The organism is Haemophilus parahaemolyticus (assembly GCF_002015035.1).
GTDB lineage: Bacteria > Pseudomonadota > Gammaproteobacteria > Enterobacterales > Pasteurellaceae > Haemophilus_A > Haemophilus_A parahaemolyticus.
In genome coordinates this window covers 54,991-100,981 of the sequence record NZ_MUXY01000007.1, presented here as the reverse complement: position 1 = coordinate 100,981, position 45,991 = coordinate 54,991, and the positions used below count along the sequence as shown (strand labels likewise).

Annotated in this window: 48 protein-coding genes and 4 tRNA genes (1 of these 52 cut by a window edge); 28 read left to right on the top strand and 24 right to left on the bottom strand. The window is 37.7% G+C overall.

Translation table 11 applies throughout. The features are described from left to right. Window positions 1-195 precede the first annotated feature (195 nt). Window positions 196-1,461: a tRNA lysidine(34) synthetase TilS gene (tilS, locus tag B0185_RS06055; RefSeq protein WP_005706009.1), complete on the top strand. Its 1,266-nt coding sequence runs from the start codon at window positions 196-198 to the stop codon at window positions 1,459-1,461. Here the strand turns inward: tilS and xerD are convergent. The 6 genes from xerD to B0185_RS06025 form a co-directional block, all read right to left on the bottom strand. Next, window positions 1,446-2,339 (bottom strand): site-specific tyrosine recombinase XerD, encoded by an 894-nt coding sequence (gene xerD / locus B0185_RS06050; RefSeq protein ID WP_005706008.1) that lies wholly within the window; start codon window positions 2,337-2,339, stop codon window positions 1,446-1,448. The two genes, tilS and xerD, sit on opposite strands and share 16 nt — an antisense overlap. A 78-nt stretch (window positions 2,340-2,417) precedes the next feature. Next, window positions 2,418-3,602, bottom strand: coding sequence for an elongation factor Tu (gene tuf / locus B0185_RS06045; protein ID WP_078208097.1), 1,185 nt, complete (start codon window positions 3,600-3,602; stop codon window positions 2,418-2,420). Window positions 3,603-3,716: 114 nt separating this feature from the next. Beyond that, window positions 3,717-3,792 (bottom strand) — tRNA-Thr (locus tag B0185_RS06040). 3 nt (window positions 3,793-3,795) lie between these two features. Next, window positions 3,796-3,870, bottom strand: a tRNA-Gly gene (locus B0185_RS06035). A 44-nt stretch (window positions 3,871-3,914) separates the two neighbouring features. Further along, window positions 3,915-3,999: transfer RNA gene (locus B0185_RS06030), tRNA-Tyr, on the bottom strand. 35 nt (window positions 4,000-4,034) lie between these two features. Then, window positions 4,035-4,110: transfer RNA gene (locus B0185_RS06025), tRNA-Thr, on the bottom strand. Window positions 4,111-4,354: 244 nt separating this feature from the next. Between B0185_RS06025 and coaA the strand changes: the two genes are divergently transcribed. The 10 genes from coaA (at window position 4,355) to B0185_RS05975 (ending at window position 14,285) form a co-directional block, all read left to right on the top strand. After that, the gene (gene coaA / locus B0185_RS06020; protein WP_005706118.1) at window positions 4,355-5,305 is read left to right on the top strand and encodes a type I pantothenate kinase; all 951 of its coding nucleotides are present in this window, start codon (window positions 4,355-4,357) and stop codon (window positions 5,303-5,305) included. A 66-nt stretch (window positions 5,306-5,371) separates the two neighbouring features. Then, the gene (locus B0185_RS06015) at window positions 5,372-5,911 is read left to right on the top strand and encodes a DsbE family thiol:disulfide interchange protein (protein ID WP_005706153.1); all 540 of its coding nucleotides are present in this window, start codon (window positions 5,372-5,374) and stop codon (window positions 5,909-5,911) included. Between the two features lie 13 nt (window positions 5,912-5,924). Further along, window positions 5,925-7,163, top strand: coding sequence for a hypothetical protein (locus B0185_RS06010; RefSeq protein WP_005706114.1), 1,239 nt, complete (start codon window positions 5,925-5,927; stop codon window positions 7,161-7,163). Next, window positions 7,160-7,624, top strand: coding sequence for a cytochrome c-type biogenesis protein (locus B0185_RS06005; RefSeq protein WP_005706140.1), 465 nt, complete (start codon window positions 7,160-7,162; stop codon window positions 7,622-7,624). The genes B0185_RS06010 and B0185_RS06005 overlap by 4 nt, the downstream gene beginning before the upstream one ends. Window positions 7,625-7,627: 3 nt before the next feature. Then, window positions 7,628-8,542: a c-type cytochrome biogenesis protein CcmI gene (gene ccmI, locus B0185_RS06000; protein WP_005706099.1), complete on the top strand. Its 915-nt coding sequence runs from the start codon at window positions 7,628-7,630 to the stop codon at window positions 8,540-8,542. Between the two features lie 237 nt (window positions 8,543-8,779). Further along, complete coding sequence (gene mog / locus B0185_RS05995) at window positions 8,780-9,364, top strand: molybdopterin adenylyltransferase (RefSeq protein ID WP_005706130.1); 585 nt, start codon at window positions 8,780-8,782, stop codon at window positions 9,362-9,364. A 24-nt stretch (window positions 9,365-9,388) separates the two neighbouring features. Continuing rightward, window positions 9,389-10,099, top strand: a complete 711-nt coding sequence (locus B0185_RS05990; RefSeq protein ID WP_039863135.1) for a thioredoxin domain-containing protein — start codon at window positions 9,389-9,391, stop codon at window positions 10,097-10,099. Then, window positions 10,089-10,787, top strand: coding sequence for a 5'-methylthioadenosine/S-adenosylhomocysteine nucleosidase (mtnN, locus tag B0185_RS05985; protein ID WP_005706100.1), 699 nt, complete (start codon window positions 10,089-10,091; stop codon window positions 10,785-10,787). The genes B0185_RS05990 and mtnN overlap by 11 nt, the downstream gene beginning before the upstream one ends. A 126-nt stretch (window positions 10,788-10,913) precedes the next feature. Then, complete coding sequence (gene rimO, locus B0185_RS05980; protein WP_039863145.1) at window positions 10,914-12,245, top strand: 30S ribosomal protein S12 methylthiotransferase RimO; 1,332 nt, start codon at window positions 10,914-10,916, stop codon at window positions 12,243-12,245. An 18-nt stretch (window positions 12,246-12,263) separates the two neighbouring features. Beyond that, window positions 12,264-14,285, top strand: coding sequence for a UDP-glucose:protein N-beta-glucosyltransferase (locus tag B0185_RS05975; protein ID WP_005706106.1), 2,022 nt, complete (start codon window positions 12,264-12,266; stop codon window positions 14,283-14,285). Window positions 14,286-14,466: 181 nt separating this feature from the next. Here the strand turns inward: B0185_RS05975 and rplS are convergent, their stop codons facing one another. From rplS to B0185_RS05950, 5 genes are all read right to left on the bottom strand, one after another. Continuing rightward, the gene (rplS, locus tag B0185_RS05970) at window positions 14,467-14,817 is read right to left on the bottom strand and encodes a 50S ribosomal protein L19 (protein ID WP_005706147.1); all 351 of its coding nucleotides are present in this window, start codon (window positions 14,815-14,817) and stop codon (window positions 14,467-14,469) included. Between the two features lie 25 nt (window positions 14,818-14,842). Beyond that, window positions 14,843-15,598, bottom strand: a complete 756-nt coding sequence (gene trmD, locus B0185_RS05965) for a tRNA (guanosine(37)-N1)-methyltransferase TrmD (protein ID WP_005706097.1) — start codon at window positions 15,596-15,598, stop codon at window positions 14,843-14,845. Window positions 15,599-15,656: 58 nt separating this feature from the next. Then, window positions 15,657-16,184, bottom strand: a complete 528-nt coding sequence (rimM, locus tag B0185_RS05960; protein WP_005706150.1) for a ribosome maturation factor RimM — start codon at window positions 16,182-16,184, stop codon at window positions 15,657-15,659. Window positions 16,185-16,228: 44 nt separating this feature from the next. After that, window positions 16,229-16,477, bottom strand: coding sequence for a 30S ribosomal protein S16 (gene rpsP / locus B0185_RS05955; protein ID WP_005706116.1), 249 nt, complete (start codon window positions 16,475-16,477; stop codon window positions 16,229-16,231). 260 nt (window positions 16,478-16,737) lie between these two features. Beyond that, entirely contained in the window at window positions 16,738-17,589 is an 852-nt protein-coding gene (locus B0185_RS05950) for an SDR family oxidoreductase (RefSeq protein ID WP_005706113.1), read from the bottom strand. Between the two features lie 166 nt (window positions 17,590-17,755). On the opposite strand from B0185_RS05950, the gene B0185_RS05945 reads away from it, so the two are divergent. Beyond that, window positions 17,756-18,118, top strand: coding sequence for a winged helix-turn-helix transcriptional regulator (locus B0185_RS05945; protein ID WP_005706119.1), 363 nt, complete (start codon window positions 17,756-17,758; stop codon window positions 18,116-18,118). Between the two features lie 68 nt (window positions 18,119-18,186). On the opposite strand, the gene hemL is transcribed toward B0185_RS05945, so the two are convergent. Beyond that, entirely contained in the window at window positions 18,187-19,467 is a 1,281-nt protein-coding gene (gene hemL / locus B0185_RS05940; RefSeq protein WP_005706126.1) for a glutamate-1-semialdehyde 2,1-aminomutase, read from the bottom strand. 239 nt (window positions 19,468-19,706) lie between these two features. Between hemL and wecA the strand changes: the two genes are divergently transcribed. Further along, complete coding sequence (gene wecA / locus B0185_RS05935; RefSeq protein ID WP_039863143.1) at window positions 19,707-20,774, top strand: UDP-N-acetylglucosamine--undecaprenyl-phosphate N-acetylglucosaminephosphotransferase; 1,068 nt, start codon at window positions 19,707-19,709, stop codon at window positions 20,772-20,774. A gap of 62 nt (window positions 20,775-20,836) precedes the next feature. After that, complete coding sequence (locus B0185_RS05930) at window positions 20,837-21,613, top strand: hypothetical protein (RefSeq protein WP_005706138.1); 777 nt, start codon at window positions 20,837-20,839, stop codon at window positions 21,611-21,613. Between the two features lie 173 nt (window positions 21,614-21,786). On the opposite strand, the gene B0185_RS05925 is transcribed toward B0185_RS05930, so the two are convergent. Then, window positions 21,787-22,020 carry a hypothetical protein gene (locus B0185_RS05925; protein ID WP_005706133.1) on the bottom strand — a complete coding sequence of 78 codons (234 nt, stop codon included), beginning with the start codon at window positions 22,018-22,020 and terminating at the stop codon, window positions 21,787-21,789. A 142-nt stretch (window positions 22,021-22,162) separates the two neighbouring features. Between B0185_RS05925 and srmB the strand changes: the two genes are divergently transcribed. From srmB to B0185_RS05860, 13 genes are all read left to right on the top strand, one after another. Then, entirely contained in the window at window positions 22,163-23,500 is a 1,338-nt protein-coding gene (srmB, locus tag B0185_RS05920; RefSeq protein WP_005706142.1) for an ATP-dependent RNA helicase SrmB, read from the top strand. A 106-nt stretch (window positions 23,501-23,606) separates the two neighbouring features. Further along, entirely contained in the window at window positions 23,607-23,954 is a 348-nt protein-coding gene (locus B0185_RS05915; RefSeq protein WP_005706111.1) for a type II toxin-antitoxin system RelE/ParE family toxin, read from the top strand. Beyond that, window positions 23,951-24,259 (top strand): helix-turn-helix domain-containing protein, encoded by a 309-nt coding sequence (locus tag B0185_RS05910; protein WP_005706149.1) that lies wholly within the window; start codon window positions 23,951-23,953, stop codon window positions 24,257-24,259. The genes B0185_RS05915 and B0185_RS05910 overlap by 4 nt, the downstream gene beginning before the upstream one ends. Window positions 24,260-24,301: 42 nt before the next feature. After that, window positions 24,302-24,859 carry a DUF805 domain-containing protein gene (locus tag B0185_RS05905; RefSeq protein WP_005706141.1) on the top strand — a complete coding sequence of 186 codons (558 nt, stop codon included), beginning with the start codon at window positions 24,302-24,304 and terminating at the stop codon, window positions 24,857-24,859. A 122-nt stretch (window positions 24,860-24,981) separates the two neighbouring features. Continuing rightward, window positions 24,982-25,566 carry an aminoacyl-tRNA hydrolase gene (gene pth / locus B0185_RS05900; RefSeq protein ID WP_005706115.1) on the top strand — a complete coding sequence of 195 codons (585 nt, stop codon included), beginning with the start codon at window positions 24,982-24,984 and terminating at the stop codon, window positions 25,564-25,566. A 177-nt stretch (window positions 25,567-25,743) separates the two neighbouring features. After that, window positions 25,744-26,835 (top strand): redox-regulated ATPase YchF, encoded by a 1,092-nt coding sequence (ychF, locus tag B0185_RS05895; RefSeq protein ID WP_005706109.1) that lies wholly within the window; start codon window positions 25,744-25,746, stop codon window positions 26,833-26,835. Window positions 26,836-27,005: 170 nt separating this feature from the next. After that, window positions 27,006-28,019, top strand: coding sequence for a tRNA pseudouridine(13) synthase TruD (gene truD, locus B0185_RS05890; RefSeq protein ID WP_005706121.1), 1,014 nt, complete (start codon window positions 27,006-27,008; stop codon window positions 28,017-28,019). Between the two features lie 7 nt (window positions 28,020-28,026). After that, entirely contained in the window at window positions 28,027-28,803 is a 777-nt protein-coding gene (surE, locus tag B0185_RS05885) for a 5'/3'-nucleotidase SurE (RefSeq protein ID WP_005706145.1), read from the top strand. Window positions 28,804-28,819: 16 nt separating this feature from the next. Then, window positions 28,820-29,404 carry a YqaA family protein gene (locus tag B0185_RS05880; protein WP_005706135.1) on the top strand — a complete coding sequence of 195 codons (585 nt, stop codon included), beginning with the start codon at window positions 28,820-28,822 and terminating at the stop codon, window positions 29,402-29,404. Between the two features lie 95 nt (window positions 29,405-29,499). Next, window positions 29,500-30,003, top strand: a complete 504-nt coding sequence (locus B0185_RS05875) for a LysM peptidoglycan-binding domain-containing protein (RefSeq protein ID WP_005706152.1) — start codon at window positions 29,500-29,502, stop codon at window positions 30,001-30,003. Window positions 30,004-30,015: 12 nt separating this feature from the next. Then, window positions 30,016-30,213, top strand: coding sequence for a hypothetical protein (locus B0185_RS05870; protein WP_005706098.1), 198 nt, complete (start codon window positions 30,016-30,018; stop codon window positions 30,211-30,213). Window positions 30,214-30,245: 32 nt separating this feature from the next. After that, window positions 30,246-31,475, top strand: a complete 1,230-nt coding sequence (nlpD, locus tag B0185_RS05865) for a murein hydrolase activator NlpD (RefSeq protein WP_005706151.1) — start codon at window positions 30,246-30,248, stop codon at window positions 31,473-31,475. A gap of 60 nt (window positions 31,476-31,535) precedes the next feature. Continuing rightward, window positions 31,536-32,105 (top strand): DNA-3-methyladenine glycosylase I, encoded by a 570-nt coding sequence (locus tag B0185_RS05860; protein WP_005706122.1) that lies wholly within the window; start codon window positions 31,536-31,538, stop codon window positions 32,103-32,105. 211 nt (window positions 32,106-32,316) lie between these two features. On the opposite strand, the gene B0185_RS05855 is transcribed toward B0185_RS05860, so the two are convergent. The 10 genes from B0185_RS05855 to B0185_RS05810 are packed head-to-tail and all read right to left on the bottom strand — an operon-like array spanning window position 32,317 to window position 44,765. After that, the gene (locus B0185_RS05855) at window positions 32,317-33,555 is read right to left on the bottom strand and encodes an O-antigen ligase family protein (protein ID WP_005706107.1); all 1,239 of its coding nucleotides are present in this window, start codon (window positions 33,553-33,555) and stop codon (window positions 32,317-32,319) included. 3 nt (window positions 33,556-33,558) lie between these two features. Beyond that, window positions 33,559-35,451 (bottom strand): nucleoside-diphosphate sugar epimerase/dehydratase, encoded by a 1,893-nt coding sequence (locus B0185_RS05850; protein ID WP_005706143.1) that lies wholly within the window; start codon window positions 35,449-35,451, stop codon window positions 33,559-33,561. Window positions 35,452-35,455: 4 nt separating this feature from the next. Continuing rightward, on the bottom strand, window positions 35,456-36,004 hold the full coding sequence (locus tag B0185_RS05845) for a sugar transferase (RefSeq protein ID WP_005706110.1): 549 nt from the start codon (window positions 36,002-36,004) through the stop codon (window positions 35,456-35,458). Beyond that, window positions 36,004-36,909 (bottom strand): NAD-dependent epimerase/dehydratase family protein, encoded by a 906-nt coding sequence (locus B0185_RS05840; RefSeq protein WP_005706125.1) that lies wholly within the window; start codon window positions 36,907-36,909, stop codon window positions 36,004-36,006. The genes B0185_RS05845 and B0185_RS05840 overlap by 1 nt, the downstream gene beginning before the upstream one ends. After that, window positions 36,909-39,137, bottom strand: coding sequence for a glycosyltransferase (locus B0185_RS05835; protein WP_078208096.1), 2,229 nt, complete (start codon window positions 39,135-39,137; stop codon window positions 36,909-36,911). The genes B0185_RS05840 and B0185_RS05835 overlap by 1 nt, the downstream gene beginning before the upstream one ends. Then, window positions 39,134-40,483, bottom strand: a complete 1,350-nt coding sequence (gene wzy, locus B0185_RS05830) for an O-antigen polysaccharide polymerase Wzy (protein ID WP_005706132.1) — start codon at window positions 40,481-40,483, stop codon at window positions 39,134-39,136. Before wzy ends, B0185_RS05835 begins: the two co-directional genes overlap by 4 nt. After that, window positions 40,484-41,560, bottom strand: coding sequence for a glycosyltransferase family 4 protein (locus B0185_RS05825; protein WP_005706124.1), 1,077 nt, complete (start codon window positions 41,558-41,560; stop codon window positions 40,484-40,486). Continuing rightward, the gene (locus B0185_RS05820) at window positions 41,557-42,447 is read right to left on the bottom strand and encodes a glycosyltransferase family 2 protein (protein ID WP_005706120.1); all 891 of its coding nucleotides are present in this window, start codon (window positions 42,445-42,447) and stop codon (window positions 41,557-41,559) included. The genes B0185_RS05825 and B0185_RS05820 overlap by 4 nt, the downstream gene beginning before the upstream one ends. A gap of 1 nt (window position 42,448) precedes the next feature. Then, window positions 42,449-43,684, bottom strand: coding sequence for an oligosaccharide flippase family protein (locus tag B0185_RS05815; protein WP_005706139.1), 1,236 nt, complete (start codon window positions 43,682-43,684; stop codon window positions 42,449-42,451). Window position 43,685: 1 nt separating this feature from the next. Continuing rightward, window positions 43,686-44,765: an LPS O-antigen chain length determinant protein WzzB gene (locus B0185_RS05810; protein ID WP_005706102.1), complete on the bottom strand. Its 1,080-nt coding sequence runs from the start codon at window positions 44,763-44,765 to the stop codon at window positions 43,686-43,688. Between the two features lie 189 nt (window positions 44,766-44,954). On the opposite strand from B0185_RS05810, the gene erpA reads away from it, so the two are divergent. Continuing rightward, window positions 44,955-45,296, top strand: a complete 342-nt coding sequence (erpA, locus tag B0185_RS05805) for an iron-sulfur cluster insertion protein ErpA (RefSeq protein ID WP_005706127.1) — start codon at window positions 44,955-44,957, stop codon at window positions 45,294-45,296. A 115-nt stretch (window positions 45,297-45,411) separates the two neighbouring features. Here the strand turns inward: erpA and corA are convergent, their stop codons facing one another. Then, window positions 45,412-45,991 carry the 3' portion of a magnesium/cobalt transporter CorA gene (corA, locus tag B0185_RS05800; RefSeq protein ID WP_005706134.1) on the bottom strand. 374 nt of this gene lie beyond the right edge of the window, so only the last 580 of its 954 coding nucleotides appear in the window; its start codon lies beyond the right edge, outside the window; it ends in the stop codon at window positions 45,412-45,414.

Here is a 45,991-nt window from a genome sequence, read left to right as displayed (position 1 = left end):
TACTTTGTTCAGATTACAAGATGAAAATCAAAGGTAAGTTCATCTACATTACAGTGTCTAAGCACTAAGGGGCAAATCAATATCTTACCTTGATTTTGCTATTTTAACTTATCGGTTGAGATACAAGGGGCAAATTACATTTGCCCCAAATTGTTGGTATATTAGGGCAAATGTAATTTGCTCCTACATTTTCATATGCGTGCTTATTTACAAACCCAACTCACCCACCACTTCCCCACTCAACAAAACTTCCTCATCGCCTTCAGCGGTGGGGTGGATTCTGTGGTTTTGCTACATCTTTTTTCCACACTGAACTTAAACCTTCGAGCGGTTCACATTCATCACGGCTTAAGTCCCAATGCCGATCAATGGGCAACCTTCTGCGAACAGCTTTGCAAGCGGTGGAATATTCCCTTTATTTTGCAAAAAGTAATGGTAAGCGGGAAAAAAGGCGTTGAGGCTTCCGCTCGTGAAGCTCGCTATCAAGCTATTCGAGAAGTGTTGCAACCAAATGAAGTGGTCGTTACCGCACATCATTTGGACGATCAAGCCGAAACCTTTTTCCTTGCACTCAAGCGCGGTGCAGGTTTGAAAGGACTCACTGCAATGCACGCGGTCAGTTTTTCGCAAAACTTTGCGATTTTCCGACCGCTATTAAACATCAGCAAAGCAGAGATTTTGGCGTATGCCAAGGCACATCAATTGGCGTGGGTGGAGGATGAGAGCAATCAATCGAATGCCTACGACCGTAATTTCCTACGAAACACTTTATTGCCTCAAATGGAAAAGCAATGGGCAGGATTTTCTCGCAATGTGGCGAGAGCTTGCTTGCATTTAGCCAGCGAACAAACCTTGCTAAATGAATTATTAGCCGAGAGTCTAACGTGCTATATTGATACTAAAGCGAAAACACTCACCATTCACGACTTTCCCCAATTTTCACACGAAAAACAAGCCGCCCTTCTTCGCCTTTGGTTGGAAAAATCAGGCTTGTTAATGCCAACATCAGCCCAATTACAACAGCTCATGGAGCGTGTAGTTTTGGCACAAGAAGATAAAAATCCGCAATTAAAATTGGGAAAATGGATTATTCGTCGTTATCAACAAAAGATTTTTATTACTGAAGAATTGAGCAAGATCGCTCCCTTTTTACAACAAATCAAACAAAATGAATACATTACACTGCCTTATCAATTAGGCGAAATTCAACATCTTGGTAATGAATTGATTTACCAAAAAACAGGAAAAATTGACCGCTTGCCGATTCCATTCGATCATCAAAATTCACCTCTAACCATTCAAATAGGATTTTCAGGCAAAGTGCGGGAATATGGCAAAAACCATCACGAAGAGATAAAAAAAATCTGGCAAAAGCACCAAATTCCTGTATGGTTGAGGGATAGAACGCCATTAGTGTTTGGAGAAAATATACTATTAGGATTACTCTATCCCCGCGGATGATATTTTTCGTGCAATGATTTCAAACGAGCTTTTGCCACGTGAGTATAAATTTGGGTAGTGGATAAATCACTGTGTCCGAGCAACATTTGCACCACGCGAAGATCGGCTCCGTGGTTAACCAAATGAGTGGCGAAGGCATGGCGAAGCACGTGAGGGGAAAGTTTTTCACTTTCAATTCCTGCCAACCGAGCATAATGCTTAATGCGATGCCAGAAAGTTTGGCGTGTCATTTGTGTTCCACGTTTACTTGGGAACACCACATTTGATTGCTGTTGATTCAATAAAATCGGGCGAGCTTGTTGGGAATACTCTTGAATCCAATAAATGGCTTCTTCTCCCATCGGCACTAATCGCTCTTTATCACCTTTACCGATAATCCGTACCACGCCTTGTCGTAAGCTCATATTTTCCGTAGTCAGTGAAACCAATTCTGTAACGCGAAGCCCCGTTGCGTAAAGCAGCTCCAACATCGCCTTGTCTCGCAGTTCAATCGGGTCAAATACATTCGGCACATTAAGTAAATCCATTACTTGTTCTTCATTTAATGATTTTGGCAGCCGAATTGGCTTACGAAATGATTCTAATGTAGCTGTTGGATCATCCTTGCGGTAATTCTCAAGATATAAAAAGCGGAAAAATTTACGCAAGCAACTCAGCATTCGCAGAGAACTGCTCGCTTTATAGCCTTGGTCAATACGAAAACCGAGAAAATCTTGGAGTTTACTATGATCTACCGTTAAAAATTCGCGAGGCGAATCAAGCCAATCGGTAAATTGAGCAAGATCCAAGCGGTAAGACTCTATTGTATTTTGCGATAACCCGTATTCTTGCCAGAGTTGATCGAGGAATTGTTCAATAATGCTGTCGAGGGGTTTCATAGGATCATTTTGTCAATATAACAAAAAGGCGTACCTTTCGATACGCCTTTTCTTGTGAAGCTTTGACTAAGCCATCAATTATTTGATGATTTTAGCAACAACGCCCGCACCTACTGTACGACCACCTTCACGAATCGCAAAACGTAAACCTTCGTCCATCGCGATTGGGTGGATTAATGATACTGTCATTTTGATATTATCGCCTGGCATTACCATTTCTACGCCTTCTGGTAATTCGATTGTACCAGTTACGTCAGTTGTACGGAAGTAGAATTGTGGACGGTAACCTTTGAAGAATGGAGTGTGACGACCACCTTCTTCTTTTGATAATACGTACACTTCTGATTCGAAGTCTGTGTGTGGTGTAATTGTACCTGGTTTCGCTAATACTTGACCACGTTCGATTTCTTCACGTTTTGTACCACGTAATAATGCACCAACGTTTTCACCCGCACGACCTTCGTCTAATAATTTACGGAACATTTCCACGCCAGTTACTGTTGTTTTCGCAGTTTCTTTGATACCTACGATTTCAACTTCTTCACCTGCTTTGATGATACCACGCTCAACACGACCTGTTACTACTGTACCACGACCTGAGATTGAGAATACGTCTTCGATTGGTAATAAGAATGGTTTATCAATCGCACGCTCTGGCTCTGGGATGTATGTATCTAAGTGGTTTGCTAATTCAAGAATTTTTTCTTCCCACTCTGCTACGCCGTTTAACGCTTGTAACGCTGAACCACGTACTACTGGCGTGTCATCACCTGGGAAGTCATATTGTGAAAGAAGTTCACGCACTTCCATTTCAACTAATTCTAATAATTCTTCATCGTCAACCATATCGCATTTGTTTAAGAATACGATGATGTATGGAACACCTACTTGGCGACCTAATAAGATGTGCTCACGAGTTTGTGGCATTGGACCGTCTGTTGCTGCTACTACTAAGATAGCACCGTCCATTTGTGCCGCACCAGTGATCATGTTTTTAACGTAGTCCGCGTGTCCTGGACAGTCAACGTGTGCGTAGTGACGAGTTGCTGTATCGTACTCAACGTGTGAAGTGTTGATGGTAATACCACGTGCTTTTTCTTCTGGCGCGTTATCGATTTGGTCGAATGCACGAGCTGCACCACCGAAGTGTTTCGCTAATACAGTTGTGATTGCAGCTGTTAAAGTTGTTTTACCATGGTCAACGTGGCCGATTGTACCCACGTTAACGTGCGGTTTTGTACGTTCAAATTTTTCTTTAGACATTTTTAAAGCCTCTTAAACAAACACGGTTACAATGGCATATAACCACATTAACCACATGTAGAAATTATTACAAAATTAAGAACACGTTGAAAAGATGAAGTTTAGAAGAGATAGTGGTGCTGATAGGCGGATTTGAACCGCCGACCTCACCCTTACCAAGGGTGCGCTCTACCAACTGAGCTATATCAGCGCTTGGAGCGGGCAGCGGGAATCGAACCCGCATCATTAGCTTGGAAGGCTAAGGTAATAGCCATTATACGATGCCCGCTGTTCTAAATTCGTCTGTCCCAATGTGCGATTCAACTTAAGAAATGGTGGAGGGAGAAGGATTCGAACCTTCGAAGGCTGAGCCAACAGATTTACAGTCTGCCCCCTTTGGCCGCTCGGGAATCCCTCCACGATAATTGAATACTTGATTAAACATTGCAGGGATGGTGCCGACTACCGGAATCGAACTGGTGACCTACTGATTACAAGTCAGTTGCTCTACCTACTGAGCTAAGTCGGCGTTGCGTTGTCGTAAGCAAGTGAGGTGCATTATAGAGATTTTTTGAAACTGTGCAAGCGTTTTTTTCTAAAAAATTAAAAAAAACGTTACTTTGCTCACTTTGTATTCTAAATGTTGATTTTTTGTAACTTTTTGTTGTTTTTATAAGAATAAATCCCCAAAAAATCCTGTTTATATTGTATAGTTCGCATCATTCTTTTTGCTTAAAAAGCAAAATTTAGGTTAAGAAATAGAGATTTTGGCAATGAGCCTTGAAAAAACCAACAAAATTACCCCTTTTTTAACATTTGATCGTAGTCAATGGGCGGAATTACGCAAATCAGTACCGTTAAAATTAACCGAACAAGACCTCAAACCCTTGCTCGGCTTTAACGAAGATCTCTCTTTAGAAGAAGTACGCACTATTTATCTACCACTTGCCCGTTTAATTAACTATTACATCGAAGAAAATCTCAAACGCCAAGCCGTTTTACACCGCTTTTTAGATGTTGAGCCGCCAAAAGTACCTTACATTATTAGTATCGCAGGAAGTGTTTCAGTAGGCAAAAGCACCTCAGCACGTATTTTACAAGCTCTACTTTCAAATTATCCTGAACCACGAAAAGTAGATTTAATTACTACTGATGGCTTTCTTTATCCATTAAAAACCTTAGAAGAGAAAAACTTGCTCAAGCGCAAAGGGTTTCCTGAGTCGTATGATATTTATCGCTTAATTGAATTTGTTTCCGATCTCAAATCGGGTAAACCAAGCGTAAAAGCCCCAATTTACTCACATTTAACCTACGACATCATCCCCGACCAGTTTAACGTCGTAGAGCAACCCGACATCGTAATTTTAGAAGGCTTAAATGTACTGCAAAGCGGAATGAACTACCCATCCAGCCCTCACAATGCTTTTGTCTCCGATTTCGTAGATTTTTCTATTTATGTCGATGCTGATGAAACCTTATTAAAACAGTGGTATATTTACCGCTTCCTGAAATTCCGCCGCAGTGCATTTTCAGACCCAAATTCCTACTTCCATCACTACTCAGCTTTATCGGAAGAAGAGGCAATCCAAACCGCCTCCACCATTTGGGAAGAAATCAACGGCTTAAACTTGAAGAAAAACATTCTGCCAAGCCGTGAGCGGGCGAATTTAATTCTCACCAAAGGCGAAAACCACGAAATCCAAACAGTGAAATTAAGAAAATAACTCCAGCCTCAAAGAGGCTAATTTATGCGTAACCTAAGGCAAAACCTAGGCAATAGAGAAATAATTATGAACAAAAAACTCTTTCTTCCTTTAGTTATATTTATCACGCTTTGCATCGCTTTAATGGTTCAACTCTTTCGCAATGGCAACGGCGATGACCCGAAAAAACTCGAATCGGCACTTATCGGCAAGCCTGTGCCCACATTCAAACTAGAATCAGTGCAAGACGAAACCAAAATGCTAGATGAAAAAATCATTAAAACAGGTACGCCTCGCCTTCTTACTGTTTGGGCAACGTGGTGTCCAACCTGCTACGCAGAACACGCTTACCTCACTGAACTTGCGAAACAAGGCGTGGAAATTGTCGGCATCGACTACAAAGACGAACGTGCCAAAGCGATGAAATTCCTGATGAGCTACGGCAACCCATTTAAAGCGATAGTGTATGATCCTAAAGGCTCTCTAGGCTTAGACTTAGGCGTGTATGGTGCACCTGAAACCTTTATCATTGATGGCAACGGCATTATTCTCTACCGCCACGCAGGGGATGTGAATGAAAACGTGTGGAACCAAATTCTGAAACCGATTTATGAGAAACTAAAATAAAAAGGTTGTTGATATGTGTTTTTTTAAAAAGCATTATGAAAAAAAAGATATATTATATAGAATTAATAGTACGTTAGAAAAGATTAATGATTCAATAGCTAACCATAAAACATCAGTTAATGCAGAAGAAAATAACTATACCAAGGAACACAATCTTACTTATATAGCGTTTACCTATTCTTTATTCTTTGGTTCATTCTTAGGAATGATTGTATTATACGTTTATTTAAAAAATATTAATAGTATTGCATTACTAAGTCAAAGTATTGCTAGCATAAATACAATTTGGTTCATTGTAATATTTCTATTTATGAATTCCTTTGTCTTTTTAGTTAGTTATGCCCCAACATATCTAATCATAAAAAACAATATAAAAAAAAGGTTATGGATTTATTCTATCCCAGCTTTTACACCATTCTTATATATTATAGGATTTGAGATTTCAATTTTTTTAAAAGCAGAAGATTCCTTTATAAGAAATCAATCCATTATACTATCTGCAATTTTACTACTGTTACTCTTAATTACCTTTTTTTCTATTAGATACAAATCGCACTGTAAAAACGGTCATATATCAGATTACTTTGAAATTGTTATATATTTTATACTATCATCCTTTTACTCTTTTTTATTTGTTTTAGGCTATAACTTAGGAGAACATGATTTTTTCTATATCATATATTCCATATTGCTTCCTGCATTAGTTATATCCCATAGCTATTTAACATCAAAAATAAATGCAAAAGATATAAAAACACTATTCCAATCTGGATTATTATTGTTTATTGCATCTACAATATTATTACCTTTCTTCATATTCTTATTAACACAAATAATAAATCAACTTGGATTAATGAAACTAGAAACGATATATTCTGATAGAATTATGCAAGCATTTGGACTTCAGGATAGAAGAGAGAAAATCTATTACATAGAAGAAAATTTTATTAAAACTAATATAGAATCAAAAGAACTAATTATCAATGTTAGAAAACAAAAATTTAATCTTCAAACAGAAGATAATAAATATAGAGCATTTTGCGGAAAAATATATTGGAATACAGGCAATGTCATTGTATTTAAAAATTATGATTCGGATAATTTCATCCAAATCCCAGCTTACAAAATCTTTGAATATCAAGGAGATAACTTTAATTGCAACTTAGTAAAAGCAAAAGATACCCAAGCAAGAATATCAAAAATTATTATAGATTACCCATTATCATTCTTACAAGGTAAAATAATTAAATGAAAAAATTACTCTCTCTGTTCATTTTCACGGCAACTGTTGCCACCGCTGCCCCCATCGAATTCAACCAATTCGATAGCCCGCAGCAGGAAGCGGATTATCAATCCTTGATTCAAACCCTGCGTTGTCCGCAATGTCAGAACAACAATATTGCTGATTCTAATGCAACTATCGCCACCGATATGCGGGCGAAAACATTAGAATTGCTCAAACAGGGCAAAAACAAGGACGAAGTGGTGGAATATATGGTTGAACGCTATGGCAATTTTGTCACCTACAATCCACCTCTTACCCCTGCTACTATTTTCTTGTGGATATTGCCTGTGCTACTCATTTTATCGGGTTTAGGCTTGATTTTGATGCGAAAGAAAAAGGGCTCACAAGCGGTTGAAAAATTGCAAGATCTTGCAAAATCGGCACAAGATAAAGCACGTTTGGCAAAAATTCTTAATGATAAGGAATAACCTATGACCTTTTGGCTCATTACTTTGGCAATCACACTGGTGATTTGCTTCATCGGTTTTTACCCGCTTTTAAAAAGCAAACAGCAATTGAACGGTACGCAACGTTCCACGCTCAACAAGCATTTTTACTTCCAACGTTTAAAAGAAGTAGAGCAAGAGGCGAACGAGGGTGTGATCGAAGATGCAGAGCAGACCAAACAAGAGTTACAACAGAGCTTGTTAGACGATATTCCCGAAGAAGCCGAGCAACAAGCCAGCATACAAGCGGTCAAAAAAGGCTGGTTTGTTGCGATTCTTGTTGCGGTTGGAGCGATTAGCACAGCAGCTTATATCTCAGTCGGCTCGTGGCAAGCGGCAGATATGGTCAATATGACACATAAAAAGCTGGAATATTTTTACGATCGTATTAAAAACGAAGACACAAACCCGTTGTCTGAAGCTGAGCTAAACCAATTCGCAGTAGCATTGCGTGCCGATTTACAAGAGCACCCAAATAATGCAAAAGGTTGGTTTATGCTTGGACAAGTGGGGATGGCAAAAGATGATAGTCAGCTTGCCTATGAAAGCTACGGCAAAGCAACACAACTTGAGCCGAAAAATATGCAATATAAATCAAGCTATGCACAATTGTTGATGCTCTCTCAAGATAAAGCAGATAAAGAGAAAGGCAAAGCCTTACTGTCTGAACTGTTGCGGGAAGATCACACCAACCTTGATGCGTTAAGTATGCTAGCATTTAGTGCTTTCGAAGAGGAAGATTACAAAATGGCAGCGATGACGTGGGGAATGATGTTAAAGCTGATTCCTGAAGATAATCCGCGTCGTAAAACGGTAGAAAAAAGTATTGATATGGCAATGCAAATGCAAAAAATGCAAGAGCAAAAAGCGGCTGAAGCGGTGAAAGAAAATCAAAAGTAAGATAACCAAATAAACTAATTTCTTCGGAAACAAGACTGCCAAATCTCCCCTCCCCCTCTTTGCTAAAGAGGGGATTATTCATTAGTAAATTATGCTCAACAGTTTTAAATACTAATGTTGAAATAGAACACCAAAAGCCAATTTTAGTATGATTTAACCCCCTCTTTAGCAAAGAGGGGGAGGGGAGATTTGGCAGTAGTCATTTACGGAGAAATTAGTACAAAAAGAGAATATAAAATGCTAAACAAACAAAAACTCAAAGTCGGGCTAGTGTCTGTGTCCGACCGTGCCTCGCAAGGCGTTTATGCAGACCAAGGTATTCCTGCTTTACAAAGTTGGTTGGAAAAAGCCCTTATAGATGAATTTGATGTAGAAGTCCGTTTAATTCCTGATGAGCAGCCGCTTATTGAGCAAACTTTAGTGGATTTGGTTGATAACCAACACTGCCATTTAGTTCTGACCACAGGGGGCACAGGTCCTGCGAAACGAGATGTAACGCCTGATGCCACCCTTGCGATTGCCGACCGTGAAATGCCTGGCTTTGGCGAGCAAATGCGTCAAGTCAGCCTGCAATTTGTACCAACAGCAATTCTTTCTCGCCAAGTGGGTGTGATTCGTGGAGAAAGTTTAATTCTTAACTTACCAGGGCAGCCGAAAGCCATTCAAGAAACCTTGGAAGGCGTAAAAGACGAAAACGGCAAAACAATAGTAAAAGGCGTTTTCTCCGCTGTGCCTTATTGCTTGCAATTACTCAGCGAGATTTACATCGACACCCACTCAAGCGTGTGCGAAAGTTTCCGCCCAAAATCAGCAAGAAGATAAATCCGCCAAATGAGCAAAACCACGATGAAATTACGACATTATTTAACCGCTTTGCTGGGTTTGATGATTGTGCTTCCAAACGTTGCAAGCGAACCAGAAAAGAAAGCCAGCAGTGAGTTTTCGCAAAAAACCGAAGAAAAACAACCGCTTTTCAAAGATGGTAAGGATTTCTTTTCCTACATTAAACCGATTAAAGTCGATGTACCAAAGGGCAAAATTTTAATCCAATACTTTTATCAATATGGCTGCAAAAACTGCTTAACAGGGTTAGATTCTCTCAATCTTTATGCTAAAAATCATACAGATAAGATCCTGTTGCAAACCTCTCCAAGCTTCGCCAAGGATGAAAATTTCACCAGTGCGATGAATGCAACCTTTAAAGAGTATGGCAAAGCGGATTTAAGCCCTCTTTACCTATTTGACAGCCTCGATCGGAAAGAAGAGAAAAGCCTGCTTAAAAGCAATGAGGAAATCCGAGCGTGGCTTAAGCGTAACGGAATTGATGATAAGAGATTCCATCAGCTTTTCCACTCTGAATTAGTGAAAAAACAGATTGAAGCTGATGTGAATTTGTTCAAACAATATGGTTCACCAAAGTATGTGCCGATGGCAGTGCTAAACGGCAAATATATTTTGTTGCAAAACACGCTTTACAACGATGATTACACCTTCGGGGTGCTAGATTTTTTAGTTGAGAAACTACAACAAGAACAAGGAGATAACGATGGCAAATAAAATTGCAATTATTGGTGCGATGCCACAAGAAGTAGAAATTTTATGCGGTTTAATGCTTGAACCGAAAACAACAGAAATAGCCAACTGCAAAATTTTTGAAGGTAAAATTAACAACCGCCCTGTTGCAGTATTGCAATCTGGCATTGGAAAAGTAGCCGCTGCGATGAGCACAACACTACTCATTCAGCAATTCAAACCCGATATGATTATTAACACGGGATCTGCTGGCGGGTTAGATCCAAACTTAAACGTAGGCGATGTGATTATTTCAACCGAAGTGCGTCATCACGATGTGGATGTTACCGCTTTCGGCTATGAGAAAGGACAACTTCCCGCCAATCCAGCGGCATTTCTACCAAATGAACAACTGGTCGAAATGGCAAAAAAACAGGCGGAAAAATTAGGCTTAAATGCCGTTTCTGGCTTAATTTGTAGCGGAGATGCATTCATTAACGGGGCAGAAAAAATCGCTCAAATTCGTGCGAACTTCCCACAAGTTGCCGCAGTTGAAATGGAAGCGGCAGCAATTGCTCAAGTTTGCCACGCAATGCAAATTCCCTTTGTGGTGGTGCGTGCTATCTCTGATGTTGCCGACAAAGAATCGCATCTCTCTTTTGATGAGTTTTTACCGCTTGCCGCAGAAAAATCATCAGAAATGGTGTTAGCGATGTTGAATAATTTGAGTTAATTTTTCTCTTGCAAAATTTTAGTTAAAATCGACCGCTTATTCGCAAAAATTTTGTATAATGATGCGTCTTTCTTGCCACTGCTTTTGCAGTGGTCTTTTTTTAATTGATTACCCTATTAATTTATGATGAACTCAAGTCCCAATATTGGTTTTATTAGTCTTGGTTGTCCAAAAAACTTAGTGGACTCCGAGCGTATTTTGACTGAACTCCGTTCAGATGGTTATAACATTATTCCTAGCTATGAAGGTGCTGACTTAGTAATCGTCAACACCTGTGGTTTTATTGATAGTGCTGTGCAAGAATCACTAGAAAGTATTGGTGAAGCATTAGAAGCCAATGGTAAGGTAATTGTAACAGGCTGCCTTGGTGCGAAAGAAAATCAGATCCGTGAAGTGCATCCAAAAGTGCTAGAAATCACCGGCCCGCACAGCTATGAAGCAGTAATGAAACACGTACACAAATATGTGCCGAAACCAGAATATAACCCATACGTGAGTTTAGTGCCAAAACAAGGGGTGAAACTCACACCAAAACATTACGCTTATTTGAAAATCTCCGAAGGTTGCGACCATCGTTGTACCTTCTGCATTATCCCTTCAATGCGTGGAGATTTAGACAGCCGTTCTATCGTGCAAGTTTTAGACGAGGCAAAACGCCTTGTAGATGCGGGTGTGAAAGAGATTTTAGTCGTTTCGCAAGATACTTCGGCTTATGCCTTAGACAAGAAAAAAGAAGAGGGCACAAAAACGGTTTTCTGGAACGGGATGCCGATTAAAAATGATTTAATGAGCCTGTGTGAGCAACTTGGTTCATTAGGCGTTTGGGTGCGTTTGCACTACGTTTACCCTTATCCGCACGTGGATAATTTAATTCCGTTAATGGCACAGGGCAAAATTCTGCCATATTTGGATATTCCACTCCAACACGCCAGCCCGAAAATCTTAAAAGCGATGAAACGCCCTGGCTCAATTGAACGCACGCTTGAACGCATCAAAAAATGGCGTGAAATCTGCCCAGAATTAACGCTTCGTTCAACCTTTATCGTCGGCTTCCCAGGTGAAACGGAAGAAGATTTCCAGATGTTATTGGATTTCTTAAAAGAAGCACAGCTCGACCGTGTTGGTTGCTTTAAATTCAGCCCTGTAGAAGGTGCACCTGCAACCGATATGGCAGACCAAGTGCCAGAAGAGGTGAAAGAAGAGCGTTTCCACCGCTTTATGCAGTTACAGCAAGAAATCTCAAGCGGTCGATTACAACAAAAAATTGGCAAAACCCTTGCGGTGATTGTCGATGAAATTGACGAAGAAGGCATTATCGGCCGCTCAATGGCAGATGCTCCTGAAATTGATGGTGTCGTTTATGTTGATAATCTTTCAAACCAAGAAGTTAAAATAGGACAGATTATCTCTGTTACCATTACTCACGCAGATGAATACGATCTGTGGGGAACTTATTAATCATAAAAGGAAAAGAACATGTCCGAACAAAAACAACCAAGTGTTATTCGTTTTGAACAAGAAGTTGCTGCTAAGAACTATGAAGCAGCTTGTGTAGAACTCCTTGATATTTTAGGTAAAATTGATAGTAATTTTGGCGGTATCGAAGGAATTGAAATTAACGAACCTCAACAACTCAGTACACTTGAACAAGATAAAACTATTCACTTTTGTACTCGAATGGCTGTTGCGATTACCGAATTATTTACAGATCCTAAACTAGACATTTCTGAAGCAGGTGCATTACGTTTCTTCACATTACAACGTTGGATTTCATTGATTTTTGCATCATCTCCTTATGTAAATGCAGATCATATTCTCACAACTTATAATCGTAATCCTGCAGCTAAAGATCCTCTAGATATACATTTAGAAACGAATAAATCAGCACTCATTAAATTCTGTATTCTTTATTTGCCAGAATCTAACGTGTCATTGAATTTGGATGCACTTTGGAATTTGTCTCCTGAAATTTGTGCATCGCTATGTTTTGCATTACAGTCTCCTCGCTTTATCGGTACACAGGCTTCATTCTCAAAACGTGGAGCCATTTTGCAATGGTTCCCAGAAAAATTAGCTACTCTTGATAACCTAAATAACGTACCAAGTGGCATCTCTCACGATGTGTATATGCATTGTAGTTACGATATTGCATCGAATAAACACCTTGTGAAAAAAGCCTTAAACCAAGTAATGCGTCGCCATTTACTTGCTCACGGTTGGGCAGATCGCGATGTAACAAAATTAGGTGAACGTAATGGTAAACCTGTTATGGTTGTATTACTAGAACATTTCCATTCAGCACACTCCATTTATCGTACTCACTCAACATCGATGATTGCTGCACGTGAACGTTTCCACTTAATTGGTGTAGGTGGCCCAGCAGTAGATGAAGCTGGTCGTGCAGTATTTGATGAATTCGTACTACTCGAAGGCAATTCAATTTTCGATAAATTGAATATGTTAAAAGGTATTTGTGAAGATAATGGTGCATCTGTTTTCTATATGCCAAGTATTGGTATGGATTTAACGACCATCTTTGCAAGCAACACACGTTTAGCTCCAATTCAAGTGGTAGCATTGGGGCACCCTGGTACTACACATTCTGATTTCATTGAATATGTGATCGTAGAAGATGACTATGTAGGTTCTGAAGAGTGCTTTAGCGAAACACTATTACGCTTACCAAAAGACGCATTACCTTACGTACCATCTTCTTCCGCTCCAATAAGTGTAAATTACCGCTTGCGTGAGAACCCTGAAGTAGTAAATATTGGTATTGCTTCAACTACCATGAAGTTAAACCCATATTTCTTAGAGGCATTAAAAGCAATTCGTGATCGTGCAAAAGTAAAAGTACATTTCCACTTTGCGTTAGGTCAATCAAGTGGTATTACGCACCCATATGTAGAACGTTTTATTAAAACCTACTTAGGTGATAGTGCAACGGCTCACCCACATAGTCCATACCACGAATATCTCAATATTCTGTATAACTGCGATATGATGCTAAATCCATTCCCATTCGGGAATACTAACGGTATTATTGATATGGTAACGTTAGGTTTAGTTGGTATCTGCAAAACAGGTCCAGAAGTACATGAGCATATTGATGAAGGATTATTTAAACGTTTAGGTTTACCAGAATGGTTAATTGCCAATACCGTAGATGAATATGTAGAACGAGCGATTCGCTTAGCAGAAAATCACCAAGAACGTTTAGAATTACGTCGTCATATTATCGAAAACAACGGATTACAAACGTTATTTACTGGCGATCCTAGCCCAATGGGTAAAGTATTGCTGGCGAAACTTGATGCTTGGAAAGCAGAGCATCTTTCTCAAGCAGAAGAAAAACCAAAAAATACAGCTAAAAAAGTAGCCGCGAAGACTGGAAAATCTTCTGAGAAAAAAGCCAAAGTAGCCCCAAAAAAAGCAGCTAACACAACTCCATTGAAAGATGCTGCAAAAAAATTAAAAAAGAAACCAGCTAAAAAATAACAAATTTCTAAGCAAATAAAATTAAGCGGTGATATTTAGCATGAGTATTGCAAAATTCAAACTAAATATCACCGCTTTTCTATGCAAATATCGCATAAATAGCATCAAACATACCTTTCGGATAAGCACAAAAAAACCTTGGGTTTCCCCAAGGTTTTTAAATTTCGCATTAAGCGGTGGATTATGCACCCAAACGCTCTTTGATACGTGCAGATTTACCTGAACGCTCACGTAAGTAGTAAAGTTTAGCTTTACGTACCGCACCTTTACGTTTAACAGCAATGCTATCAATTGCAGGTGAGTGAGTTTGGAATACACGTTCAACGCCTACGCCGTTTGAAATTTTACGTAGAGTGAATGCAGAGTGCAAGCCACGGTTACGAATTGCAATAACCACGCCTTCGAACGCTTGCAAACGTTTTTTACTACCTTCTACTACCCATACCTTAACTTCTAAAGTGTCACCTGGACGGAAGCTAGGTACGTTTTGTTTTAACTGTTCTGTTTCAAGTTGTTTGATGATGTTACTCATTTTATAAACCTTCTAAATCCTAGAATTAACTGATTTTGTGTTGTTGCTTAATTTTTCGCAACAACTTCTGTTGTTCGTCAGTCAGAGCTAGGCTATCCAATAGCTCAGGGCGTCTTAGCCACGTTCGTTCTAACGATTGTTCTAACCGCCATTTTCGAATATTATCGTGGTGTCCCGACATCAGCACTTCAGGCACAGGTATGCCATCTAACACTTCAGGGCGAGTATAATGTGGGCAATCTAATAAACCCTCAGCAAACGAATCTTCCAAAGCGGAAGCTTGTTTACCTAATACACCCGGTACGAATCTTGCAACAGCATCAATTAATGTCATTGCAGGCAATTCGCCCCCTGTTAAAACATAATCGCCAATTGACCATTCTTCATCAACTTCCGATTGAATCAATCGCTCATCAACACCTTCATATCTACCACAGATTAAAATCAGTTTTTGATTTGAAGCGAGCGTTTGCACGCCTTGTTGATCGAGTTTACGACCTTGTGGCGAAAGGTAAATCACTTTAACCTCTGCGCCCTCTTCTGCTTGTGCTGCCTTTTTTGCTGCATGAATTGCATCACGAAGTGGCTGCACCATCATCAACATTCCCGGACCTCCACCATAAGGGCGATCATCCACGGTTCTATGTTTATCTGTTGTAAAATCGCGCGGATTCCAACATTGAATCTGCAGAAGATTTTGTTTAACTGCTCTACCTGTTACCCCAAAATCAGTGATTGCTTTAAACATTTCGGGAAACAGTGAAATAATACCAATCCACATTATTTATCCCCCAACGTTCTTGCTCTTAAAAGCGAAAGCTCACACCGCATACCTGAGGTTAGAAACCAGCGTCCCAGTCCACCGTAATTGTTTTAGTGGCGAGATCTACTCTTTTAACTACTTGTTCGTATAAGAACGGAATTAATCGTTCTTGTTTGCCGAAAGCATCTTTGCTATTTGCTTTAACCACTAGCACATCATTTGAACCTGTTTCCATTAACTCAGTTACCACGCCCATAGTGTAGCCTTCAAGGTTTACTACTGAACAGCCGATTAAATCGTGCCAGTAATAATCGCCTTCTTCCAGTTCTGGAAACACACTTAAATCTACGCCAATTTCAGCGTTAGTTAATAATTGCGCGGCTTCACGGTCATCTGTGCCTTTTAATTTCACAATCAAATCATTGCTGTGATAACGCCAGCTTTCTAGATCGATAGGTTGCCATTGCCCCTTAATTTTTAAGAACCACGGCTGATAATCGAAAATGCTTTCTGCCTCTTCAGTAGATGAATACAAACGTAACCAGCCACGGATACCATAGGTTGAACCTAATTTTCCCACAACTTCAATTTTTTGTTCGCTCATACTCCACCTACTTTTGCAAAATTTTAAAAAAATTCAGCCGCTTATTAAGCTGCTTTGCGAGCTTCTTTAACTAAAGTCGCAACACGGTCTGAAAGTGAAGCACCTTTAGCAACCCAAGCATCAACTTTAGCCACGTCTAAACGTAAACGTTCAGCTTGACCTGCTGCTAATGGGTTGAAGAAACCGATACGCTCGATGAAACGACCGTCACGAGGTGAACGGCTGTCCGCTACCACGATTTGATAGAATGGGCGTTTTTTAGCTCCGCCACGAGTTAAACGAATGGTTACCATAACCTTCCTCTAAATTGTTGATAGTAAAAAATAAACCCTCGTTCGAGGTGAGGGTACGAAACTTATCTCTATTTATATAGAAAATAAGCGGTAGAATTCTACCGCTTTTTTGCAAAAATGCAAGGAAAAAGGACGATGCCGTGTAGATGCACTAGATGCTTTTCCTGAAATAGCTTTTGTGAAATCACTAAATTAATCTCTTAACAAACGCCATTTAAAAAGGTGCGATAATAACCGCACCTTGTTTTTGTCAAATGTTATTAGTGGGATAAAGCTTGTTTCACTGCTACATCCAATCCTGCCGTTGGGCGACCAAGCAATTTCTCAAGAGTTTTATCTTCTGAGAATAATGCACCGTTTGAAGCATCCACATCGCATTCGGCTATGAAACCTGCAAAGCCTGCGTCTAATCCTGCTTGTACAAGTGCTGCGGCATAATCTGCTGCAGGAATATCCACATAAGGGATCTCTTTACCTGTTTGTTTGCTGATTTCTGCTGCAAGATCAGCTAATGTCCAGCTGGTTGATCCGGCAAGCTCGTAAGTTTGGTTTTCATGCCCTTCACTTAATGAAACGTTTACTGCTGCTTCAGCGAGTTCCGCACGAAGTGCGGACGAAATTTTGCCATTTTTTGCTGAACCGTAGAAAGCATTGTTTGCTAATGCTGCTGGAATTGAAGCTGTGTAGTTTTCCGTGTACCAACCATTGCGTAAAATGGTGTAAGTAATGCCGGAAGCTTTTAATGCGGCTTCGGTTGCAACGTGTTCACCAGCAAGGGATTTCACCGTATTGTCGTTGGTGGCGCCGAGTAAGCTGGTGTAGATAATATGTTTCACGCCTGCTTTTTTCGCTGATTCAATTACGTTGCTGTGTTGTAGTGTACGCTGGCCTACTTCACTACTTGAAACAAGAATTAAAGTATCTACGCCTTGTAATGCTTCTACTTGTCCTTCTGTTTTTGAATAATCAAATTTGCGGGCTGCTACACCTGAAATTTTTTCTGGAGAGCGTACAAGCACAATGACGTTTGCTTGTTTTGCTTTTAATAAGTCTAATGCGATTGCGCCAAATTGACCTGTTGCACCAGTAATTGCGATAGTTTTAGTTGTCATGATGTTTTCCTTCTTGTTAAGTTGAAATGATATTTGAACATTTGATTGTTCACTTGATGTGGCGTATTATATTTCAATTCTTACTTTTAAGAAGTACTTACATAAACGTAAGTTTTGAAATTTTTTAAAAATAATTTTTAACCTATTGATTTTTAAGGAATTAAAAATGGAAAAAAATTTAAATCGTGGGAATGTTCTGGCTTCAGCTTGCCCTTCTCGCCAAATTTTGCAACATTTAACCAGTCGTTGGGGTGCCTTGGTATTAGTAAGTTTACATTCAGGCACCAAGCGTTTTAGTGAACTTCGCCGTGCGATTGATGGCGTAAGTGAACGTATGTTGACTAAAACCCTGCAGGAATTGGAAGCCGATGGGATGTTAATCCGTAAATCCTATAATACCGTACCACCGCAAGTGGATTACACATTAACAGAATTTGGAGCAGAGGCTTCTAATAAGATGTTTGAGTTGGTGGATTGGTTAGAAACGAATTTAGGGAAAATTTTACGAAGTAAGACTGTCACAAAATAGTATACAAAAGAAATTAGAAAGGCTAAGTCATATCTCACACAAAACTTAGCCCTTACAAAAATTATCTTTTATAACTGTGCAAATGCCTTATCTGCTGCTTGCAATGTTGCTTCAATATCTGTATCAGAATGTGCAAGCGACATAAAGCCTGCTTCGAATGCAGATGGTGCGAGGTAAATGCCTTGTTCAAGCATTAAGTGGAAGAAGCGGTTAAATTTCGCTGCGTCACATTTCATCACTTCTTGGAAGCTAGTTACTTCAGTTTGCTCGGTAAAGAATAAACCGAACATTCCACCCACATATTGCACCACAAATGGCACATTGTGTTTGGCTGCCAATGCTTTTAAGCCTTCTGCCAACGTTTTAGTTTTCTCGGCTAATTTTTCTTCATTGCCTGCTTTGGAAAGCTCAGTTAAGCAAGCTAAGCCCGCCGCCATTGCGATTGGGTTGCCTGAAAGTGTACCCGCTTGATAAACAGGGCCTGTTGGGGCAATTGCTTCCATAATTTCACGTTTACCGCCAAAAGCACCTACTGGCATCCCGCCACCGATGATTTTACCGAGCGTGGTTAAATCTGGTTTCACATCGTAGTAAGCCTGTGCACCGCCAAGTGAAACGCGAAAGCCTGTCATCACTTCGTCGATAATAAATACCGTGCCATATTGGTCGCACAATTCACGCAAGCCTTGTAAGAAACCTTCTTTTGGCGGCACGCAGTTCATATTGCCTGCGACAGGTTCAACGATCAAACAAGCGATTTCAGTTGGGTATTGCTCGAATGCTTGTTTTACCGAATCTAAATCGTTGTAAATGCAAGTAATGGTATGTTTTGCAAAATCCGCTGGCACACCGGGCCCGCTTGGCTGACCAAGGGTTAATGCACCTGAACCAGCTTTCACTAATAAGCTGTCTGAATGCCCGTGGTAGCAGCCTTCGAATTTAATGATTTTATCGCGACCTGTGTAACCACGAGCTAAGCGAATTGCCGACATTGTTGCTTCTGTGCCTGAGCTCACCATTCGTACTAATTCGATTGAAGGTACAAGTTTGCAGACTAATTCGGCAAGCGTGATTTCGCTTTCGGTCGGTGCACCAAAGCTCAAGCCGTTAGGCACGGCTTTTAATACTGCATCAATAATCGCAGGGTGATTGTGTCCTAATACCATCGGACCCCAAGAGCCTACGTAATCAATATAACGTTTGCCGTCGCTGTCGGTAATATACGCCCCTTCCGCTTTTTCAATAAAAACAGGCGTGCCGCCCACACCTTTGAACGCACGAACGGGCGAGTTCACCCCACCTGGAATGACTTTCTGTGCTTTTTCAAAGAGTTGTTCTGATTTTGACATAATAAATTCCTCGTAATAAATTCAGGGCTATTTTACTGAAAAATCAAAGTTGAGTGAATACGTAGGGACGGGGTTTATCCCCGTCCATAAAACACATTAGATTTAGGACAGGGATAAACTCCGTCCCTAAAATAAAAGCATTATATTACTTTCTTAAATTGCAAAAAATTTTCAAGATCTTCGCCTTTGTGCTATTCTTCGCGTAATTTTTTTATCACTCTATTTTAGGGAAAAATATGATGTGGCTAACCTTTGTAGCCGTAGTGATCGTTTCTTTTGCGTCACTCATTTTTATGCGTCCTGTGGCGGAAAAAATCGGCTTGGTGGATAAACCGAATTTCCGTAAACGCCATCAAGGATTGATTCCATTAATCGGCGGCATTGCACTTTTTTTAGGAAACTTAACCTATTACGCATTTCAATATGAGACGATGCCATTGCCATGGTTGTACCTGCTTTCAGTGACGATTTTATTGATCATCGGTGTATTAGATGACCGCTTTGATATCAGCCCTGCATTGCGTGCGGGCATTCAAGCCGTGCTTGCGGGTGCAATGATTTACAGTGGCTTAGAGCTCGAAAGTTTAGGGCAAATTATCGCTCCATTTAGTATCAAGCTCGGGTTTTTTAGCTTGCTTTTTACCGTGTTTATCACCATTGGCGTAATCAATGCGTTCAATATGGTGGACGGCATCGATGGCTTACTCGCGGGGCTTTCCAGCGTAAGTTTTGCGGGCATTGGGGCGTTGATGTGGATTAACGGTGAACACGCTATTGCAGCTTGGTGCTTGGCAATTATCCTCACGCTTATCCCCTATGCAATGTTCAATTTAAGCGTATTCGGGGCAAAATGGAAAGTCTTTATGGGAGATTCAGGCAGCACGCTGATTGGCTTTACCATCATCTGGATGTTGCTATTAAGCACCCAAGGACAAGGGCACGCCATCAGTCCAATCACAGGTTTATGGCTAATTGCCGTGCCGTTAATTGATATGGTTGCTGTCATTTTCCGCCGCTTGAAAAAAGGTAAAAGTCCATTCAGACCCGACCGCTTGCACTTGCACCACTTGTTGATGCGTGCAGGTTTAACCTCCCGCCAAGCCCTTGCCGTGATTACCTTTTGGGCTGCCGTTTGTGCGACCATTGGCGTACTTGGCGAAGTGAATTATTGGGATCAATCTTCAATGGTCATTGGCTTTATTGCCCTGTTCTTCCTTTACGCTTACAGTATCGTGCGTGCGTGGAAAATCACCCGTTTTGTACGTAGATTGAAGCGGAGGGTGAGAAAGGGTGCGGTGAAAAAATAGCCTAAAATACATCCTATCCCATAAAGGGCAAGGGAAAAGACACTTAACTTTCAAATAAAAATATGTTCAAAAAACTTTTAAACACAATTTTACTCACCGCCATTGGTGCAGGTTTAGGTGCAACAACTGCTTATTACCAACCTACGCAATGGCAAGTTCAAGCTCAATTTACCGCACCGAAAATGACAGAATTAGGCAACTATTTCTCACTATTCTCAACCTATGGATTAATCAGCGGTGATGCAGAAGCTGTAGATATGAACAAAATGGAAAGCAAAGCCACTCAAGCGGCATTTGCACTTTTTTCGCAAAATTTAACCGCTAGCGAGCCTCGTATTGCCTTTTTAAGTCAGCAGCCAAGCGTGCAACAACGTGCCGAATTGGAAGGATTATCTGCAAAAACCTATGCAGAAAAATTAGCTCAAGGTTTTCAAAGCAGCGTGAATGGCGATGCGATAAATTTCAGTTTTTCCTCATATAACCTTACTGATGTGGATAACTTATTTGTGGAATACTTAAAAAGCGTAAATACAACAACCCGCACTGCGTTGAATAACGAACTTATCAACAAATGGAAAGTATTATTTCAACAAGTCAAAACTGCAGCTGAGGCAAAATTAGATGCTTCTTGGGAAAATAAACTCAAAATGATGCTATCAGTTCAACCGCTAGATAATAACCTTGTTGCCTTCCACTTTGCGAAAAATGCGAGCTTAAATGCGATGCCGAAACCTTATCTGATTTTTTCAGGATTAGGAGCTATAGCGGGTTTTATGATGAGTTTGATTGTACTCGCCTTGTTAGCCACACACCAAAAACCGCAAGCAAAGCCAGAATAATCAAAAAGGCGTGCAGATCAATCAACACACGCCTTTAAGAATGATGGTATCACTACATAAAATTAACCTTTCGGTTTATAGAACTTCTCCATGCAATGTTTTCCCCCCTTTTCACCCATTTTTTCCATCTCTTGATAAAATTGGTTAATGGAAATGTCGCCACGATTTAAGCGTTATTCCATATTTGCCTTATCAAACTCTGCAACCGCTTGCTCTGAAACACAGCTACATAACTTGGTGCGTTCGGTTTTAATCAACTTTGCAAGCATCTCAAACTCATCATTTTCAGAAATACATTCGGTATACATTGAGCCAAATAATTCACTGCGTACTTCCGTCCCTAGATCATTACCTGCATAGACAGCTGAACAACTCATCATCAATAAAGCCAGCAATACTTTTTTCATAGATTTCTCCTTTAACTATATTGGGGTCGTATTTTACCCTTTTTCCCTTGCTGCGAGAAATTCTAGGCGACGAATATTTCTCTCCTCCTTTATGCTATACTTGCAAAGATTTAGCAAAATTTAACCGCTAGTAAGGATTAGCATGACAACGGAAACCCCGATTTTAACCACATTTGAAGAGCTTGATCTATCCACTCAATTGCTCAAAGCCTTAAATGAAAAAGGCTACAAACGCCCCACTTCTGTGCAAGCACAAACTATCCCGCACGCCTTAGATGGGCAAGATTTATTAGGTTCAGCACCAACAGGCACAGGCAAAACGGCTGCATTCTTACTGCCTGCCATTCAGCATTTATTAGATTACCCACGCCGAAAACCTGGTGCACCACGTATTTTGATATTAACACCAACCCGTGAATTAGCAATGCAAGTGGCAGAACAAGCAGAAACATTGGCGAAATTTACAAAACTCAGTATTGCCACTATTACGGGCGGTGTGGCGTATCAAAATCATGGTGAAATTTTCAACAGTAATCAAGATATTGTGGTTGCAACGCCTGGTCGTTTGATGCAATACATCAAAGAAGAAAACTTTGACTGCCGTGCAGTAGAAATTCTTATTTTTGATGAAGCCGATCGAATGTTGCAAATGGGCTTCGGGCAAGATGCAGAAAAAATCGCAGCGGAAACTCGTTGGCGTAAACATACTTGGTTATTCTCAGCAACGCTTGAGGGTGAATTATTGACCGATTTTGCGGAGCGTTTATTAAACGATCCTGTACAAATCGAAGCCGAACCAAGTCGCCGCGAACGTAAGAAAATTCAGCAATGGTACTACCATTCCGATAATGTTGAGCACAAAACCAAACAGCTTGCTCGCTTGATTAGCGAATTATCAATGGACAAAGCAATTGTGTTTGTTCGCCGCCGTGAAGATGTGCGGGAACTGAGTGAAACCTTACGTAAACGTGGTATTCGCTCCACTTATTTAGAGGGCGAAATGGCACAAACCCAACGTAATCAGGCGATTTCTCGCTTAAAAGATGGCATTGTAAATGTATTGATTTCAACCGACGTTGCTGCTCGCGGTATTGATATTGATAATGTCGATTTTGTGATTAACTTTGACTTACCTTACAGTGCGGATACTTATCTACATCGCATCGGTCGTACCGCACGTGCAGGTAAAAAAGGTTCAGCTATATCCTTGGTGGAAGCCCACGATTATAAACTGCTTGGTAAAATCAAACGCTACACTGAAGAGCCATTAAAACCACGTGTAATTGAAGGCTTAGAACCACGCACCAAAGCTCCGAAAGATGGCGAAGCCAATACCACCACGAAAAAAGAGAAAGCTCGCATTAAAAAACGCAAAGAGGCGAAAAAAGAAGCGGCAAAAGCGAAGGTAAAAGTACGTCATAAAGATACCAAAAACATTGGTAAACGCAGAAAGCCAAGTGGTGCGAAAACTGAAGGTTAATTCATTTTAAAAGCTACAATATCTATCACATATTCGTAGCTTTTTTGTTTTTACTTCATACTCTTTAAGCGTATAATCAAATTGTATTTATATATGGAATGTGAAGATGAAATTAACTTTTATCGAATTACCACCCTTTGAACGATATCGAAAAGAACATATTAGTGATGAAGCGTATCGACTTTTCCAAAATGAACTATTAGATAATCCAGAGAAAGGTGATGTTATTCAAGGAACAGGCGGGTTAAGAAAAATTCGATTAGCTGATCATTCTCGTCATAAAGGTAAACGAGGAGGAGCAAGGGCAATTTACCATTATTTTGTTAATGGTAATCAGATTTGGCTTTTTGCCGTTTATGGAAAAGGCGAAAAAGAGGATTTAAACGAAACGGAAAAAAGAACGTTTAAAGTTGTTTTAGAAAACTTAAAAGCATTAGCAAGGGGGAATAAATGAGCCGTTTATTTGACGATTTAATGGAAGGGGCAAAAGCACTCGAAGATCACTTACAAGGCAAAATCACATTACGCACCGAGACGCTTGAAAAATCAGAGCCTGTGACGATCAGTGCCAACGAAGTGAAAGCTATTCGTGAAAAATTAAATTTATCTCAAGCAGTATTTGCTCATCGTTTGAGAACAAGCGTGAGAACCTATCAAGGTTGGGAGCAAGGAAAAACAAAACCGAATCCACAAGCCGCATTATTATTAAGAATGGTTGAACATTCACCGCAAACATTTAATTTAATCGTTGGCGTATAAGCGGTAAAATTCTCTCCATAAATTGCAAATAATGAGGTCTGTATGAACTGGTTTATCCAAGCACTTAAAAAAACATTTACCTATCGCGGGCGAGCACGTCGGGCAGAATTGGGTTGGTTTAACTTGATTTCATTTTTAATCAGCTTAGCTCTTATTATTGTTCCTGCAGTAGTATTCAATTTAGGTGGAAATCTTTTAGCGGCAACCTACCAATCTGAAGCAATTAGCATAATTACCAATGCAGGCACTTTGATTTTTGGACTTGCTTATTCTCTTTTTAGCTTGGTAACAACGCTCGCCCACTTTAGCCTTTCGGCTCGTCGCCTACACGATTTAGGTTTCTCAGGCTGGTGGCAGCTTGCGGTTTATTTAGGTTTGCCAATTATAGTATTTTTATCTTTTATCATTATGGATATCAATGAAGCAAATCCGAGCATCATTCCAGGTCTTATAGTGCCTCTCGTATTATTGATGTACGCTATCTATCTCGGTGTTTTATTATTTATGGATGGACAACGTTTTACCAACAAATATGGCGAAGATCCAAAAACAGAACCTGTTGAACAAACACCCATTAGTGTATTAGTGGATAAACCATAATTTCAAGCGGTGAAATTTGTAAAAGATTTTGTAGATCTCACCGCTTGCTTTTTACCTTGAGAAATCTACCCAAATTGCCTACAATATCGCCCTTTATTTAACAGCCAATAGAAGCCAAAATTATGTCGCAAATTAAATTGATTGTTGGACTTGCCAACCCAGGTGCAAAATACGAAGGCACACGCCACAATACAGGCGAATGGCTTGTGAATGAACTTGCCAGAATGTATAACACTTCGCTCAAAGAGGAAGCGAAATACTTTGGCAAAGTAGCAAAAATCAATACTGCACAGGGCGAAGTTCGTTTGCTTGTACCCACTACTTTTATGAATTTAAGTGGAAAAGCCGTGGGTGCATTAGCGAATTTTTATCGTATTAAACCAGAAGAAATTTTGGTTGCTCACGATGAATTAGATCTTCCTCCTGGTGTGGCGAAAATCAAACAAGGTGGTGGGCACGGTGGTCATAACGGCTTGAAAGATATTATTGCAAGCCTTGGTAACAACAATAATTTCTACCGCGTGCGTATTGGCATTGGGCATCCAGGTCATAAAGATCTAGTTGCAAGTTATGTTTTAGGTAAACCAGCTCCACAAGACCAAGAGAAAATTGATGCCGCAGTCGATGAAGCCAGTCGCTGTGTAGAAGTGCTGTTTAAAGAAGGTATTGTGAAGGCAACAAACCGATTGAATGGGTTTAAGGCGTAACTAATTTATTATTTTATTCGTAATTTGCCTCCCCCTTTAGAAAAGAAGGGATGAGGGAGATTTGATAACGATATTGAATTTCTCACGAGGTTGAAATTACTTCTGCCAAATCTCCCCTACCCCTCTTTGCTAAAGAGGGTAAATGTAAGAGGGAAGTATACTTATAAGGAACAAAAAATGGGATTTAAATGTGGTATCGTGGGTTTACCAAACGTTGGTAAATCAACTCTTTTTAATGCATTAACCAAAGCAGGTATTGAAGCGGCGAACTATCCGTTCTGTACCATTGAACCAAACACAGGTGTGGTACCAATGCCTGATCCACGTTTAGATGCATTAGCAGAAATCGTCAAGCCTGAGCGCGTATTACCAACTACGATGGAGTTTGTAGATATTGCAGGTTTAGTGGCAGGTGCAAGCAAAGGCGAAGGCTTGGGTAACAAGTTCTTAGCTAACATTCGTGAAACGGATGCAATTGGTCACGTTGTGCGTTGTTTCGAGAATGATGACATCGTGCACGTTGCAGGCAAAATTGACCCACTTGATGACATTGAAACTATCAACACTGAATTAGCGTTAGCGGATTTAGATAGCTGCGAGCGTGCGATCCAACGTTTACAAAAACGTGCAAAAGGTGGTGATAAAGAAGCGAAATTCGAGCTTTCTGTAATGGAAAAAATCTTACCTGTGCTTGAAAATGCAGGAATGATCCGCTCAGTCAATTTAGACAAAGACGAATTGTTGGCAATCAAAGGCTACAATTTCTTAACCTTAAAACCAACGATGTACATCGCCAACGTGAACGAAGATGGTTTTGAAAATAATCCATACTTAGACAAAGTGCGTGAATTTGCGGCAAAAGAGGGTTCCGTAGTTGTACCTGTATGTGCAGCGATTGAGGCGGAAATTGCAGAATTAGACGACGATGAAAAAACCGAATTCCTGCAAGACTTAGGCATTGAAGAACCTGGTTTGAACCGTGTAATCCGTGCAGGCTATGCGTTGTTAAATCTGCAAACTTACTTCACCGCAGGCGTGAAAGAAGTACGTGCATGGACGGTTTCTGTTGGAGCAACAGCACCCAAAGCGGCTGCCGTTATCCACACCGATTTCGAAAAAGGCTTCATTCGTGCAGAAGTGATTGCTTATGATGATTTCATTCAATTCAAAGGCGAAAACGGTGCGAAAGAAGCGGGTAAATGGCGTTTAGAAGGGAAAGATTACATCGTGCAAGATGGCGATGTGATGCACTTCCGCTTTAACGTGTAATAACAAAAAATCTACGAAAAACAGCCGCTTGTAGCAATGCAAACGGCTGTTTTACATCATATTGGCATAGTCGAGAAATTTACCTCCCCCAATAAATTTCATGAAATTTGGGAGGGAATAAACTCCTCTCCTACGTTCATTAAACGATGTTAGAATACTAAACACAAACTATGAAACTAAATTATCTATTAGGCAAACCTCAACAAGCGGGCAGATTAAAAGCCGAATTTACAGATTTTATTGTGCGAGAAGAGCTAGGCTATCCACTTGCAGGTGAAGGCGAATTTGTCGCAGTAAAAGTGCGTAAAACTAATGCCAATACCCTTTTTGTAGGCGAGCAGTTGGCAAAATTCGTAGGCATTTCCGTGAAAAATATGAGCTATGCCGGCTTGAAAGATCGCCACGCAGTGACCGAGCAATGGTTCTGTTTACACTTAGCGGGTAAAGAAACGCCCGATTTTTCTGCCTTTGAATGTGAAGGCGTAGAGATTTTAGAAGTGACTCGTCATAACCGTAAAATCCGCACAGGTGCATTGGAAGGCAACTATTTCGAGCTTTTACTACGCGATGTAGAAGAAACCGATGAACTCAAACAACGCTTGAATCAATTGCAAGCGGTCGGTTTTCCTAATTATTTTACCGAACAACGTTTTGGGCGTGATGGGCATAATTTAACCCAAGCACAACGCTGGGCAAGCGGTGAAATTTCAGTAAAAGATCGCAAAAAACGCAGTTTTTATCTTTCCGCGGCTCGTTCAGAGGTGTTTAATTTAGTGGTTTCACAGCGCATTGCCGATCAGCAAATGCAAACGGTGTTATTAGGCGATTATCTGCAACTAGCTGGCTCAAACAGCTTTTTTGAAGTGAAAGCGGAAGATTTAGAGCAATCACAACAACGTTTAGATGAAAATGATGTCTTACTTACCGCACCATTGATTGGCGAAAATTCGCTCGAACAGAAGGGTAATGAGCGTGAAAAAGCGATCGTAGCACAGCATGAAAACTTAATTAGTTTGATGAAAAAAGAGCGAATGAATGCCGCTCGTCGTGCGATATTGTGTAAACCGCAAGATCTCCATTGGCAGTTTGAACCTAAAGGATTACGCCTAACATTCTTTTTAAATTCAGGCAGTTACGCAACGGGATTGGTGCGTGAATTAATCATATTAAACGAAGAAGAATAAGGAAATGATGAATATTTTAATGAGCAACGATGATGGTTTTCACGCAGAGGGCATTCAAACTCTCGCACGAATGTTGCGTGAAGCGGGTCATCGTGTCACCATTATTGCCCCAGATCGCAACCGTTCAGCAGCCTCTAACTGTTTAACACTGACAGAGCCGTTGCGTGTGCAAAAATTTGACGAATTTAACTATGCAGTGACTTCAGGCACGCCTGCGGATTGCGTGCATTTAGCCTTAAATGGTTTGCTAGAAAATGACTTTGATTTGGTGATTTCGGGTATCAATCACGGGGCGAATTTGGGCGATGATATTATCTATTCGGGCACAGTGGCAGCTGCGTTAGAGGGACGTCATCTGCCTCTTCCTTGCTTGGCGGTTTCACTTGTGGGTAAAAAAGGCAACGATAAACATCACGGTCACCTGTTTGGTTCGAACCACTTTGAAACCGCTGCTCGAGTGGTGTTAGCGCTTTTACCCAAACTCAAACCAGAAATAATTACGCACCGTGAAATTTTAAATATCAACGTACCAGATCTGCCGTATGAAGCACTAAAAGGCACGATGATTACCCGCCAAGGCAAGCGTTCACAAGCAGCGGAAATTGTGAAAACCGAAGATCCACGTGGTGGCACAATTTACTGGCTTGGAGCGAACGGCACCGCTATTGATGAGAGCGAAGGCACGGATTTTTATGCGATCAACCAAGATTGTGTATCAATTACTCCGCTACAAGTGGATATGACAGCACACCATTCACTCACTGATTTACAACAAATTCTCTAAAGAGAAGATAAAGTTTATGCAATTATTTGGTACAATCTACGACAAAACGATGACCTGGTCGAAGCACACGTACGCAGCGTATTGGCTCAGTTTTGTGAGCTTTATTGAAGCGATTTTCTTCCCGATTCCGCCCGATGTGATGTTAATTCCAATGTCGATGGCAAAACCGCACAATGCGTTTAAATATGCACTTTATACGACCATTTCCTCAATACTCGGTGGCATAATTGGCTACTTTATCGGACTTTATGCATTCGAATGGGTGCAATCGTTAATCGCAAACTGGGGAATGCAAGCCAGCTTTGACCAAGCAAAAGCGTGGTTTGAAGTTTGGGGTGTGGCAGTGGTTTTCCTTGCTGGTTTCTCGCCCATTCCATATAAAGTCTTTACCATTTGTGCAGGTGTAATGCAAATGGCATTCTTCCCGTTTGTGATTACTGCGGCTATTTCGCGTTTTGCCCGTTTTATTTTGGTGGCAAAACTCTCAGCATGGGGTGGCGAAAAATATGCGGATAAAATCCGCCGTTCGATCGAATTAATTGGCTGGGGTACAATTGCCTTAGCTGTAGTAGCTTATACAATTTATCAATTTACTAAATAAACTGAAATATAAAGGACGGGGATAAACCCTGCCCCTACGAGCAAATTCAATTCCTACATCAGAAAATTTTTTAAATAAAAGAACAGGATACCGATATGAAAAAATCATTCCTTCTATTACCACTTGTGGTGACTTTTGCATTAACAGCTTGTACTTCAAACAACTCCGCGGAAGTTACCGAAAGCTCATCAGACACCCTGCCAAACGGTGGTACTTGGCAACCAGCGGATATTCAACCTACTTCAATGCCAAGCGGAATGAACCAACCAATTTCACAACCGAGCTACACACCTGCACCTATAACAGCAAAACCTACAGTAACCGCACCAAGCTCCAACCACACTAGCTATAACAACGCAAACTACGGTTCTTCAGACAGCATCGGCAACTGCCAAGTAATTCGCAATGAAGCGGGTACACCGATTTATGCTCAAATGACCAAAGGTTGTTACACAGATAGCACTATTACCGTTGGTCCACAAGATACGCTCTATTTTGTTTCTTTCCTTGCAGGCAAAACCCCAGCTGAGATTGCCGCATTAAACAACATTAGCACGACGACAAAACTAAAAGTGGGTCAAACACTACGAATGCGTTAATAGGATTTCATAATGAAAAAAGTAATGTTATTTGCACTTTCTTGTGCATTTTTAACCGCTTGTAGTGCGGAAAAAGTGGCTGATCCGAATGAATTATCGCCAGGCTTAATGCAACCTGTGGAGGGTTCGGGGGCAACAAACGGCAGCTTTAGTTGGGGTGATTTTCAAACAGCTCCTATGCCTGATTCAATGAAAGCAACAACAAAATAAACATAAATAAGAACAAAGAAAAAGGATTGATCATGAAAAAACATTTTCTGATTTTGCCGCTTACTGCAAGCATTCTAGCCGCTTGTTCAGCTAACTCACCTGCACCTGTGGTAAATGCTTCAGGTAGTAGCGAACTCTCACCAGGGATAATGCAACCTGTGGAGGGCACAGGAGCAAGCAATAATATGGGATGGCAAACGGCAGATATTCAACCTGTGAATATGCCAAGCACAATGAGTACCCCAACGGTTTCGACACCAAGCTATCAACCAGCAGCGGTGCAAAATCCTGTTATTACAGCACAGCCTGAGCAGCCAAAAACAACCACAAAAGTGGTAAAAAAAACTAAAACGGTTGAGAAAAAAGTTGATCAAAACTTTGAGATCCCACGCGATGCGAACAATGCCCCCATTTACAGCCAGATTCAAAAAGGCTTTTATGACGGCTCAACTTATACCGTTCGCAAAGGCGATACCATGTTCTTAATTGCTTACGTAATCGGTAAAGATGTGAAAGAGATCGCCGCTCTTAACAATATGAGCGAGCCATATCAATTGACGGTTGGGCAAAAGCTCAAAACAGGTAAATCAGGTACAGAAACTATTACTGTTGAAGAAACCGTGACCGTACCAGCTCAACCGAAAGTAACCTACCAACAAGGGGCGAATGGTACTGTTTATTCTTCTGCAGGCGAAATTACAGGACCTGTGAAAGCGGGGGTAGGCTCTGCAAATACAGCTTTAAAACCGACTATTCAAGCTTCTGCAGGAAATGTTACTAGCTCTGCTCCTACTGTTGTAGCAACAACAGCAACAATTGAACAACAAGCTCAGCCGCAAGTTAAAGCAGCTACTGCAAGCACACAAAGCACGATGGCAGCGCCAGCATCATCAGTCAGATGGGTTTCACCAACTGCAGGGCGTATTGTTCAAGGCTTCTCAAACTCTGATGGCGGTAATAAAGGAATCGACATTGCTGGTCAGAAAGGGCAAGATGTCAAAGCCGCCGCAACAGGTAAAGTCGTTTATGCAGGTAACGCATTGGAAGGTTACGGTAACTTAATCATCATCAAACATAATGATGACTTCTTAAGTGCATATGCTCATAACGACCGCATCTTGGTGGATGAGCAAGATAATGTGAAAGCAGGTCAAAAAATCGCAACAATGGGTAGCACAGGCACAAGCTCAAACAAACTCCACTTTGAAATTCGTTACAAAGGGAAATCTATCGACCCAATGCGTTATTTACCAAAACAGTAACAAAAAATCTTATACAGATGACCGCTTATCCAAGCGGTCAATTTTTTAAAGGTAATAACCATGAATAATTCACCTGTAATGCGCTGTAATTGGGTTAATAATAGCGAAATTTACACTCACTACCACGATACCGAATGGGGAAAACCTGAATTTAACAGCCAAAAGCTATTTGAAAAGCTTTGCTTAGAAGGGCAACAAGCAGGGCTTTCATGGATTACCGTATTGAAAAAGCGTGAAAATTATCGACAAGCCTTTTTCAACTTTAACCCACATAAAATTGCTCAAATGCAAGCGACCGATATTGACACGCTAATGGAAAATAGTGGCTTAATCCGTCATCGTAAGAAGCTAGAAGCTATTGTAAGAAATGCCCAAGCTTATATTGCGATGGAAGCAAATGGCGAAGATTTTAGCCAATTTATTTGGTCATTTGTGGGTGGAAAACCGCAAATTAATGATGTCCCAACTCTAGCAAGCGTCCCCGCCAAAACCACAACATCCTTAGCAATGTCAAAGGCACTTAAGAAAAAAGGCTTTGTATTTGTAGGCGAAACGATTTGCTATGCCTTTATCCAATCGATGGGATTGGTAGATGATCATTTGAATGCGTGTTGGTGTAAATCTAAATAAAAGAACGTTTAACGCAGTCTGCTCAATCTCAATGAATCTTTTTGAGTATAACTTACTTTTAATGGTCTATAAGTTTTACCCAAAACTGTTGCCATTATACTTTCCTATTTATGATCTAATTTAAGTATCTCATTGGAATCCACTATTTATAAATATCAAGAAAACTACAAACATAACATGGCAACAAGGTTTAAGTGTAAGCTAAATACTATCAAACCTTACTTTTTTCGTTAATCATAAATGACCAAACCACTAATAATACAAAGAAATAAAATACATTCCCCGAGTTATGAGCAAAAAATGCTTGTGTTAAACAATAGAACATAGTGGCTAACACATGAATAATACCAAGGGTAGTAAGTAATTTTATCTTTTTATTATTTGGAAATGTTTTCTGTTTTCGATAAAAAGAACATAATGGGACTATAAAAATGCCCAAAATTGCGACTCCACCGAAAATACCTTTTTTGGCTAATTCATCAATAAATTGATTATGTAGATGCGAATATACCGTAAATTCACGGGATACAATACCCTTATCTGCTAAGCTTTTTTTATATTCATCTAATTCCCTCAAACTCCAACCAGAAATAGGGTGCTCAATAAGCGCATGAATTCCTATTTTCCACATATCTAAACGAGCGCCGATACTTCCATCTTTGGAGCTTTCAGAATAGTGAATTAGATTATTCTTCGCATCTAATATTCGGCTGATCAGTTGTTCGTTAGTACTCAATGAAATACCTCCGATTAGAATACTTAACACAACTGCACCAAGTAATTTTTTAGATAGTATATTTCTATAAATATAAAGTATTGTAATTAATATTATAGGAAAGCCAATCCACCCACCACGTGTAAATGAAAGCACGCTTGCTAATACACCAAATAATCCAGCGATAACAGCAAGTAAAGCAAATTTATTTTGCTTTATTTCAAAGAGATATAAAGCAATTACTAAGCTAAATAAACCTAAAGACATTGCAATATCGCCAGATTGAATTTTCATTTGTTCATTAAAAGCTGCGGGCAAATGCAAAATATAGTATTGGTAAAGTGCAACTAACCCTGCAATAAAAGATCCTAACGGAATGCTATAAAGCAATACATCCAATTTTACTGCACTATAAACCATAAAGATCGTTACAGAAAGAAATAAGAACGCTCTTAATGGATTATCAATAAGCTTCATTTTCTCGCCATGAAATAAGATAAAGAAAAGAACAGTTAGAAAATAAAAAGAAATTGCAATAAAAATAGATTTATTCTGCTTAACAAGCCCTATGATATTTATCTTTTTATATATCGTATACAATAAGAAAAGTACACTCACCACTAAAAGTGCAGTTGAACCGTAGTTATATCCTTTAGGAAAGACTAGCAACAATGTAAAAAAACAGAAAATTGAGACATTAGCAAATAGCCGGCAATATTTTTCAAAATTTATCATAAATTAGTCCTGGTATAACACATCTACAATTTCTGTTGTTGGCTGAAAGCCTGTTGGTGCACTTAATAATATCTGACGAATAGCCATATAATCTGCCTTTTTACAAGCCTGCTCTAATTCAACTAACACATTAGATAATTGTTCAAATGGCAAATACTCTTCCTCAGCAGTCATAATACGTGAATGTGCTGTTTTAGTTACATTATCACCACCAATTAACAACTCTTCATAAAGTTTCTCCCCTGGACGCAAACCTGTATAAGCAATTTCAATATCACCTTTAGGATTCTTTTCATCTTTTACGGACAAACCTGAAAGCTGAATTAAATTTTTCGCTAAATCAACAATTTTAACAGGTTCACCCATATCTAAAATGAAGACATCACCGCCTTTTGCCATGCTACCCGCTTGAATAACAAGCTGTGCTGCTTCAGGAATAGTCATAAAATAGCGAATAATATTGGGATGCGTCACAGTAATTGGCCCGCCTTTTAGGATCTGTTTTCTAAAGAGCGGAATAACAGACCCAGAAGATCCTAATACATTACCAAAACGAACCATGCTAAAGCAGGTTTGGGAATCTTTGAGTTGCTCAGATAAAGCTTGCAAACAAAGCTCCGCCATACGCTTGCTCGCTCCCATAGTATTTGTTGGACGAACAGCCTTATCAGTTGAAATGAGAACAAAAGATTTAACGTTATGATCAGCCGCACATTTTGCAACATTATATGTACCAAAAATATTATTCCGAATCCCTTCAATGATATTGTATTCCACTAAAGGAACATGTTTATAAGCTGCTGCATGATAAATGGTATCAATGTTAAAATGAGCTAAAACACGATCTAAACGCTCAATATCCTGCACGTTACCTAAAATAGGATGAATTATTGTGCTTAAATTATTTTTCTTTATAATTTCAAGTAATTCCTGATGAATAGAATATAGTGAAAATTCAGAAATTTCGAATAAAATTAAGATATTAGGTTTATTTAAAATAATTTGACGGCACAATTCCGAACCAATAGACCCCCCTGCACCAGTTACCATTACCGTTTTATTCAGAATATTTTTTTGTAATAATTCTTGATTTGGTAAAACAGGTTCACGACCTAATAAATCTTCAATTTTTACTTCACGCAATTCATCAATTTTTGCATTACCTTGCAAAATTTCTTCCATATCAGGAATGGTTTGTACTTTGATTTTTAACGGAATTAAACTATCAATAATGGCTTTCCGTTCACGACGAGAAGCACTTGGAATTGCTAATAAAATAACTTTAATATTATATTTCTGAACAAGTTTTGAAATATCTTTTGGCGAAAATATTTTATTTCCTAAAAGATAAGTGCCATGTAATTTGGCGTTGTCATCAATAAAGCCACGAATGCGGTAGCGATAAGCATGTTTGAGCATTACCGAAAGTTGTCGTCCATTTGAACCAGCTCCATAGATAAGAACGGATTCATTATTTTTATCAAGCAATAAACCGATATAATAACGAACCAACATTCTTACGCCACCACATAATAAAAATACGTAAGAAAAATAAATAAGTGGAACTGTCCTAGGAATAAATGAATCAATAAAGAATGAAAATAAAACTAAACTAATAGAAGAAATTAAAGCACCAGTTGCAATCATCGCCAGTGCTTTAAAGGAAATATATCGTAATACCGCTCTATATAATCCTAGCTTTATAAAGGCAATCAAAGTAACAACCAATGTACAACTTAACGCTAACCAAATTTGATAGTTGTCAAATGAAGTGATTTTTCCCAATCGAGTCCAATAAGCAAAGAAAAAAGCACCAGTAATTAAAATGGTATCAATAATTAGACTCGCTATACGTTTAAGAGGACGAGATAATTCAAATACAAGATAATCTAACATAATCTTATCTGGCTCTATCGCCAGCTCCTTTTCCTAAAGCAGTCATAAGAATATAATTGAAGTACGATTTAAGAGTTAAACCTTCCAACATTTCATTATCTGTTTTTGCTAATAATTCAGGCATTGACATATCAATCTCTTGGATTTGAGCCAACCCTGTAATCCCTGGTAATGCTCGATATATATTATATTTATCACGTGCTTGTATAACATCTTCTTGATTAAATAAGTTTGGACGCGGTCCGACTAAACTCATTTCACCTTTTAAAACATTAATTAATTGTGGTAGTTCATCAATTTTTGTTTTTCTTAAAAAGCCACCTAATTTAGTAATTGAAGCAGTTCCCACTAAATGACTTGCCACAGACTTTGTATCAACAGCCATTGTTCTAAACTTGATTAATTTAAAAGATTTTTTATTCTTACCAACTCGTTCTTGAATAAAAATCGGAGATTTTGTTTCAAAATAACCTAGAATAGTAACAATTAAGAGTATGGGCGAAGTTAAAATAAGCCCAACAAGAGAAAGTAATATATCAAGTAATCTAATCATTATTTATCCTTAATTGAATTAGGTGTTTTTAGAAGTCCTTCCTGAGTAGAAAAAGGTAATTTCTCAACATTTATAGCATCTTTTAGTTTCTGGTTAGAAATAAAAAAGTTTCCAGTAAGTTTATTTAAAATATTCGTGTTAATAGGAAGGTGTAATATATCTCCAACTTTAAAAGCAGCAGATACTAAACCACTAGGAATAGTCCATAACCGCACGGGTTTCTTAGCAACCTCGCCCATTAATGAAATAAGCTCATTTGTTGAAATCGGTTGATCATCAGCAATATTATAAACGCCAGAAGCAATATTTCTATCTTCTAATAATTTATCAATACAATAAATTAAATTATCAATATGTAAAAAAGATCGTTTATTCTCAAAACCAGCAAAGAACCAAGGAAAACCTTTTTTAACTAATTTATACAATGCAATTAAGTTGCCATGATTTCCTTCTCCATGAACTAAGCAAGGTCTAATAATTAGTAATCTCTTGCCTTCTGGTAATTTATGAGCCAATAAATATTCTTCAGCAGCTTTTTTAGATCGCCCATAAACGCTCATTGGATTTAATGGAGTTTCTTCCGTTAAACAATCAGCAGCATTATCTGTAATAACCTTAGCACTACTAAAGTAAATAAAATCTTTAATCTTAGAATCTAAAAATGCTTGGAAAAGTTTAATTGTCAAATCTCTATTCACTTCAAAATATTCTTTTTCATCAGAAATTTGATAACTATCACTTGACTTAGCGGCTAAATGGATTAGCACATCAGCATTTTTATTTAACACCCAGTTATTTCGTAAAGATAATGTTTCAACCTGTACAGCATTATTTTGCTTAAAATGATTAAAAAAACTTTTCCCCATAAAGCCTGACGCACCTGTTATAATAATTTTCTTCATCATTATTCTTCCAAAATAGAGATAATTCTTTTGTTAACTTTTCTTACATCAAATTTTTCTTCTGCTATTCTACGACTTTCAATGCCCATTGTACGAACAAGAATAGGTTTATTAATTAACTCAAGCATCTTTTCAGCTAATTTTTCAGCAGAGAAAAGTGGCACTAAGAAACCATTCACACCATCAACTACAGTTTCTCTACAACCTGGTACATCCGTGGTTAAAATGACCTTGCCCATCGCCATTGCTTCTTGCGTGCTTTTTGGCACGCCTTCTCGATAAGAAGGGAGCACAAAAACATCTGTTTTTTCAATATAATCTGGAACGTTTTTTACATATCCTAAATATTCAATGATATTGGCATCAATATACTCTTGTAATTTTTCTTCTGACATTGCAGTAGGATTTTGTTTATCAATTTGTCCTAATACAAGAAATTGGGTATTCGGTTTCTCTTTTTTAACAACCTTAGCTGCCTCTAAAAATTCAAAAATTCCCTTTTCTCTTAATAATCGACCTAAAAAAATAAATGAAACATCATTTTTAATTTTAGGTTCAGAATAGCGATAATAATTTAAATTTACGCCGATGCCACCTAATATTTCTGTAGACTTAACCTTAATATTATTCTCAATTAAAAGATCTCTCTGATCATCAGGATTTAAGAATAACACTTTATCTAATGTCGGTAATGCGATCTTATAGAGTTGTATTTGCAAAAATTTAATAATTTTAGCTTTTAATCCTTTCTTCTCAGTGGAAGGTGTGAAAGCATAGCCTAAGCCTTCAATCATTCCTACCCGCTTTTTAATACCTGCCAATTTTGCCGCTAAAGAAGCAAAAATTACAGGTTTTACAAAACAAGTTAGTACAATATCTGGGGCAATCTCTTTCAATGCTTTTCTAAGTTTGAATACTTCAATAATATCTGCTAAAGGATTAAGGTTACTTCTTTTTAAATTATGCTCAACTGGTTTTGCTCCCCAGCTGACAATGATTTCTTTAGTAGAAGCTTCATACCCTTCCGCCAAGCAGAAAACTTCGTAGCCTTCTTTTACAAGGTCAAGTACTAATTCTTTTCTAAAATGTAATAAAGTCGAAACCTCATTCACGATAATTGCAATTTTCTTTTTCATTTTTTTTTGATATAAAACTAACCATTTGTTTACAACAGCATCCAATGAATAATACTTAAGAATATGTTCTCGCGATTTCTTGCCTAAAATTGATCGCTCTTTTTCTGTTAAATCCATTGATTGTAGCATTGCATTTGCTAAAGCTTCGCTATTTCGAATCGGCACAAGGAAACCATTATCGCCTATCACTTCGCGTGTTCCACCACAATCAGTAGCAATAACCACATTTTCTGTTGCCATTGCCTCACCGATTACAAGCGGTAATCCTTCAAAATGCGAAGACATAACATAAGTATCCGCAATATTCATTAATTGATTAATATCACGCCTCAATCCTAAAAAAGATACTTTTTCAGAGATACCCAATTGAACAGTGTATTGTTTTAATTCTTGCTCTAATTCCCCAATACCCGCTATCAATAAACAAGTATTCGGCTTTTGTTTATTCACTATTGAAAATGCTTTAAGTAAATTAGGATAATCTTTAGGATCAGTTAATCGTCCAATTGCTAAAAATACATAATCATTTTTTATTGGCGACAAAGATAACTGTATATTTTCTCTTATAGTATTATCTTTTTTAAAGAGAGAAGTATCTATACCATTTTCTATTGTAATCATTTGACCTTTTTTAACCGCTTTCTTCTCTATGAAAGCATTAACAGCATCTTGGCTTACATTGGTATTAAGATCAGAGAGAAAATTAGTAAAACGATATAAACTCATTCTTAATGCTCCACCTTCATTTTTACTATGGGCAGTGCAAATAAGTCGATCAACTTTAGTTGATAATCTTATAAGTCTTGCCATTAAATTAGCATGAAACATATGAGAGTGAATAACATCCGGTTTAAAAGCTTTAATCTCATTTCTTAACTGAAAATAAGCTCTCACTAAACTTAATGGATCTTTAGTCATATTGAGATAACTTATTTCTATCTGATTATTTTTCGGAAGAGTTTGTTCAGAAAACGCTTTGCTCAGAGAAATTAATTTAACTTGATGGCCTAGCTGAACAAACTTATCTACTAAATCGCAAACTTGTTTTTCTGCTCCGCCAATGCCTAATCCTGTAATGAGTAATAATATTTTCATTTTTTTCTAGCTCTGAAGAAGATTAAATAAAAAATGCTATAAATAACCGAACAAGCAATCAATGTTGATATAGATGCTCTGCTTATCATAAAAATTTGAGTAGCAAAAATAAATGATAAACCTTTATAATATGATTTTTTATCATAGTTATCTAATTTATAAATTAACCTTCCCCATAAAAAATTAAGCATAAAAAATAATGCTAGATTTGAGAATGAGAAAACATAAAAATCAGATAACAAAGCCCAACCAAAGCCATACCCTTCGTCATACAAATCTGGTGCTGAAATAAAAGTAAGATAATGAGGAAAACTTACATCATAAACTTGAACATCCCCTATAAAATAATGAAAGAATAGCTGACTACCAGGTATAATTGTTTTTAAAAATGCAGGAAAAGGATAGTCTTGTATTCTAGTACTTAAGTCAAAAACCATAAGACTAATGCCTTGATTATTTAGGTTATTTGTAATAATTTCTAAAATACCCCCTTCCTCGCTACTTCTACTCGAAAAACTTAATAACATATTAACAAAAATAACTAGAGAAATAGCAAACATAGTTAATAAAAAAGCAGATTTTAGTGAAAATCTTTTTTCTCTTAGAAAGAGCCACCCAGAAAGTAATATAACACTAACAAAACCGCCTCTAGAACCAGTAATAATTGTTAATAATTGTACAAATATAAAAAATATAATAATCATTTTAAATCGCATATGATGACTATTTTCTATATATAGTAATCCTATCATTGAAATTAATACCGCACTAACAATTAGAGATAAAGGAGTTGAATATTGTTCAGATTGAGCACTATATAGTGATAAATATCCTTTTGATAAGGAAAGAGAAATATTAGCCAAGTTATCCTTCAGTAAAAAACAACATAAAAATAGAGTAACAATATATATTAAACTTTTATTAAATAAGAATGGCCTTATACCAAGGTCTATAAAATTATTTCTATTAATGACATTAGCAAACATAAAGAAAAAAATTGAACCATACACTAATGTGAATATATAAAACTTATCAAAACTAGAATCTAAGTCATATACCAAACCAAAATCAAATTTAAAAACATTTATATTTTCATTAAGTAAATACGCAATAAATCTCCCACCAATAAATAAAACAAATCCATAAATATAAATATACTTTAATGAAAATATCCTATCCCTATTTAAAATCCCAAAAGTAAAAATTAAAGAAATTGCTAGAAAAAAAGAAAATGAAATAATATAGTCATCGTAACTAACAAAATATAGTGAAGCTAACGAAACTAAATATATAAAAACTAAAAAAACTAATAGAATAATATTATTATTCTTTACATAAAATGACATTTATACAATCTCTTCCCATTTATCCGCAATCTTATCTAAAGCAAACTTACTAACAGATTTTTTAGCATAAGAAACCATACCATTATACTCTTGTTCAGATAAGCTCATTAATGCTTTTAGTTTTAGTGCTAAATCAGAAACATCTTCTGGCTTACATAAAAAACCTGATTTATTATGATCAAGAATTTCGCTTGGTCCGGTATCACAATTAAAAGAGACTATTGGCAACCCAAAACTTTGAGCTTCTATAAGAACCATGGGCAAACCTTCAAATCTAGAAGACATACAGTACAATGATGCCTCTAAATAGAATTCATTAATATTATAAGAAAAAGGAAATAACGTAACACTATTGCCTAAATTGAATACATCAATAGATTTCATCAAATTAGCCTTGTCTTCGCCATCACCAACAATATTTAATTTCCACTCTGAAAAGTGCGGTTCATTTTTAACTAATTTCCAAGCTTGAATAAGAAGATCAAAACCTTTTTGATAAGTTAATCTACCAACTGCCAGAACCGTCTTATTCATTTGAGAAGGAATATGATCTGAAATAGCATAGGGGGAAGGATTAGAGATTGCTATAATTTCTGCCTTACCAATGGTTTTCTTTTCCCAAATTTGTTTATCTGCTTCTGTTAAAGTCACAATTTTATTTGAAAATAAGCGAGATAAATGACGAGAGAGTGCTCGTCCTTTTTGTCCAAGAGTAACATTATAATTAAAATGCTCCCAGGTGATATGATTTATCACTAATCCAATCTTAGCTGGCAAGGAAAAAAGCGATAGCATTGATTCAACAACAACTAAAGTATCTACTTGATTCTCTTTTAAAAAAATTCTTAACTTCAATATGGTTTGCAAATATTGTTTAGAAAATGAAACACGTTGTGAATATAGCTGAGAGCTCTTGATTTTTTTGTTTAAATAAAAGAAAGGTTTATCTCCTTCCCATAAATTTAACATCAAAATATTGTAACCCTTCTCAGCTAAAGCATTTGCAATAGAAGTGGCAACACGCTCTGTACCGCCTGCATTATTTAAGTTACCACAAAAGAAACAGATTGTTTTCATTTTTCAACCTTAATAAAAATCCCTATTAAATAGCTTAATAAAGCTCCTATATTTCCTGCATCTATTTTCCTTTGTATAACAGGTTTATTCAAATATTTTGCCATTTGTGAAAATCTAATAACTGTTTTAACATACGCTATTGGATTTTTTATCCAAACTGAAAAAGGAATATCTTTTAGCATAATGCTTCTAGAAATATAATGCCCTTTAGCATGCTTAAATATATTACTTCTACTTAGTCTATTTTCAGTCTCATCATCAAAAAATACACTTAATGCTTTAGGAGAATAAATAAATTTATATCCTTTCTTAGCTAATTTTGTATAGAAGCATATTTCAGGGATAAATCTTATATCAGAATCAACTGGATATAAGAATTTTTTTATAACATCCGTTTTTAGTATATCTATTCTCTCACCAAAATTTTTACTATTCGAAAATTCATCAAACCAAGTCATTTCAATTAACTTATTCTCTATTAAGCGACCACTTGGCTTATTTGTCATATTATTAATAGCTAAACATCTAATTCCTACTATATCATCTTTATCTAGTAAATTATTGCAATCTGATATAATGCTAAATAAAGAATTCTCTCTAAAAGTATCATCAGAGTCTAATCCAATAAAATACAACCCTTTAGCCATAGATATAGCCTTATTCCAAGAAAATTGTTTTCCACTATTTTCTTGCTTTATATAGCGAATATTTAACTTATTTTCAGAAATTAAAGAATCCACAATATCATCTGTATTATCATTCGAGCCATCATTAATTAATAACCATTCTAATTCTTCTAAATTATCTTGAGCTAAAATACTTTCATAGCATCTTCTTAAGGTATGAGCTCGATTATAAGCAGGGGTAAAAATAGTAAACTTAATCATTTCAGGCCTTTCTTATTGGTAAGTTTTTTAATAATATAATTACTGATATTAACGACATTAAAATATAGTTTATAATATATACGATGGATAAAGACTCTATTCTAACCACTGAGTATGCCACATAATAGCTAACAGACATAATAATAGACATAGCAATCCATTTTAATAGAATATAAAGTGATTTTTTCTCTCTATAAAGATATTGAGTAATTACCGTGTCTATTCCAAAGAAAATTATTGCAAATAACATTCCTTTAGATATATCAGAAGCTAAGCTATAGTTATCACCATATACAACAAAAATGAAATATGGAATTAAAACATATCCTAAGATTAAAAATATTACAGAAACTAAAAATATGACAATAAGCAATTTCAATAGATTACCTCTTATTTCATTTTGAGATGCTTTTAAATATATTAACTTAGGTGATATAGACTGAACAACAATACCTAACAACAAGAATCCTTGCTCCATTAATTGTACCGCAATACCATATTGACCCAACACATCAAAAGAAAAATAATATTCAATATAAAATCTATCTAAACGTTGAAATAGATACATGAAGATTAATGCAGGCCAGAGTTTTATCCCTCTCAAAAATAATATTCTTATAACATGTAGATTTATAATAAATTTAAAATTGCTTTTACATACAAAAAACAAACACTGCAAAGAACATACTATAACAATGATTTCTAACACACGAGATAAAGGTAATAAAGGCATTACATCTCTATAATAGTTAAAGAATATATAAATAACTAAAACTCTAATAAATAAACCAGAAATTCTTATTATAGTAACTGGTAGAATTTTTACATTTGCTTGAAAATAGTTAGTAATAACGCCAAAAGGCTCTGCTAAAAGAAGGTATAAAGATAAAATATAGATAAACTCTTTAATAAGAACATCATTTGTAAAGAACTTAGCATATAATATAGCGGCAAGCATTGCTATTATTGAGAATAATAGTCTAACAAGAAAAGTACCTGAAATAATTTCTTTATATATGCTTTTATTTCTAGCTAATGCAACAACACTAATTTCTGAGCCTATCACTAATGCTAAAGAACTTAATAATAAAATAAAATTAACACTATAAATCCATTGCCCATATGCTTCTGGCGTTAGTAAACGGGCAATCATTCCCTCCGAATAGAAAATCAAAGCTACTGTTATTAACTTTTCAAAAAATAGGGCTATAATATTAATTATAATATCTTTCTTCATCTTATTTAGCTTTTGTGAATAGGTTTCCTAATACAATGAAAGTAGAACTTAGAATAAAGCCTAAAATAAATCCAGCTAATAAAATTAATACTCTTTTAGGATTATCCTTTACCACAGGATAATCCGGCGAACTTAAATAATAATACGCTTTTACATTTTCAACCAAATCTAACTGAGGGGCTAATTTAGTTAGCTTACTCAACTGTCTTTCCGTACTATAATAATTTGTTGGATAAACAACATGGTTATTTTTCGCAATATCTAATTGAGTTTGCAGGTATTTTTCACCAAGCATAAATAAATATGTACCGTCTGCTAGTTTAGAATCAGAGATGTTATTATTTCCTCTTGAGAAATCAGTAATTCCTGCTTTTTTGGCAATCTCTAACGCATTTGTCAAGTTTTCAACCTGAACCTTTTTTGCTTCAGTTAGATTCTCTTCAATTTGTTCTTTAGTAAATTTCAGTTCATCTAAACGAAGGTTAAAGCCTAGTTTAAACTCTTGGTTTGTTTGATTAAGAATATACTGGTTTACAAAACTGACATACTCTGTCAGGACAGATTGTGCATCTTTTGGCGTTTCTGCAGAAAAGATGATTTTTAAACTAATTTTATCTAATTCAGTTAAATCTTTTTTCTTAGGGTCAACTTCGTGAATAATAAGATATTTAGAAACAGTTTCTTCAATATATTTTCTTTTTTGTTCTTCCGTCATTTCTTTGGTGTAATTTTTTACCCATTCAGATTGCTCTAAGAACTGACGTTTTAAATCGTTAGAAAGTAAGAAATGTTTAAATTGCCCGTAAAGAGAATCAGATAATTTCCCAGCTGAAAAATCACCATCACCAATAATACGAGCATATTCTGCACGAGCTGGCAATAATGTACCTAAATCAGTAGTTCGTGGTGCAACAATAATTGCGGTTGACGTCCACTGTTCTTTAGCCGTAAATGCATACACACCAGCAACCAACGTACACACAAACGCAGAAAGCACGATCCACACTTTTTTCTTCCACAACACGCGGAAAAGTTCAATTAAATCAATCTCGTCATTTCTTTGAGAAGAAACCTCAGCCATAAACCCACCTTAAAACAAAAAACAAAAAACAAAAAACAAAAAATAACTTATAAAGTTTTCTTATTATAGTCGATATTCCATACCTTATAGATAGAAAAGTTTACTAAAATTTACACTTTTTTATGATCTTGCTCAAACCCTCAGATTGGGGGATAATACACCATTATTTGTTTTTGTTATAAGGCTAATATGAGTGATATCCAAATTCCTCTCATCTTTACAGATGCTGCAGCAAGAAAGGTGAAGAGTTTAATTGAAGGGGAAGATAATCCCAATCTCCGTTTACGTGTGTATATCACAGGCGGGGGCTGCAGCGGATTCCAATATGGTTTTACCTTTGACGATCAAGTTAATGACGGAGATTTAACCATTGAAAACCAAAATGTCGGTTTAGTAGTGGATCCAATGAGTTTACAATATTTGATCGGTGGCACAGTCGATTACACCGAAGGACTAGATGGTTCACGTTTTGTAGTGCAGAATCCGAATGCAAGTTCAACCTGTGGCTGTGGTTCTTCTTTTAGCATTTAATTTACATTTTATTGGTAAAAATTGACCGCTTGAGTAAGGTAACCTCAAATAATTCAAGATTTATCCACGAAAATGATAAAAATGCCTCTCTTTATCCAATAAAGAGAGGCATTTTTTACAACCATCCTTTCCGTTTAAAATACCAATATGGAGAAGCTGCAGCAACAATCATCAAGCAAATCGCCATTGGATAACCATATTTGAAATGAAGCTCTGGCATAAACTCAAAGTTCATTCCGTAAGTAGATGCCACCAATGTTGCAGGGAGGAACATCACAGAAACTACCGAAAAGAATTTCATAATACGGTTCTGTTCAATATTGATGAAACCCATTGCCGCCTGCATTAAGAAGTTCACTTTTTGGAACAACGATTCATTGTGCGGCTGCAAAGATTCAATATCTCGCATAATATCGCGTGCTTGTTCGAGCTGGTTGTTTGGCAAACGGGTTTTGCGTAGTAAGAAACTCAACGCACGTTGCGTATCCATCAAGCACAAACGCACTTTTGAGCTCACATCTTCCAATTCGGTAAGGTCTGAAAGCGCTTCATTCAGGCTGTCGCCCTCTTGTTTGCCGTCCAAAATCACGTGGCTCATATTTTCTAAATCAGCATAAACCGTTTCGATTACATCCGCCAACTGTTCGATTTTGGTCTCGAACAGGTCAAGCAATAATTCATAAGCGTTGCTATCA

Bases quoted from the DNA above. Each gene is read 5' to 3' on its own strand.
- tilS (WP_005706009.1), top strand. From the start codon at position 196: ATGCGTGCTTATTTACAAACCCAACTCACCCACCACTTCCCCACTCAA.
- xerD (WP_005706008.1), bottom strand. From the start codon at position 2,339: ATGAAACCCCTCGACAGCATTATTGAACAATTCCTCGATCAACTCTGG.
- tuf (WP_078208097.1), bottom strand. From the start codon at position 3,602: ATGTCTAAAGAAAAATTTGAACGTACAAAACCGCACGTTAACGTGGGT.
- coaA (WP_005706118.1), top strand. From the start codon at position 4,355: ATGAGCCTTGAAAAAACCAACAAAATTACCCCTTTTTTAACATTTGAT.
- B0185_RS06015 (WP_005706153.1), top strand. From the start codon at position 5,372: ATGAACAAAAAACTCTTTCTTCCTTTAGTTATATTTATCACGCTTTGC.
- B0185_RS06010 (WP_005706114.1), top strand. From the start codon at position 5,925: ATGTGTTTTTTTAAAAAGCATTATGAAAAAAAAGATATATTATATAGA.
- B0185_RS06005 (WP_005706140.1), top strand. From the start codon at position 7,160: ATGAAAAAATTACTCTCTCTGTTCATTTTCACGGCAACTGTTGCCACC.
- ccmI (WP_005706099.1), top strand. From the start codon at position 7,628: ATGACCTTTTGGCTCATTACTTTGGCAATCACACTGGTGATTTGCTTC.
- mog (WP_005706130.1), top strand. From the start codon at position 8,780: ATGCTAAACAAACAAAAACTCAAAGTCGGGCTAGTGTCTGTGTCCGAC.
- B0185_RS05990 (WP_039863135.1), top strand. From the start codon at position 9,389: ATGAAATTACGACATTATTTAACCGCTTTGCTGGGTTTGATGATTGTG.
- mtnN (WP_005706100.1), top strand. From the start codon at position 10,089: ATGGCAAATAAAATTGCAATTATTGGTGCGATGCCACAAGAAGTAGAA.
- rimO (WP_039863145.1), top strand. From the start codon at position 10,914: ATGAACTCAAGTCCCAATATTGGTTTTATTAGTCTTGGTTGTCCAAAA.
- B0185_RS05975 (WP_005706106.1), top strand. From the start codon at position 12,264: ATGTCCGAACAAAAACAACCAAGTGTTATTCGTTTTGAACAAGAAGTT.
- rplS (WP_005706147.1), bottom strand. From the start codon at position 14,817: ATGAGTAACATCATCAAACAACTTGAAACAGAACAGTTAAAACAAAAC.
- trmD (WP_005706097.1), bottom strand. From the start codon at position 15,598: ATGTGGATTGGTATTATTTCACTGTTTCCCGAAATGTTTAAAGCAATC.
- rimM (WP_005706150.1), bottom strand. From the start codon at position 16,184: ATGAGCGAACAAAAAATTGAAGTTGTGGGAAAATTAGGTTCAACCTAT.
- rpsP (WP_005706116.1), bottom strand. From the start codon at position 16,477: ATGGTAACCATTCGTTTAACTCGTGGCGGAGCTAAAAAACGCCCATTC.
- B0185_RS05950 (WP_005706113.1), bottom strand. From the start codon at position 17,589: ATGACAACTAAAACTATCGCAATTACTGGTGCAACAGGTCAATTTGGC.
- B0185_RS05945 (WP_005706119.1), top strand. From the start codon at position 17,756: ATGGAAAAAAATTTAAATCGTGGGAATGTTCTGGCTTCAGCTTGCCCT.
- hemL (WP_005706126.1), bottom strand. From the start codon at position 19,467: ATGTCAAAATCAGAACAACTCTTTGAAAAAGCACAGAAAGTCATTCCA.
- wecA (WP_039863143.1), top strand. From the start codon at position 19,707: ATGTGGCTAACCTTTGTAGCCGTAGTGATCGTTTCTTTTGCGTCACTC.
- B0185_RS05930 (WP_005706138.1), top strand. From the start codon at position 20,837: ATGTTCAAAAAACTTTTAAACACAATTTTACTCACCGCCATTGGTGCA.
- B0185_RS05925 (WP_005706133.1), bottom strand. From the start codon at position 22,020: ATGAAAAAAGTATTGCTGGCTTTATTGATGATGAGTTGTTCAGCTGTC.
- srmB (WP_005706142.1), top strand. From the start codon at position 22,163: ATGACAACGGAAACCCCGATTTTAACCACATTTGAAGAGCTTGATCTA.
- B0185_RS05915 (WP_005706111.1), top strand. From the start codon at position 23,607: ATGAAATTAACTTTTATCGAATTACCACCCTTTGAACGATATCGAAAA.
- B0185_RS05910 (WP_005706149.1), top strand. From the start codon at position 23,951: ATGAGCCGTTTATTTGACGATTTAATGGAAGGGGCAAAAGCACTCGAA.
- B0185_RS05905 (WP_005706141.1), top strand. From the start codon at position 24,302: ATGAACTGGTTTATCCAAGCACTTAAAAAAACATTTACCTATCGCGGG.
- pth (WP_005706115.1), top strand. From the start codon at position 24,982: ATGTCGCAAATTAAATTGATTGTTGGACTTGCCAACCCAGGTGCAAAA.
- ychF (WP_005706109.1), top strand. From the start codon at position 25,744: ATGGGATTTAAATGTGGTATCGTGGGTTTACCAAACGTTGGTAAATCA.
- truD (WP_005706121.1), top strand. From the start codon at position 27,006: ATGAAACTAAATTATCTATTAGGCAAACCTCAACAAGCGGGCAGATTA.
- surE (WP_005706145.1), top strand. From the start codon at position 28,027: ATGAATATTTTAATGAGCAACGATGATGGTTTTCACGCAGAGGGCATT.
- B0185_RS05880 (WP_005706135.1), top strand. From the start codon at position 28,820: ATGCAATTATTTGGTACAATCTACGACAAAACGATGACCTGGTCGAAG.
- B0185_RS05875 (WP_005706152.1), top strand. From the start codon at position 29,500: ATGAAAAAATCATTCCTTCTATTACCACTTGTGGTGACTTTTGCATTA.
- B0185_RS05870 (WP_005706098.1), top strand. From the start codon at position 30,016: ATGAAAAAAGTAATGTTATTTGCACTTTCTTGTGCATTTTTAACCGCT.
- nlpD (WP_005706151.1), top strand. From the start codon at position 30,246: ATGAAAAAACATTTTCTGATTTTGCCGCTTACTGCAAGCATTCTAGCC.
- B0185_RS05860 (WP_005706122.1), top strand. From the start codon at position 31,536: ATGAATAATTCACCTGTAATGCGCTGTAATTGGGTTAATAATAGCGAA.
- B0185_RS05855 (WP_005706107.1), bottom strand. From the start codon at position 33,555: ATGATAAATTTTGAAAAATATTGCCGGCTATTTGCTAATGTCTCAATT.
- B0185_RS05850 (WP_005706143.1), bottom strand. From the start codon at position 35,451: ATGTTAGATTATCTTGTATTTGAATTATCTCGTCCTCTTAAACGTATA.
- B0185_RS05845 (WP_005706110.1), bottom strand. From the start codon at position 36,004: ATGATTAGATTACTTGATATATTACTTTCTCTTGTTGGGCTTATTTTA.
- B0185_RS05840 (WP_005706125.1), bottom strand. From the start codon at position 36,909: ATGATGAAGAAAATTATTATAACAGGTGCGTCAGGCTTTATGGGGAAA.
- B0185_RS05835 (WP_078208096.1), bottom strand. From the start codon at position 39,137: ATGAAAATATTATTACTCATTACAGGATTAGGCATTGGCGGAGCAGAA.
- wzy (WP_005706132.1), bottom strand. From the start codon at position 40,483: ATGTCATTTTATGTAAAGAATAATAATATTATTCTATTAGTTTTTTTA.
- B0185_RS05825 (WP_005706124.1), bottom strand. From the start codon at position 41,560: ATGAAAACAATCTGTTTCTTTTGTGGTAACTTAAATAATGCAGGCGGT.
- B0185_RS05820 (WP_005706120.1), bottom strand. From the start codon at position 42,447: ATGATTAAGTTTACTATTTTTACCCCTGCTTATAATCGAGCTCATACC.
- B0185_RS05815 (WP_005706139.1), bottom strand. From the start codon at position 43,684: ATGAAGAAAGATATTATAATTAATATTATAGCCCTATTTTTTGAAAAG.
- B0185_RS05810 (WP_005706102.1), bottom strand. From the start codon at position 44,765: ATGGCTGAGGTTTCTTCTCAAAGAAATGACGAGATTGATTTAATTGAA.
- erpA (WP_005706127.1), top strand. From the start codon at position 44,955: ATGAGTGATATCCAAATTCCTCTCATCTTTACAGATGCTGCAGCAAGA.